The sequence below is a fragment of the Acinetobacter sp. ANC_7503 genome, from assembly GCF_056780035.1.
The window spans coordinates 115,343-173,013 of record NZ_JBWYJA010000003.1; the positions used below are offsets into that span (position 1 = coordinate 115,343).

Sequence of the window (57,671 nt, forward strand, 5' to 3'; positions counted from 1 at the left end):
ACAGCCAATGTCTAAAGATGTTCGACATTGGCTCACATTACCAATGGGGTGGTATGTGATGAAAGAGAATTGGTTTTCCAAATTTACTCCTTTTCAAGGAGATATTGAAAAAACTCCCGTTGCCATGAACGAGTACTTGCCTACAGGACAAAGTATTGTACTTGGACTTCAACATACATTTGCCATGTTTGGTGCAACAGTGTTGGCACCGCTGCTCATGGGGTTTGATCCTAGTCTAACGATCCTGTTATCTGGTATAGGCACGATATTATTTTTCCTTATCACAGGTGGGAGAGTGCCAAGCTATCTTGGGGGTAGTTTTGCTTTTATTGGTGCTGTGGTTGCTGTAACAGGCTATACCGGTTCAGGGTTAAATCCAAATATTGGGATTGCCTTAGGTGCAATAGTGGTATGTGGTATTTTCTATGCCTTGATGGGTTTACTTGTAATGAAAACGGGTTCTCAATGGATGGAGAATCTTTTACCACCAGTTGTTGCTGGTGCAATCATTATGATTGTTGGATTAAATTTAGCACCTGGGGCGATTAAAGCCGTATCAGGTAATGAGTTTGATACATGGATGGCTTTATTGACCGCAATGTGTATTGGTGGTGTCGCAGTATTTACAAGAGGAATGTTGAGACGATTATTGCTATTGGTGGGTTTGATAGTTTCGTATCTTGTATATTTTGTTTTAGCTAACATGATGGGAATGGGCAAACCAATCGATTTTAGCTCGGTTTCAAATGCGGCATGGTTTGGTTTACCAACTTTATATCAACCTGAATTTCAAATGAATGCAATTCTGCTGATTCTACCTATCGCATTTATTCTTATTGCTGAAAATCTTGCGCATTTCAAAGTTGTAAGTGAAATGACAGGCAAAAATATTACACCCTATATGGGTAGAGCATTTTTGGCAGATGGGGTATGTACCTCTATGTCTGGTGCAGTAGGAGGAACAGGATTAACTACATATGCAGAGAATATTGGGGTCATGGCGGCAACGCGTATTTACTCTACAGTGGTTTTTGTAATTGCGGGTATTGTCGCCATTATTCTGGGATTATCACCAAAATTTGGAGCACTCATTAGCACATTACCTGTCGCAATTTTGACAGGGACTTCAATGATTGTTTTCGGCTTAATTGTAATCGCTGGTGCGAAAATCTGGATCGAAAATAAAGTCGATTTTACTCAAAACGGCAACATTATCGTGGCATCAGTGACTGTGATTATGGGCGCAGGGAACTATTCGATTATGGTTGGTGGACTTGATCTCGGCGGCATTACAACGGCGACATTTGCGGGAATTATTCTAAATCTGATTTTTAATCGAGCTAAGCAAAAGCAGAATCAAATAGTAGCAGACGTTGTACCAGAAAAAACTTAAGTTTGAGACTTAGCTTTTAAGACAAATTTTAGTCAATCCTAAATTGTCGAAAGTTTCAGCAAGATAATGAAAACGTAAAAGATATATACCTGATACAAGGGGATAAAAATGGGAATACCAGTAATTGATTTAGCAGGCGTAGATATAAACAAACCAGAAAGTGAGGCGACTAAACGTGCAGTTGCTGAACTGAGAAAAGCTGCGATGCATTCAGGTTTTTTCTATGTGAAGAATCATACAGTTCCTTTAGAAATGATGACGCGACAGTTTGCATTAGCAAAAGAATTATTGGCGCTTCCAGAAGACGTTAAGCAAAAATATGATGTACGTAATTTTTTTGGATTCCGTGGATTTGATAAACTAAATGGTCAGCAATTAGACCCTTACGGCAAGCCAGATTATAAAGAAGGGTTTTATTGTGGTCGTAATTATCCTCAAGATCATCCTTTTGCAATCGCTAAATATCAAAACTATGGTCCAAATCAGTGGCCTGAAGAATTACCTCAATGTGAATTGATTTGTCAGGAGTACATCGATGAAATGTATAAACTGGCAAATTTTCTGATGCAACTTTTGGCATTAACGTTAAATCTGCCATCGAACTATTTTGATGCTTCTAGTAAAGATCCTATGGGAACATTACGCATGTTGCGTTATCCACCTACACCTAGAGATGATGAAACATATGGCGTTGGCGCGCATACAGATTGGGGGTCAGTCACCATTTTGGCACAAGATCAAATAGGCGGATTAGAAGTGTGCATGCCTGACGGAGAGTGGGTTGCAGCACCACCAATTGAAGGAACATTTGTAGTTAATCTAGGTGATATGATTCCAAAATGGACCAATGGTCTATATCACTCCAATCCACATCGAGTAAAAAATAGTTTTTCAAATGGTGCTTATCGTTACTCAATTCCATTTTTTTATGAACCAGACTATCACGCTGTGATTGAGCCAGTTCCAGGAACATTGAAAGAAGGTGAATTACCTTTATATGCACCATGTACAGTAGGGGAGCATTTAGAAGAAATGTATAATCGTTCATATAAAAAAGCGGAAGAGAATGCAGTAGCTTAAATCTCGCGATACAAAAAAAGCATTATCTATATAATGCTTTTTTTTAATTATTCTAATGATTTATGAGCGATATTGATTGATAAAGTCCTCAGAACTTAGCCCTTTTTTAGCATAATGAATTGATGCTCTTTCCGCATATATTTGTCTAATATAGCGCGCTATGTCGCAGCTATCTGCAAACATATTATATTTCCAACCCAAACCATAGGACCATAAATTAATATTATCCACGGTCATGATTTCAATATTTGTATCCTCATGATCCAAATAATGGTCAATCATCTTGCGAATGACCTCTTGGGTGCAGCTTAATTTATATGCATGCCATTCATCATGGGGACACGCATTTTTTGGTGGCTGCCTAAATGGGTATTGAATGCCTCTTCCAGGGCGATTAAGACCGTGACCTTCCCATGGGCTGTATTCTTGGGACCATGTATTTAATGGCCCGTTTGGAACCGCAGGACGTATTTGCCCCCAATGTACCAAATTTTGATTTAACCAATCATCTGCAAAACTATCGCAGTTGAAAGGATCAAGCTTTCTAATGGCTTCTTGGTCATGTTGAAAAGAGATATAAGATTCGATTGGATTTTCGATTTTGAAAATACAGTGGCTATAGTCCATCGCCATTTTAAATGGAATACCTTGATGATTGACTAAAGCTGCAACTTTCTCTACCCGGCGATAATCTTCAGACCAATTATCTACGTGATTTTCAAAGGTAATGGTTATACCCTTACTTTGAGCATACTCATAAAAATATAAATAGGCATCAGCAACTTGTTGATCATTAAGATAGTTGAATTTACTGTCTTTTGCTGCAAGCATAATGTTGTGGTATTTGGCGCCTACGGCACATGTAAGCTCGATATTTTCTTTGAATATTTTTTCATGTTCTCCCCAAATATAGCATCCGTAACCTGAATAAACTGGAATATTGTATTTTTGACTCCCTTTAATGTAATCATCAATCATTTCACGATGAGTCGGAATGTGATCGATAAAATCCCACACGCTCGATTCTGCAAGTAGATCGAATTTTTCCATTATTGATGGTTCTTCAAGAGATACTGGATTTTCAAATGATGAGGCTTGTATGCCTAGTCCAGCACAGCCTAATGGAAACATTTTTTTCATAAATTCAATACCAAAAATATATAATTAAATCAGTGAATTGATAATGCAAAAAAAATGCCTTAATCCCTTAATATTTCAATCTATTACATTATTAAAATGGCTTTTTAAAAATATCAGTTGTCTAATACGAACATAAATTTATCGAAATAAATTAGATACGGGGATGTATGATTAAAAACATTAAAAAATACAGCTATGGAATTATAGTAATCATCTGTGCAGGAATGACGACCTCTAAAGTGATGGCACAAAATGAAAATAAAGAACAAGCGGATTTAAATAATATTAATCCATTGACTCAACAGGAAATCGATCAAGCATTAGCTCAGATGAAAGCAAAAATGTTCAAAAATTTGGAAAATTGGAGTGCGGCGTTAAAACGAAATGATTTCGAGCGGACAGGAAAAAATTTGGTGTTAAAAAGTAAGAAACAGCTTGAATTATGTCATATATATCAAGCTTCTGTAGATGAAACATATTCTTTAGCGCAAAAAAATCGCCATCGTATGTCTATAGATGAACAGAAAATTGTGGATGATCGAAATAGGTTTATTGAGTATTTAGGATTCAAAGATAATCAAATTGATACTAAATTAGGTTTTAGTTGTCGATTAATTTAAAAAAAAGCACGGATGAAAAATCCGTGCTTTTTAAACTCTAGAAACGGTAACCAATTTTAAAGCTATATCCAATAGCTGTATTGTCTTTAAAATCTGCATCATAGCGATCGGTTCCGAACCAACTAGCAGATTGAGCTTTTGCATCACCTAACCAAAAATATCGTGCACCCGCTTGAATGAATGTATTTTTATTAAAGCTGTACTGACCACCTAATCCTGCACTCCAAAAACCTTCAGATGGACCTAAGGTAGAAACATATTCACCTGCACCAGAGTCCCATCCTCCGATAATGGTCAATGCGAGTTTTTCATTTAATTTTCTTGCAATACCGAATGTTGCAGATATTTGATCTTTTTCATAAGCGATTAAGTCGAAACCACGAGGTCCTTTACCTTGTCCCTCCGTAATAGAAGAAGTTAAAACTCCAAATTTGTATGGACGGATTTTGAACTCAGACCAATCTACCCAACGTAAATTGATATAAGCTAATGTATCAGCCATGATACCTGATTGGAAATCTAGGTTAACTGATTGTGGAGTTGATGCTGAGGTTTTACCTTCTGTATATTGGTAGTCGGTACCAAGTGCCCCAATTTTATCTACAATATGCCACCCAGGATGTACAATAGGTAATGTATCTGTAATCACTTCAGGCATACTTTCTTCAGCTTGAACTGAATAAGAAATTTTTGATCTGTAGGTTAATGAAGCTCTTAATGCAATTTCAGGAATTTGAAATGCAGCACCCGCTAGCCAACCAAAAGCACCTTCTTCAGGCATACTTGCTTTATAGCCTTGATAATCTTTTCTTGTATCACGACCAAGAAGATCTCTTGAACCTGTACCTTTTTCCTTAAAAGTACTACACAGTGCTACACCACTAGTCTGTGAATTACATAAATAACCTCCCAACAGACTGTAAGCAGTTCCTTGTAAACTAAGATCACCTTTTACTGTTTGATAAACTGGGCCTGCATAAAAATTAAGGTGTTCATTAGGTTGGAAGCCTACGACTAGAGATAAACTATTTGTCGAAACTTCAGCCTCTGTACTGCCATACTCACTGTGAAATGCACCATATTTTGTCGCAGATTCAAGGTCACCTAATGGCAATCGTCCTGAGCTGTTGACTCTGGAATGTTTTTTATCAGAATTTGAATAAGAGGCTTTTGCTCCGAAAGGTTGGTCATAAATTAAACCTAATGAAATATTGTCAGTCACTTGAAATTTTAAATTAATATTTGCAAATCCGAACGTGTCTGCAATATCACTTAAATTTGAGCCCGCAATTTCCCCACCTGCGTTAATATCATCTGCTGTAGGCATATTCCAACCATTCGGGTCTCTTAATCCTGCAGATGCAGGGCCCGAAGGTTCAGTTCTCATTGTTCCTGAAAGATCAGCATCCAAAATTGAATAACTAAAATCAACATAGTTTCCTGGCTGTAAAAAGCCATTCATCGATTGGCCTGAACGATCCATAGCTGCAGCATAAGCGCCCGCGGTTGGAAACATTGCGACCAAAATCGCCCCAGTAAGTGTATTCAAACGCATTATTACATTCCCTGTGTAATGAATATTATTAGAGCTTTTACTCAAATATTTTGCTCTTTATACACATCGTGTAATTTTTGGTCAATGAGTATCCTGACAAATATGTAATTTTTTGCCAATCATTTTTTATTTAATTTCATGTATTTGCGTTTAAATGTGTTATTTGTCTCATTATTTTGAAATAAAGCTGCCTATTAGGATGTAGAGTTTATTTTTTAAATCAGAAATTTTGATTGATGTTTGATCATTTTGGTCAATTTGCATAATAAAAAAAGGCGCCTAAGCGCCTTTCTAAAAAATCAATTTTTAACGATCATTAAACTCATCATGTTGTGGAGCAGGGTATTTAAAGCCTTTGGTTTTATAACCTAAATACAAAATACCACCAATCGCCCAAATCAAACCATATTTAAGCGATGCTTGATCGACCTCTAACCACAATGCAAATACTGCAATAAAGCCGAGTAATGGTACGATAACGAAATTAATAATTTCTTTCGCTGTTTTAGTACGACCATCGCGTAACGCATAGCGTGAGATAACAGATAAGTTCACAAAGCTAAATGCTGTTAACGCACCGAAGCTAATTAATGAAATGACAAAGTCTAAATCCATAAAACCAGCGGTTAATGCGACTGCACCTACAATCATGATGTTATATGATGGAGTGAAGTTTTTAGGGCTGATGTGACCAAAAATTTTCTTATTGATGACACCATCGCGTCCCATAACATACATAAGGCGTGATACACCTGCATGTGCAGAAATACCTGATGCCATAACAGTAATGATTGCAAATGCAAGCACATAAGACTGGAACAAAGATCCACCAACCAACAACAAAATTTCAGGTTGAGTTTCTGCAATATTCTGGAAGTATGATCCCGGATTATTAGGGAAATAGATCTGCATGAAGTAAGTGCTGACGATAAAGATAATCCCTGCAATTAAAGCAGTTAAGAAAATTGCTTTTGGTAGCGTTTTCTCAGTATCTTTAGTTTCTTCAGCGAGAGAACTGAGTGAGTCAAATCCTGTAAATGAGAAGCAGAGTAATGTTGCACCTGTGATCAAGGCACCCACTGAAGTTAACTCATTCCAAAATGGTTCTAAACTCCAAAGTTGGTAGCGTTGTTCAGCAGAGATTGGACCATCCGCGTTATATCCCATTTGGAGCTTGGTATAGACCATCCATGTAAATACAGCGATCACAATTAATTGTACGAATACAATTAAGCTGTTGAAATTTGCAACAAATCGCGCACCACGAAGGTTAATACCTGTCATAAATGCTGTTAACACAATGACCCAGACCCAATGATTGACATCAGGGAATAAAGCCTCAAGATAAATCACCGCAAGGATGATGTTGACCATGGGGGAGAGCAGGTAATCTAACCATGATGACCAGCCAACCATAAAACCAACGTTAGGGTGGATAGATTTTTGAGCATAGGTATACGCTGAACCTGAAGATGGATATCTACGGATCATATGACCATAACTCAATGAAGTCAGTAGGATTGCAACAAGTGCGAAAATATATGATGTAGGAACGTGGAAATTACTTTCTTCTGATACCAAACCGAAAGTATCAAACAACGTCATTGGCTGAATATAAGCTAAACCGATAATAATGATGTGCCAGAGTCCTAGCGTTTTTTGCAGTTTAGCTGCCGATTGAGTCCCAGTTATATTAGTCAACGGCTTTATCCTCTTAATCGTTGATCAAGGATCAGTCAAATCAATTAAGGATCGTTTGAGACGAACGATCCCCCCTAATGTTTTTTCAAAAGTGCGCCAATCTAAACCAAATTGATGCAGTTTGTCAGTAGTTTGTGCGAGTTTTTTTAGCAGGATTTATGCCAAAGGTATTGAACTCATGAGTTAAAACAACTAACAAATGAAAAGCCTGATGTCTAAAAAAACATCAGGCTAGTTTTAAGCGTATCTTTACTTATTTTGAGAAATTTACCAAGCTTTTTCTAAGATAGATTTCAAATCTTTTAATGTCGCTTCTTTAGGGTTGAAAATGATAGATCCGTCATTTAACGCTTTTTCGGCAACTTCATCTAATTGAGATTGCGTAACTTTGCCTGTCTCACGTAATGTACGTGGCAGTTTAGTTAAATCATAAATGCGATCACGCATTGTGTTGATAATCGCAATAGCTTTATCTGCACGTTGATTTGCTGGTGTCTGTGCATAGATATCAGTACCTGCAAGCGGTAGTAACAGATCAGCAATCTTATCCCCATTCACATCCTTGTTGTAATCGAGCACATAAGGGAGGAATAAGTTCATGCACAAACCATGTGGTAAGTGAGCAACTGCACCTAGAGCGTGTCCAAGGGAGTGAACAATACCGACCATTGCATTTGAGAATGCAATTCCAGCCATGGTTGATGCTTGAGCAAGTTCTAAACGGGCATCAGCATCTTTTGGATTTTCCAAAACTTTAAACAAGTTTTCACTAATTTTTTTAATTGCAGCAGTAGCGTAAGCATCACTGATAGGATTCGCTGCCAAACACGTATAGGCCTCAACAGCATGTGTCATTGCATCCATTCCTGTCATTGCTGTCAGGTGTGGAGGTAATGTTAAAGTCATACGTGGATCTAAAATTGCAGCACTAGGCATTAAATATTTTGAAGCAAATGCCATTTTTTGATTATTCGCTGTATCTGAAACCACAGCAACCATCGTGACTTCAGAGCCTGTACCTGATGTTGTTGGGATAACAAAAAAAGGCTTTAATGGGCGAGGTAGGTTGTGAGCCCCTGAATATTTCAGCAGATCATCGCCTCCTTCGGAGACGAGAATATTGGCAGCTTTTGCTGTGTCGATGACTGAACCACCCCCAATTGCAATGATGGCATCGCATTGATTGTTACGATACATCTCAGTCACGGCTTTTACTGTTTCTAAACTTGAGTCCGGTGGAACTTCATCAAAAATTGAGCCAATTTTTACTTCTGTCGCTGCAAAAGCAGCTTCCACTGGTTCAAGTAGACCATTGGCACGTACGCCTTTGTCTGTGATGATGAGTGGTTTTTTTGAACCCATTGAATCTAGCTCAAATGGAATGTGTTCAAGCGCAGCATTACCAGCAATCACTTTAACTGGACAAAAAAATTCATAATATGGTTTAGCCATGCTTAAGCACTCCCTTTAATATATGACTGAGCTACTTTGAGATAAATATTTGCTGCACCTGTCAATTTTTCTTTTAATGACAGATTGACCGGATATTCTTTGACTGCAAGTTCAGCGACTAATTTTGGAAGAATAAGGGCTTCCATTTTATTCAGACAACGCACTAAACGTATTGCATGACCTAAATCGCCATCAGCAATCATACGGTCATTTGCAAATGCTTGTGCAGTACTTTCTTGGAAAGAAAATACCAAAAAAGCATGATGCATATGTTTAAAGGTAATCGTTAAATCAGGTTTTTTTGATGCATGGTCGATTAAGACAAGTTGATGTTGTGGATTCACTTGTGCAATAAATGCTGCATCACTGTTGAAAACGTCCATTGAAATCGTGAAGCCGACAGGAAATTTAGCAATTTCCTGTTTTATTTCTTCATCGACTTGACTTGCCATCGCTAAGCCTCTGCCAATCACGTCAAGCATGAGTTTGACATAAGCTTGTTCTAGCGCGGGCTTTACAGAGTTAATAGAAATCACTCACTTGTCCCTTATCACATAGTTTTATAATTTAGAGTAAATACTCTAAAATTATCTAATGACAAAGTAAAGGAGTTTTAATGATCATTCACGATAATTTGACTGAACAGGTCACTTTTTTTTAGATAGGCAATGAGGTCTTGAACTAACATATCAAAACTTGGGTAGGGATTTATCAAATCAGAGATTCTGACCATTTCAAGACCTGCATAACCACATGGATTAATAGTTTGGAAGCCTTCCAGGTCACAATCTATATTAAGTGAGAGTCCATGATAACTGCGACCTTTTCGGATTTTAAAGCCCAGAGATCCAATTTTTCTACCATCAACATAAACACCAGGTGCATCTGGTTTAGCATAAGCTTCGATACCGTATTTTTTTAATAAATCGATCATGACATTTTCTGCATAGCTGACTAAAGTACGGACATTCCAGCCTAATCGATTTAAATCAAACATAAAATATGCAACTAATTGTCCTGGACCATGCCAAGTGACTTGTCCACCACGATCAGTTTGAACAACTGGGATATGGCTAGGCACTAATATATGTTCTGGTTTGCCAGCTTGTCCTTGGGTAAGCACAGAATTGTGCTGCAAAATCCAAAATTCATCTGCTGTTTGTTCGTCACGCTGTTCTGTCATCAGCTTCATTTCTTGGAAGCGATCTTCATAAGAAGTGGTTTGGGTATAGTGACGAATAATCAATTGAGGTTTGGTTTTGACATCCACGGAGGTTAAGGCTCACATTCAAAAATGAGTTTTATTATAGACAATATTGTTGAATTAAGTGTGACCTAGGCACATACTTGATGAATAATTAACAAACATAAAAAAACACGCATGAAGCGTGTTTTTTTATTAAAGTGCAGTTTTAATTAAAGGGCAAGCAGCCAAGTCTGCATATACTTGATGTACTTGCTCAAGCTCTTCAAAACGAAGTTGCGCAGTAATTGAATGATACTTGCCTGTACGCGATGGTGTCACTGTCATTGCATTCCCATCAAAATCAGGGAAATGTTTAACAAAAATGTCATTCACGGCTTTGCGTAAATCCTCACCTGCAAGACCAATCAATTTAATTGGATAATCCATCGGAAACACCCAAAGATGTTCTTGTAGTTCGCGTGATGGAGTGCGATCGATCATGTCAGTCATAGGACACCTCATTAGTAAAAATACCTGCTAGGCGCAGGTATTTAGAATTATTTGCTACATGCTTTATATTATGGGGGAGTGTCCCCCATATTCAAGCCTGTATTATCCTATGGATAGATTAGTCATTCTCAAGGAACGAGCGTAAATGTTCAGAACGCGATGGATGACGTAATTTACGTAACGCTTTTGCTTCGATCTGTCGAATACGTTCGCGTGTTACATCAAACTGTTTACCAACTTCTTCCAACGTGTGGTCCGTCGGCATATCAATACCAAAACGCATCTTCAAGACTTTAGCTTCACGTTCAGTGAGGTTTTCAAGTACCTCACGTGTTGCTTCTTTCAAGCCTTCTGAAGTTGCAGCATCAACTGGTGAAGTGATGTTACCATCTTCAATGAAGTCACCAAGATGTGAGTCTTCATCATCACCGATCGGTGTTTCCATCGAAATTGGTTCTTTAGCGATCTTAAGCACTTTACGAACTTTGACTTCGTCCATTTCGAGGCGTTCACCTAACTCTTCAGGTGTAGGTTCACGTCCCATTTCTTGAAGTAATTGACGAGATACGCGGTTGATCTTGTTAATGGTTTCAATCATATGCACAGGAATACGAATTGTGCGTGCTTGGTCAGCAATTGAACGTGTAATCGCCTGACGAATCCACCAAGTTGCATAAGTCGAGAACTTATAACCACGACGGTATTCAAACTTATCTACGGCTTTCATCAAGCCAATGTTACCTTCCTGAATCAGATCGAGGAACTGTAAACCACGGTTGGTATATTTTTTCGCGATGGAGATTACCAAACGTAAGTTCGCCTCAACCATTTCTTTTTTAGCACGACGTGCTTTTGCTTCACCAATCGCCATACGTTTAGAAATATCTTTAATTTCACGTACAGTAAGGTCGAGATCTTTTTCGATATCAGCGATTTTTTGTTGGAAAGCAAGAACGTCAGGGCGTACTTTCTCTAAGTATGGTTTTTGGTCAGCAGTGGCTTTAGCAATTTGCTCATCTAACCAAGCTGGATTTGATTCTTGACCAGGGAACGTTGTACGGAATTGAGTACGATCCATACGACCACGACGAACTGCGTAGCGCATTACTTCACGTTCTGCTGTACGAATTTGTTCATGCGTGCCACGAATCATTTCAGAAATGATGTCAAACAAACGTGGTGTGAACTTAAACATCATAAAGACGGTTGCGAGCGACTCAAGAGCTGCTTTACCTTCTTTACTGTTACGACCATGTTTTGCGATCGCATCTTTAGTCGCATTCCACGCAGCTTCTAGCTCTGCAAAACGCACTTTTGCGATTTCAGGGTCTGGACCTGAATCACCCTCAGAATCATCATCACTTTCAGACTCTTCTTCATCATCGTCATCAAGTTTTACATCTTTAGTTGGTTTAGTCTCTGTTTCTTCTTCAAGATCAGCATCAACTTCTTCTAAAACTTCTGGAATTTCTTCATCAGACTCTGGATCTAAATAGCCTGAAAGGATATCGGCTAAACGACGCTCGCCAGTTTCGTAATCTTTATATTCTTGTAATACAACTTCAACCGCATTTGGCCAATAAGCAATTGAGTTTAAAACGTCACGAATACCTTCTTCGATACGTTTTGCAATCTGAATTTCGCCTTCACGAGTCAACAGTTCAACTGTTCCCATTTCTCGCATATACATACGAACAGGGTCAGTTGTACGACCAGGCTCATTTTCTACAGATGCTAAAACTGCAGCTGCTTCTTCTTCAGCAACTTCGTCAGTCGTTTCTGCGCTACTACCATCAAACATTGCATCGTCAGATTCTGGCGCACGTTCGTGTACAGGAATACCGACGTCTTGAAGCATCTGGATGATATCTTCAATCTGTTCGCTTTCAGTGATCGAGTCTGGGAGATGATCGTTAACCTCAGCGTAGGTTAAGTAACCTTGTTCTTTGCCTCGGCTAATCAGAGCCGCTACTTGTGAAGTAGGGGAATGCATATCGCTCATCTTTGCTCTCTTCTCGTTGAATCTGTGGCGGGGAAAAACCGTGCATTCTAGCACAATTAACTTATCTTTAGTATCGTATTAACTCAGTATAATTGGTTTTGAAAACCAATGAATTAAGTTGTTTAAGTCAATATTGGGTCAAAATTGTTGATTTCAAGCACATCATGCTTTTTATTTTAAACCAGCAATAAGGCTCTGATCCTTGATTAAATAATGACATATTTTTTTGTCCAAAAAAAACTAAAATTTGTATAAATATCAGCGAAAAATAAAATAAAACTTGACAAGTATTCTGAACAAAGATAAATAGCGCCTAGCCCCATTCATTTTTTCACACATGAGGTAGTTTTAGTGTCTTCTACAGATTTTGAACTAGATGATAACTACGGTGATGATGATGTTAGTTTTGATGAAACTACGAGCAAAATTAGCGCCAAAGAATCATTAGAAAAGCGTCGCTTGATTGATGACTTACTTGCACAGCGTCGTTTAGATCGTGAATTGAAAGATCTTGAATATGATTTTGACGATGATGATTTCGACGATGATGAAGACTAAATTAGATTGGGTATCCTGATCTAAAATGTTATTCTACGGAATTAAGATACAACTTTTGGAAATACAATGAGTGCATTAGATTTAGACTTGTTAAGTGACTACTTAGATGGCGACCAAAATGAGCATGGTCTAGATTTTGCTGCAACTCATGGTTTTTTGTGTGCGACAGCTGTAGGTCCTAAATTTGATCGTTGGTTGGATGAGTTATTTGACAATAATCAAAAGAAAGTGCCTGCAGAGATCGTAGCTCAAATTAAACTTTGGTTAGAAGATTTACGTCAAAAACTTGCCAATGAAGAAGGTATTGAATTTCCTTTTGAAATTGAAGAAGCAGATGTAGAGTCAAGCCTTGGGGATTGGAGTGTAGGCTTTGTCGATGCAATGTTCTTAAATGAAGATGCATGGTTCACACCTGAGTTTGAAGAGCAATTAGTTGATCTCACTCTGCCAATTATGGTATTCAGTGGTGTTGACGAAGAAGATCCTCAAATGGAGTCTTTCCGCCGTAACGGTCAATTGATGGATGAGCTTGCAGAAGAAATTCCAGATAACTTGAATGAATTATATTTGATGTATCATACGCCGAACTAATTAAAAAGCACCGTAAGGTGCTTTTTTTATTTTGAGTTCTTTCTTTTTTGTCTGCGGTACACAATCCAAATGATTATGCTGATCACAATAGCAATAATTAGATAGCTTACTTGGCTAAATATTTTGTGCATCATTTTAGTATTATTTCCAAAATAATAACCCACATATGCTAAAAATGTGGTCCATATAACCGTGCCTAAACCACTATAAAACATAAACTTTGCAAAAGGCATTTTGCTCATGCCTGCAGGTATGCTAATCAGAGATCGTACTGCTGGAACCATACGTCCAAAAAAAACGATTCGATGTCCATATCTTTCAAACCATTCTAATGATTTATCAACATCAGCTACTTTAATAAATAAATACTTGCCATATTTCTCAACGAACGCATAGAGCTTTTGATCAGAGATCTTACGTCCTAACCAATACAGCGTAGCGGCAGCTAAGAGCGAACCTATACTTCCTGAAATAATGACACCGATCAAAAGTAATTGACCCTGAGAAGCGGTATAGCCAGCTGAAGGCATAATAATCTCTGAGGGTATAGGTGGAAAAACATTATCGAGAAACATCAATAGAGCAATGCCGAAATAGCCCAATTGCTCCATCACTGAAATGATCCAATCTTTCATAAGTGATTTGTATTTTAAAGTTAAACCTATGCTAGAGGTTTTTAAGAAAAAATACAGTGAAATTAAGTTAATGCATTAATTCAGGGTGTTGAATTTGTATAAGTGTATGAACATAGACTTCTCGTAGGATATAGCTGACGAGAAGGGGAGCTATGCTGATGATGAAGATAAGACTCGTTGAATCTCTCATCTGAAAACCGATTGCTAAAGCAATAATTGCGCCGATACAAGCACCTAACGTTACGATAAAATAATGGGATTGGTTACGTATATGCAATTTAACACCAGAATTATGTGAATCGATATATGTAAATGTTAAATGTGTCGGTACAGCTGATACACGATCTAAATGATTATGGTGAGCAAAATTCCGTCGAACAGGAAGATATTTGAATGGCACTCGATTCATGACTTTCATCCTTGAGCTAAATTTATTTCCTTCGTATTAAATTTATCTGAATGACTTCATGTGTTTTGTGTTGTTCTAAAATAACTTTGTAATGGTGATATAGCAGAATTGAAATTTTGTTTGTTCAATGTAAAAAGCGTCATCTACACTGTAATGTAGACAACGCTTTTGTAAGTTAAATAAAATATTTTTTATTTATAGGCGTTTACGTTTTGCCGCAATAATCTGAGACTGGCGCATACGGAATCCTTCTTTCTGCTTTTCTGTTGTTTTATCGATACAATAAAGACATGATACGCCATGTTCGTAACTTGGTAATGCTACTTCTTCAGGGGTTAATGGCCAACCACAAGCATGGCACTTCACATTTTGACCTTCTTCCACTCCGTGTGTAACCGCAGTACGACCATCAAAAACAAAGCATTCACCTTCCCATAAACTTTCTTCAGGAGGGGTTTCTTCTAAATATTTAAGAATACCACCTTTGAGGTGATATACCTCTTTAAAGCCTTCTTGAAGAAGTAGTGAAGTTGATTTTTCACAACGAATCCCGCCTGTACAAAACATGGCAATCTTTTTATCTTTATGCTGTTCAAGATTGTTTTTTACATATTCAGGGAATTCGCGGAACGTTTCAGTTTTTGGATCAATTGCCCCTTTGAATGTGCCTGCTTTGTATTCGTAATCATTTCTTGTATCGACTAAGATCACGTCATCACGTGCAATGAGTTCGTTCCATTCTTTAGGGTCTAGATAGTGACCAACTAAGTCGCGTGGCTTCACTGGAACACCTAAAGTCACGATTTCTTTTTTATGTTTGATTTTCATTTTACGGAATGGTTTTTCGTCACTGTGTGACTCTTTATATTCCATATCATTAAATCCTTCATTTAAAAGGAATTGATGAATGACATCAATTGCATGACGGTCACCTGCAACTGTTCCGTTAATCCCTTCATGGGCAACAATAAGAGTACCGCATAGGTTGATGGTTTTTACCAACTCAAGTAATTTTTGTTGAAGTGCTAGAGAATCTTCAACCTCTTTAAATTGATAAAGTGCCGCAACAACCCAACCAGTGGTCGCTTGCTGTTCTACAGGTGCAAGCTGTTCTACAGTAGCGTTCATGGAGTACTCCAAATGTATTAATATAGGGATAAAATCAGGCGCGTATTCTAACGCGATTTTTGAAAATATGCGAGAAAGCCATAGAAAATTTATGGTTTTATATGAGGAAAATATTTTGAATACAGCGCGTCGAATCCCATCATTAACACCATGTGCGGGACGTTGTTCAACAGTGTTTGGTGACGCGGTATGTCGTGGTTGTCGACGTTTTAATCATGAAGTGATTCAATGGAATACTTATAATGAAGAACAACGACTGAGTATTTGGAAGCGTTTAGATCAACAACTGGATCAAATTTTGGTTCCAATGCTTCCTCATGCTCAACTTTCTGAGGTGGAAAAATTCATTGAATCAAAAAGAATCCGAGTATTGGAGAATGCTTCAAAAGGCCGAAAATTATATCATGCGCTTAAAATTTGCGAAAAAAACAAGCATTTAGCAGAGCAGAGTGGTTTAGGTATTTCAGCTCCACATGTTAAACCGATCTGGACTGAGTTTGAACGTCGGGTTCTTGCGTTGGCGAATGCCAGTTATGAATTAGCTTGGTTAAGAGCAGATGGGATTAGCCAGAGCTTGCAGTTGGTGGATGAAGAGTAATTCTATGATAATTTGTTATAAAAAAACTCGCTCAAGTAAGCGAGTTTTTAGTCAATCATTAAGCAACTTGGACAGGAATACAGTTTGCTGTGTGATTCACAGTGTTATCTGGATTTGCATAAACCAAACGTGGTTTATGTGCATCAGCTTCTGCAACAGTAAAATCACCGAAAGTCGCGATAATAATAATGTCACCTAAATCTGCTTGGTGAGCAGCACCACCATTTACAGAAATAATGCCTGAGTTTTCTTCACCACGGATTGCGTAAGTTGTAAAACGCTTGCCATTAGTTACATTCCAAATATGAATTTCTTCATATTCACGAATACCAGCTAAATCTAGTAATACACCATCAATTGCACATGAACCTTCATAATGAAGTTCAGCTTGTGTTACAACTGCACGGTGGATTTTAGCTTTTAATAAACGAGATAGCATGGGAAGCGTCTCCTGAGTTGTTCTAAGATTGTTTTATTATCTAGAAACAACAGTTTTTTAATTTGGGTGAAGCATTTGAAAGCGCATTTTGCCCTCAAATTTTCATCGTGGCAAGAAAAATTGTTGAACAAAAATTAAATTTATCAACTACGGCTTGTAGGCATTTATTTGATTCATTGCCTGCTGAATTTCACCATTCACTAATAATTTTGTACGACTTAGTGCGTGATGAATTGCATCGTCAATGAGCGTTTGTTCACTTGAGGGTGCTTTACCTAGAACATGACCTGATACACGGTCTTTTGATCCAGGGTGTCCAATTCCAATACGTAAACGATGGAAGTTAGGGCCAGTATGAGGAACAATGTCACGTAAACCGTTATGACCACCATGACCACCACCCGTTTTGAGGCGAATGATACCTGGATCCATATCAAGTTCATCGTGAGCAATAAGCATTGCTTCTGGAGAGATTTGGTAGAATTTTGCGAAGGGTACAACACTTTGACCAGAACGGTTCATAAAGGTTGAAGGTAATAAAAGTCGAACATCTTGTCCTTCTACATTACCGCGACCACTTAATCCATTAAACTTAGGGTCATTTTTAAGTGTTATGCCATATTGTTCTGCAAGACGTTCTACATACCAGAAGCCTGCATTATGGCGGGTTTGAGCATACTCTTTACCAGGGTTGCCCAAACCAACAATCAGTGAAATATGAGACACTAATTTACACCATCAACACTTATGCGCGTTTGAAGTCAGCGTGCATTGGAGTGTTTTTAGCTGGGTGACGTTGTAAAGCTTGGATTTTAACGCTTTCAACTTTACCATCAACATCAATTTCAATTACTTCTTCAAAGAAAGCGTTGTCTTCTAAGTATTTAACAAGCTGACGAAGCTCAAGTGTAATTGCTACAGGTGCAGCATCACCACCATAGATGATAGCAGGAACTTTAGATTGAAGACGAAGGCGGCGGCTCGCACCTTTCCCTTGTACTGCTTCTTCACGTGCTACTGCATTTAATACGAAGTTTGCCATGAGAGACATCCTATTTAAGTTAAGTGAACTAGATCTGCGACCGATCTAGTGATAGAAAGCCCTACCAAAAGGCAGGGCTTTAAAATTTTAGCGCTCTATTATAGATAAGAATCAAACATTGCGCTAATAGATTCTTCGTTGTTAATACGACGAATTGTTTCAGCAACCATACTCGCAACTGAAACTTGGCGAATCTTACCAAGAGCTAAAGCTTCTTCTGAAAGCGGAATTGTATCTGTCACAACAAGTTCGTCGATAACAGAGTTTTTCAAATTCTCGATCGCTTTACCAGATAAAACAGGGTGAGTAGCATATGCTACGACACGACGCGCACCAAAAGTCTTCAATGCATCAGCGGCTTTACATAAAGTACCAGCTGTATCAACCATGTCATCAACGATCACACAGTCGCGATCTTTAACATCACCAATCAAATGCATCACTTGTGATTCATTTGCTTTTTGACGACGTTTGTCGATGATAGCTAAATCGATATCGCCCATTTGTTTCGCAACAGCACGAGCACGAACAACACCACCAACGTCTGGCGAAACAACCATAAGGTTGTCATGAGACTGTTGACGTAAGTCAGCTAAAAGCGCTGGCGTACCGTAAATGTTGTCTACAGGGATGTCGAAGAAACCTTGAATTTGGTCAGCATGAAGATCGATCATCACAACACGGTCAATACCTACAGTTGTTAGCATATCTGCTACTACTTTTGCAGTAATTGGAACACGTGAAGAACGAGGACGACGGTCTTGGCGAGCATAACCGAAATAAGGAATCACAGCAGTGATACGACCAGCACTTGCACGACGCAATGCATCTGCCATTACTAAGATTTCCATAAGGTTATCATTAGTTGGAGCACAAGTAGGCTGAACGATGAATACGTCTTTACCACGGACATTCTCAGTGATTTCGACAGCGATTTCACCATCAGAGAATTGACCTACAGATGCAGCACCTAGAGGGATATGCAAGTGGCTAACGACTTTTTGGGCGAATTGTGGATGCGCAGTTCCACTAAAAACGACAAGATTGGGCATGAAGCACCCTTGGCGGTTGAAATGTATAGAATGAGATGGCAGGGGCGGCTGGATTCGAACCAACGGATGGCGAGATCAAAACCCGCTGCCTTACCACTTGGCGACGCCCCTAATGCGGCAGAACTTTAATGGTTTTATATGGGTTTGTCAAGATTGTTTGACTCAACTCATGATACCAATGTTCTGTCTTTTTGAACTAAATTGGCAGGGGCGGCTGGATTCGAACCAACGGATGGCGAGATCAAAACCCGCTGCCTTACCACTTGGCGACGCCCCTATCATTTAAACGATGATTTGATTCAATGGTGATTGTTCTAAACTATTCACTAAGTAAGCTTTACAAGGTGAATGAGCAAGAATGTCATCAATGTTCATTTCAGTCGTTACTTCAGTAAAAACACAAGCACCTGTACCTGTAAGTTTTGCAACACCGAACTGATCTAAATATTGCATTGCTTCATCGACTTCAGCATATAGACTTCTTGCCAGAGGTTCAAAGTTATTTCTGAAATCAGATGGCTTTATCTGATAGGCGCAAAATTTAGAGGTCTTCGTGTCTCTTGTCAACGATTTTTGTGAAAAAAGCAGTTGAGTGCTGATAAAACAGTCAGGTTTTAACACAATGTATTGTTTTTGATCTAAGTCTATGAATGTTAAGTGTTCACCAATACCTTCTGCCCATGCATTACGACCATGGATGAAGATGGGAACATCAGCACCCAGTTGTACACCAATTTCTGCTAATTGATCACGATTTAAGCCACATTGCCAAAGTTGATTCATGATTAATAACGCGGTAGCCGCATTTGAAGAGCCACCACCGAGTCCTGCACCCATCGGTATATTTTTTTCGATGTTGACATGAATGCCTAATTTTTCACTTTTGGCATAGGGTTTCAGCATCATCATTGCACGATAAATCAAATTTTGTTCAAGACTTACTTCTGATAGGCCTGAAATGGAGATAGATTGGTTAGAGATTGGAGTAAATTCCATCCAATCACAAAGATCTATCAACTGAAAAATAGTTTGCAACTCATGGTAACCATTTTCACGGCGCCCCGTAATGTGTAAAAACAAATTCAGTTTTGCAGGGGAGGGTACACGAATCATAAATAATCAAACTTAACGATTTTGAATTACCATTGTAATACGATTTTCAGTTCCATCTTCAAGTTGTTGCTTTAAAATCAAACGGTTTGGTTGTGTAGATTGACCGTTGTAAGATAATTGAATATGCCAACCTTGTTCTTTAATTTCACTGATTCGCATCGATTCGTCTTTTTGAATTTCAGCTTCTTCAGTCGCTTGCTTAGCTTGTACCCAATCGACTAAATAAGTAATTGGTGCTTCCCAACCTGTTGCACGAAACAATAACTCTTCAGGTGAGTTGGCTGTAATTTCACCAGTTTTGGCACTGTTCAGTGTCACTTGACCAGGTTGACCTGAGATTTGAGTTTTACCGACTCCAAGAATTCCGCTTAACTCGATATCAAACTGTTCATCTTGCTGTTGCCAAGTAAAAAAAGCACTGCCTGATTGCTTGGGGGTCTTGACGCCAATTTTACCCTGAAGATTAAATTGATTTGATTGTTCAAGGTTTTGCGTTGTTGGCGGTGATGGTTGAGTTTGAATTGCTTGACAGCCAGTTAACCCAAGAAGCGCACTACTTGTGGCAATCAGCAATAATGATTTTAAATTTAAGATCATACAGTATTAACTCTTTTTGATATTTTGTGGCAACAATAAACTATCGAGTTGATCCAATTGAGGATGATTTGGATGATTTTTATGGAGTTGATGTAACACTTGGCTAAATTCTTCCAGTGAACCCAGCATATAAAGCGATTTAGCATATCGAATGCCGATATTTGGACTTTGGCTGAGTTGATATGCTTTCGCAAGTACACGGGTGGAAGTGTCAAAATCGTTTTGAAGAAAGCAGATATAGCCTAAGGTATCTAAGATAGATGCTTGTTCTGGGGCATTGTCTAAAGCTTGTTCGGCATATTGTCTCGCCTCATCTAAACGACGATTTTGCAACGCCAGAGTATATGCATACGCATTCAGATATGTTGGACTATTGGGTTCGATCGTGAGTAATTTTTTAAGCAATTCATCTAATTGATCGCGATCCGTAAATGGATCAAGTAATAAGACTTGAGAATATAAAATTTCAGGGTCATCAGTTAAGTTTTTAGCCGCTTCTTTGAGTAAGCCCAAGGCAGCTTTGTTATTGCCCATTTTTTTGAGTATTTCAGCTTGTGCTTGATATAAGAAACTCGCATGTTGGGGGTAATTCACCCGTTCCTGAGTCAGAAAGCGCAGCGCATCACTTAAGCGATTTTGTTTGTCATAGATTGAAATTAGATTTCGTCTAGAAACCATATATAAATTACCATCTACAAGTCGATAATAAGCTTTAGCTGTTTCAAAATGTTGTTTTCGTTCAGCATTTAATGCCAAATAAAAATAAGCATCATTTTGATACTGTCCAGATGCACGTAGTTCGACCAAATACTGTTCAGCAAGCTCATATTCTTTGAGATCAATTGATGTTAGACCTGCGATAAAAAGAGCTTCTTCCGAATCAGGCCATTTTTTTATGATGCGTTTTAATTTGCTTAACGCCTGTTCATTTTTATTCAGTTTAATTAAGTAGCGGATTTCAGCCAGACTGAGCTCTAAATTATTACGATTTTTACGAGCACTTTTTTCAAACCATTTTAGCGTCTCTTCTTCGTCGCCTAAAGCCATGAGTAAGTTTGCTTTCAGTAAGATAAACCCTGTTGATTTGGGGCGTTTTTTTAATGCTTTATTTAAAGTAATTAAGGCATTTTCGATTTCATTATTTTGTGCTTGTAAACTCGCAATCAAAACGAGAATTGAAGGATTGTTACGCGTTTTACTATTACGCAAAGTGTTTAATAAATATGCTCGATCCTCAGGGGATTCCGGAGAAATTCCTTCAAGAATTTGTTCTAAATCTGATTCAGGATCTAAATTTAAAATATCATCGAGCACATCAGCAGCAAGTTCATATTCGTGTGACTTTAATGCGATATGCGCAAGATAGAATTTTGCAGGTACATCTTTGGGTTCTTGCACGACCCAATGGGTTGCAATATCTAAAGCGGCTTGTAAGTCGTTTTGTTCGAGTGCGACGTTAAGTGCACGTTGTTTTAAAGCTGTTGAACTGGTTTGGATTGCAAGTACGGTATAGTTGTGTAAAGCAGTCGGTGTGTCATGTGCAGCTAAAGCAAATTCTGCAACCATAGCCTGTTGTAAAACTTTATGATTTAAATTGGCATGGTAAAATTCTCCAGATGCTCTAATATGAGCACTGTAAGTCATGCTACTCACTAACAAGAGTGTGGTAGAATACTGTCGAATTGTCATGCCGGTTGTGCGGCTCATTGTTTGACGCAATTTTTTTATCCAAGTACTGCTTTTTATGACACCGTTATTGCACAATAGCATAAATTTAGCCAATTGATGATCTGATATGTCTTTCTTTGCATTGGGTGTCAACCATCAAACAGCCTCAGTTGAATTACGAGAGCAAGTTGCTTTTAACCCTGAAAAGTTAAAACTATTGTTGGCTGAACAAAGTCACCATGACCAGCTGAACGATATGGTTGTGGTGTCAACCTGTAATCGTACTGAAGTCTACGCCATCGCTGATAATGCGGAGATGGTATTAGATTGGCTCGCTCAAAAAAATGGCATTGATGTAAAACAATTACAAAATCATATTTACCGTTATGAAAATACAGATGCTGTGACACATTTGATGCGTGTTGCATCAGGATTAGATTCACTCATGCTTGGAGAGCCTCAGATTATGGGGCAAGTGAAGTCTGCACTTAATTTAGCAAAAGAGTCTGAAGTTGTTTCACAAAATTTAAATCGTATTTTTGAATATGCATTTTATGCTGCTAAGAAAGTGCGTTCAGAAACAGCGGTCGGCAGTCATGCTGTATCCATGGGGTATGCGGTAGCACAGTTAGCACTACAAGTTTTTAGTAAGCCTGAACAATTAACCGTTATGGTGGTTGCAGCAGGTGAAATGAATAGCTTGGTTGCAAAGCACTTAGCTGAAATGGGCGTTGCTAAAATTTTAATTTGTAACCGTGGTCAGGAACGGGCGGAACTTTTAGCGCAAGAAATATCACATCGTGTTGCGGTAGAAATTATTCCTTTTGTTGATTTAGCTCAAAATTTACATCGCGCTGATGTGATTTCAAGTTGTACAGGAAGTTTACATCAGGTCATTTCCTATCAAGATGTTAAGTCAGCACTCAAAAAACGTCGTTACCGTCAAATGTTGATGGTGGATTTGGCTGTTCCTCGCGATATTGAATCTAAGGCTGAAAGTTTGGATGGTGTTTACCTTTATGGGGTGGACGATCTTCAAGGTGTTATTGATGAAAACTTAGCGCAGCGACGCCAAGCCGCTGTTGAAGCTGAAGTGATGGTCAATCAACTAGCAACACAATTGGTGACTCAGCAGAAAGTTTCACAAGCTGGAGCGACAATTAGTGAGTATCGTGCTCATGGAGATAAAGTTAAAGCATTTGAATTAGAGCATGCATTAGATCGTTTAGCCTCTGGCGATAATGCAGCCATTGTCATGCAGGAAATGGCGCATCGTTTGACGCAAAAGCTATTACATCCTACATCCATCTTACTCAGAGAAGTCGCTAAAGATGAAAATCCTGATGTCTATGAAACGATTAAAGAACATTTAGAAGATATTTTTAGTGCTCAGCGAAAACTAAAAAAATAAAAGCGGTCACTGACCGCTTTTATTTATTCATGTAGTAAGCGTAGTCCAATTTTTTTGGTTAGCTCATTCAGTTGTTGTCTTAAGTTTTTAGACTCATTTAATGATTTTGCTGCTTTAAATTTGATTCTCAGATATTTTTCTTGGAGTGAAAGTGAGTATTCTGAGGCAAGTTTATCAGCCATTTCAGGGGCTTCAGTGAGTGTTTGAATATTAGTACGTTTTAAAATCTCAGAGAGTTCATGATGAAATGGGCTACATGCACCCAAAATATAATAACTCGCCAACTCTTGGTCATCTGGCAGATCATCAAAAATGACATTAAAAATTTTTAATACTTTTGCAAGCAATTCATCTTCAGGAATCACTGCGCGTAATACTTCAAAATGAATATAAAGAAAAGGATGGTACATTAACATTGCCACTGCGAAATCTTCATCTCGTGTGCGAATATTAAATGATAATGAAGCGTCAAGACTCACTTGAGGCTGCCACTTTTTATTGAATCCTAATTTTTCTTTGAAATATTGACGAATCAAATAGCGATACGAACCTTGCTTAGGCATCAGATTGGTGAGTTGATTTAGCTCAGCCATGACCTGACTTTTACCTTCAGGTGTATTGATTTGATATTGTTGACTGAGAAGTGAAAAAGCAAACTCTGATAAGAGTGGTGATTGTTGCCAAAGTCGATTGAAAGTTTCAACACCGTCCTTACGAACTAATGAGTCAGGATCATGCTCCGCAGGTAGAATAAAAAATTTCAGTTCACGACCATCATTTAAGAGGGGAAGTGCAATTTCTAAAGTGCGTCGAGCAGCTTTTTGACCAGCCAAATCACCATCAAAAGCAATAGTTAACTGATTGTTTTGTTTAAATAATAGATTCAAGTGATCAGCATTGCTCGCCGTCCCCAAGGTGGCAACTGCGCCAGGAATGCCAGCTTGCTGTAATGCGATGACATCCATGTAACCTTCAACCATTAACCAATGATTGGCTTTGAGCTTACGACCTTCATATAAGCCATAGAGTAGTTGGTTTTTATGGAAAACTTCAGAGTCTGGAGAGTTGATGTATTTGGGTTTGATCTCGTCATTTAATGCTCGTCCACCAAATCCGACAACGCGACCTTTTGCATCACGTATAGGAAAAATGACACGTTCTCGTAGTAGATCAAAATCACGACCAGAATCACTGGTTCTGATCAAACCGAGTAGTTTTAATCCTTCAATATCTTGCGGAAATGCTTTTTCAAGATGTTGCCAATCTTCTGGGGCATAACCTAATCGCCAATACTTAATCGTGGTATCACTTAGTCCGCGTCGCTGAAAATACTGTTGCGCAATTTGGCTATTTGGAAGTTGTTTTTCATAAAATAAAGCAACATTTTCAAGAAGATCGTATAAATTACCTTCAGGTGCGACCTCAATTGAATTCAAGTCATCTGTATTAAATTGATACTCATCGAATTCATAGTTTTGAAATGCTTCAAAAGGATCTACATCAAAAGCTGAAGTAGGCGGAGAAATGATTTCTGCTGCATCTGCTTCAATGGGTGCCTGCGGTTGCTTTTCTTGGTAAGGTTTAATAGGTTCTCTCTTGTATGAGAGTTTTTTATTGTCTTGATTGTCTTTAGGTAATTCGATACCGGTTTGGCTTGCCAGGTCTTTAATCACCTCGATGAAATTGCGATTATCAATATCCATCATAAAGCGAATTGCATTTCCATTGGCTTGGCAACCGAAACAGTGGAAATATTGCTTATCACGGTAGACGTGAAAAGAAGGTGTTTTCTCTTGATGAAAAGGACAACAGCCTGAATAGGTACGACCTGACTTTTTTAATTTCACACGTTGGCCAATAAGATCGACGATGTCAGTTCGATCTAAAATTTGATCAATCGTATGTTGTGGAATTGCCATAATTAAAAAGCCAAAAGAATGAGGAATAAAGTGATTGAATTAAGTCTATCCTAAACACTTAAGACGATAAATAAAGCCATGCAATAAAAAAGGTGGGTAATCCCACCTTTTTTGATTCATAAGAATGGATTATTGACGCTGTGGGTCGTACATACTTTCATTTGCTGGCGCACTTTCCACATTGTGATCTTTATTACCAAGCAAGCCAAAGCTTAAGCGATTCAATAAACTGGGTTGTGTATTGGTGTTGTCAGATTGCTCTGCTGATACTTCTGCTGTTGTTTGACTGCGTGCTTCACGACCTAAAATACCTAAGGTTGCACGATTTAACCAACTTCCATCTTTACGTGCTGCGCGTAAATCGACCTCACCATTAGACTTCACAAGATGAGGGTAGTTTAGCTTTAGCACTTCAACGTATTGTTGAGATGTTGCCTTGTCACCGAGTTTATCGTATCCGTAAGCAATCGTTGCAAGCGCTTCTGGTACTTGAGGTGTTTGAGGGAAATGTTCCACAACCCATTGTCCACGCTCAACTGCTGCAAGCCAAGCTTTACGCTTTAAGTTAAAGCGAGCCGCATTCATTTCACTTTCAGCAAGTTCTTGACCAATAAACTTCATGCGCTGAGCAGCATCTACAGCATACTGACTACTTGGGAAACGACGAATGAAATCAACAAAATTTTGATATGCAACTTTCAAATAGCTGACATCACGATGAGCCTGTTGGAGTGATGTGTAGCGGATGAGACCATCATAGTTTTGCTCCATATTCGCCACACCACGAACATAGTAAGCATAATCAACATTAGGATGTTGAGGGTTTAACCGAATAAAACGGTCTGCTAGAGCAATAACAGCTTCATAGTCTTTTTGTTGAAAACGAGCATATAAAAGATCGAGTTGAGCTTGTTGAGTATATTGACCTGTAGGGTAATAAGTTTCAATTGCTTCTAATGATTGTGCTGCATCGCTATATTGACCACGATCTAATGCTTTTTGTGCTTTATCGAAATAAGATTGTTCGGTTGATTTAGGTCCAGTATCCACAACATCCTTCTTGGGATTACTGCTACAGCCCACAAATGTTGCTGCTAAGCCTAGCGATAAAGCAAGCATTGTAACTTTATAACGTGGTAGCGACATAAAAATTCCTCTGTTTATACGGGCAATAGGCTACAATTGCACTATTAAACCACTTTTGTCCGAATGAGCAAATGACTTCAGCACAAACTTCTAATTCTAATTTCCCAGAAATCGACATCAATTTACTTGAAGATTCTGAGGATGCAGATAACCATACTTCAGCCCCAACTGCAACACGTTTATCGTTGCAATTTCAAGTGGATGAGAGTTCTCTTGGTCAGCGAATAGATCAAGTTGCAGCACTCGCTTGGAACGAATTTTCGCGTGAAAAATTGAAACAATGGTTGAAGGATGGTCATTTGTTGGTAAATGGTCAAGTTGTGAAACCAAAATATAAAAGTGAAGGGAATGAGCTACTCACGCTTGATGTAGAGCTTGAAGCCCAAGTCACCAGCCAACCTGAAAATATCCCTTTAGATATTATTTATGAAGATGATGACATCTTAGTCATTAACAAGCCAGTGGGGATGGTTGTACATCCTGGCGCAGGAAACCCGAATGGTACTTTGGTTAATGCACTTTTATATCATTTTCCTAAATCAGCAGAATTATCTCGAGCTGGTCTAGTACACCGTATCGATAAAGATACTAGTGGTCTCTTGGTTGTAGCTAAAAATTTAGAAGCTCAATTTTCCTTAAGTAAACAGTTAGCGAAAAAATCAGTTTATCGAATTTATGATTTAATTTGTTATGGCAATATTATTGCAGGCGGTAAAATTGATGAGCCGATTAAACGTCATCCTGTAGATCGTGTAAAAATGGCGATCTTACCAGGTGGTCGTGATGCCGTGACTCACTATAATGTGAAAGAAAGATTCCAAAATTTCACACGTGTTCAAGCACAATTAGAAACTGGACGTACTCATCAGATTCGTGTGCATTTCACTTATATTGGTTTCCCTTTGGTCGGTGATCCAGTTTATGTCAGTCGTGTCAAAGTACCTGCGGGTGCTTCGGAAAAACTTGCTACTCATTTACGAGAGTTTAGACGTCAAGCGCTTCATGCATCAAAATTGGGGTTAATACATCCACGGACAGGTGAAGAAATGATGTTTGAAGCACCATGGCCTGAAGATTTCACAGCATTACTTGAGACTCTTCGTACGGAAAATAAGGCTTACTAAATTAAAGGAAAGTTTACATGCAAATTGTGCAAGGTTTGCCCAAAGGTGTCGTGGTAGGACAAACAGAATTGAGTCACCCTCACGCACTGAAAACACCACAGACTGATTTAGAAGGTTTTAACTTGGCGTTGCATGTAAATGATCAACCAGAACGTGTTCATCGGCATAGAATGAGCTTGTTAAATGACTTTTCAGTCTATGGGGTGAATCGATTAACTTGGATGAACCAAACGCACAGTACAATCTGTCACGTTGTAAATGATGACATGAGCTTACACGCCCTAAATGGCGATGGTTTAGTGACACAGCAAAAACAACATGCATTAATGATGATGACGGCAGATTGTTTACCGGTGGTTCTCGGTAACAAAGATGGTACTGAAGTCGCTAATTTGCATGCAGGTTGGCGAGGATTGGCAAATGGCATTATTGAAAATACAGTCAATGCCATGAGCACTCAACCCTCTTGGGCGTGGTTAGGTGCGGCAATTAGTCAGCCATGCTTTGAAGTGGGTGAAGAAGTAATGCACACATTCTGCGATAGGCTTCCAGAATTGAGCTCAGCATTTCAAAAGGGAGATCTAGAGGGTAAGTATTACGCAGATCTGTATGCGATTGCTCGCCATATATTGAAAAGTTTAGGGGTGGAACAGGTTCTTGGAGGTGAGCGATGTAGCTACACGGAGGATCAAACATATTATTCTCATCGCCGTAATTCCAAAACTGGACGTATGGCGACATTTGTCTTCATGGAGTGAACAGAATTTATTTAGTTTCAATCAGATCGTTTGGGTATTTAAGTGATGACTTTCTTAAAGCTCATCATCTTTACTTATGTTTGAGATTTTATTTAATCACTTCGATCTGTTGTTTATTTAAATGAAAGATTTAAATAAAAATACATTAATTTACAAGTTGCTAAGTTGATATAAGTGATTCATTACTAGACCATTTTTTTTGAAATATGAATTATTCAAATACAAAAAATGTTAGATCAATCACAATTTGATAGTAAAAATTTATATAATAGTGAATATTACATTGTCTTTTTGTTAGACAAGACATAAAAATAAAAAATTGTGGAGACAATGATGATCTTAATAGGATTAGCGAAATCAAGAATTTTTTGTATTCCTGTCATCTATGGATTGACTTCAATAACATTAGCGTATGCTGCTCCAATGCAAGAACTGACTGACGCTGAACTTTCACATGTTGAAGGTAAAGCACTCATGAGCTTAAGCTATATTTCACCTGCAGATTCCGTCAATAAGAATTCTGGTCAAAATATTGGATTTTATAAAATGGGAATGGAAGCCCAATTAGATTTAAATGCTAACATCAAAAGATTGCAACTTGGATGCGGTGGAGTAAATGGTGCAAACGGTTGTGATATTGATATCGATAACTTAAGTTTGTCAGGGGTTGCAGAAACTCGTGAAGGACGCGTCCAATCAAGTGCCCAACTAACCAATCCATTTTTAGAGTTTGCTATAAAAAACCCAGATTCAGCTTCCACACGTGAAATGGTTGGTGTTCGTTTAAGTGCAGAAAAAGTACTAGGATTATTAACCCTTGGTAGTGAGAACTCTGAAAAACCAAATGGTATCAATAGTTTAAGTGGCTATCTGAAGATTAAGGACGCTGTTGGAACTGCGACAACAGCAGCTCGTTCTGGTGTAAATTTTAACAATCTTGGAGAATTAGTTTACGGAAAAGCAAAGAGTACAACAGGTTTCGTAAGTGCAGACTTTACGTCTAATGATTATGCTTTAAATTTAGCTGAGGGAAGCGGCTCTTTAAAAATTAATGGCCAAACTATTAGTGGTAACAGAATGTCAAATGTTTATTTAACAGGTGTTGCTAGAATAGATAACATTGCATTGTCAGGGAAAATTTCTGCAAGTGCTAAACTCTGGGGGCTTGTGCCTATACCACTATCTGGTGACATTACGGGTAATGTTTCAAACCTAAATGTAGATGTTAAAGTTTCAGAGAACCTTGGATATATTCACCGCTTACCTTTGAGCAATCCATTTTCTCTATCGATGCAAAAACAAGATATACATTGGACTGGAGCGAGTGTTGCTGCTCAGACAGGTTGGTGGCTTTCAATCGAGGACCCAATTGATATAGGTAATGTTACTCCGAGTCAAAAAGTGGTTGTGACAGATGCAGTGATTAAACAAGTTGTACCGCTAATTAGTAATTATTTACAGGCTAATCCAATCGAATGTGGTTTTTTAGCAACAAGTTGTTTAGCAGGTAATTTTAGATTAGGTGAGGTTCCATTAACAAATTCAAGAGTGAATATGGATTTGGTAAACTTACAGTTAAAAAATCAATCCTTTGCCCCAAACTGTTATGGAAGTTTAAAATTCTGTTAAATAAGTGATGTGCGTGAATTTTTAGTTTGCATTTCATCGGATAAATGATTATTTACATCACGCTTTAATGTTGTGGAATGTGATGTAAGTCACTAAAAAATATTCAATTTTTTTATAATTTCTATATTTCAACCCATTTAGCAAGTTTTTGTGCCTCTTTATTTTTTTCAGTAATTTATAGATAGTAATGCTGTTGCTTATGGATTAAGCCTGAATAAAAATAATACGGAGACTCTAATGTTGAAGAGTTTACTTGTTTCTATCAAATTGATTTTATCAACATCTTGCTTAGTGTTGATTCCTTTGTCTGCAACTGCTAATAACATTCAGAATGATTTAAAAATGATGACTGATGAAGAGTTATCTGCGACAAACGGTCAAGCTTTATTAAGTATGAGTTATATTGATCCCAATGACGGGGCAAACAATATGCGAGGTAAAGGCGTTGGCTTTTATAAGCTTGGAATGGAAGCAGATATAGAACTCAATGCAAATATTAAGCATTTACAACTTGGCTGTGGTGGTATTAATGGAGCAGGTGGATGTGATATTGATATCGAAAATCTGAGTTTGAGTGGTATGTCAGACACTAGAGAGGGTCGTGCGGGTTCTTCAGCCAAGCTAACCAATCCATTTTTAGAGTTTGCGGTAAAAAATCCAACATCTGCATCAACTCGAGAAGTTGTGGGTTTGCGTCTCAGTGCTGAAAAAGTATTAGGTTTACTGACGCTTGGTGATGAAAACTCTGACAAACCGAATGGTATTAACTCACTCAGTGGTTATTTAAAAATTAATCCCACTCAGGGTATGGGCTATACTAATGCTCGAAGTATGACTTATGCCGATACTGGTCAAACCATTAATGGAAAAGTGAATGCAAGAATTTGTGTGATTTGTATTATTGCACCTACTCTGACACTCGATTTTAAATCGGATAGTTATAATCTAGCATTACAAGAAACGACAGCACCAATTCAAATCAATGGCACTACGGTCTCTGGTACTCGAATGAGTTCTGCACAGCTGACAGGTGTTGCCAATATTAATCAGTTGAATTTTGGTGGTGATCTCAAGGCCAATATCCAAGTGCTAGGGGTAGGATTGCTGAATTTGCAAAAAGAGGTCAGTGGTAACATTACGGGCTTAAAAGCCAACATTACGGTAGATCAAAATCTAGGTTTAATTCATAAAATCCCTGTAAACAATCCATTCTCACTCTCTGTTCAAAATAGTGAGATCTGGTGGCCAAATGCTGATGTTGCTGCACAGCAAGGTTGGTGGATGGCATTTAATGATTCGATCAATATTGGAGATGTTACACCTGAGAAGCGTATTGATATTACAAATGATGTGTTAAAACAAGTGGTTGGACCAATCAGTGATTATATCAGTCGAAATCCTCCATCTTGTAATGCACTTGATTGTCTGTTTGGTGACAAACTTGGTGTTGGAAATGTTCATTTGCCGAATACCAATGTAAATTTTCCATTAAAAGATCTACAACTTAAAAATCAAACCTTTGCTCCAAACTGTTATGGAAGTTTAAGGTTCTGTTAATAAAAAAACCGCTCATATGAGCGGTTTTTTTATTTATGAAAAATTCTTGCTTTATCACGCTGCCAATCGCGGTCTTTTTCAGTGGCACGTTTGTCGTGTAACTGTTTACCTTTAACAAGCGCAATTTCGAGTTTGACTAAACGACCTTTCCAATAGCACGCCAAAGGTACACATGTGTAACCTTTTTGATTGATCGCCCCTTGGAGTTTCTCGAGTTCACGACGTGAAAGAAGTAGCTTACGAGTACGTGTTGCTTCGGGAACGATATGAGTTGAAGCAGAAAGAAGAGGTTGAATTTGAGCACCAAATAAATAAGCTTCATTATTTTTGAAAATAATATAGCTTTCCGTGATACTCATGCGTCCAGCGCGAAGAGATTTTACTTCCCAACCTTGTAACGCTAAACCAGCTTCAAATTTTTCCTCAATAAAATAATCGTGACGTGCACGTTTATTTAGCGCAATAGTGCCACTATTATTTTTTTTAACTACAATCGATTTCGACATAATACAAATATTCCAAGATTAGGCCTATTTTGCCTCAAACTTGGCTTGAGGTGAAGTCATTTCACTGTCAACAAGTGTGCGTGTGAATTGAGTTTTTGTTAAACTATGCGCCTACATAATAATCTTAGAGTATAAATGGATGTCTAAAACTCGTGTCATCTATCCGGGAACATTCGATCCTATTACCAATGGTCATATTGATCTTGTCTCTCGTGCTGCAAAAATGTTTGATGAAGTTGTAGTTGCGATTGCAATTGGTCATCACAAAAATCCAGTGTTTAGTTTAGATGAGCGAGTTGCGCTTGCAAAATCATCATTAAGCCATTTAGATAACGTAGAATTTGTTGGTTTTGATGGTTTGTTGGTGAATTTTTTTCAAGAGCAAAAGGCAACAGCTGTACTCAGAGGTTTAAGAGCCGTATCTGACTTTGAATATGAGTTTCAACTTGCAAATATGAATCGTCAATTAGATTCAAATTTTGAAGCTGTATTTTTAACGCCGTCAGAGCAATACTCGTTTATTTCATCCACGTTAGTTCGTGAAATTGCACGTTTGAAAGGTGATGTGACGAAATTTGTGCCAAAAGCAGTTGTTGAGGCATTTGAACGTAAGCATCAGCAAGGTTGGTAGAGTGTCTTTAATTATTACGGATGAGTGCATCAATTGTGACGTTTGTGAGCCTGTATGCCCAAATGAAGCGATTTATATGGGTGAACTGATCTATGAAATTGATCCGAACCTATGTACTGAATGTGTTGGTCATCATGACCAACCCCAGTGTTCATTATTCTGCCCAGTAGACTGTATTCCTAAAGATCCTAATCATGTGGAATCTGAGGTTGAATTGCTGGAAAAGTATAAAAAACTAATTGCTCAAAAAAGCACGAGCAATTGATCTCAAAGTTTGTTAAGATGCGCCACTTGAAGTGAGCCAGACGATCGCTGCTGTGAAGGTCTTTGTGACTAATGCAGGGGAGGAAAGTCCGGGCTTCATCGGGCAAGGTGCCAGGTAACGCCTGGGAGGCGTAAGCCTACGGAAAGTGCAGCAGAGAGTAGACCGCCATTTTGCAACTAAACTTCGGTTTAGCCTAGAAAATGGTAAGGGTGAAAGGGTGCGGTAAGAGCGCACCGCATGACTGGTAACAGTTCATGGCATGGTAAACCCCACCTGAAGCAAGACCAAATAGGAATCCTTAAGGTATGGCCCATACTGGATTCGGGTAGGTCGCTTGAGCATATGAGTGATTGTATGCCTAGAGGAATGATCGTTCTAGACAGAACCCGGCTTATCGGCTCACTTCAACAAATTTTGATCAAACAGTGCCGATATTACTTGACGGATACATCAATCAAGTAGATAATGCGCCCACAGTTTACGGCTATGTAGCTCAGTTGGTTAGAGCACCGCACTCATAATGCGGGGGTCACAGGTTCAAGTCCCGTCATAGCCACCATTTTTATAGACCACACTCACTAGTGTGGTCTTTTTTTATGTGTGAAATCTTGAGTTCTCATTGGCACTGAATAAGCTGAGAATCTAGCTTAATTTTTGGAAACTCTTGTTCAAATTGTGCTAAAACGGCTGTCTGATTTACATTTGAAAACACAATATTTTGCAAGCTTTCAATTTTTTGCTCACACAAATAAAGCTGTGCACAATGAAGAGCAACCGCATTCTCTTTACTCACGGCAAGTTTATGATCTTCAGGAATGACATCAATATGCACGAGCTTTTGTTGAGCACGGCTTAATTGAACTAGAGTTCGTTTTTGTTGCATGGTTATAAAATTTTGAGCATTGATCCATTGAGCGACATCCATGCGTACACCGTGATAATTCACAAATATGGGATGAATCGTTTGGCATCCGCTCACAAGGATTAAACAGCATATGAGAATAAAATATTGAGGATTGAGCATGATTTTGATGTTATTGAAACCTTACTATTACAATAAAATCATATAATTATGGATTAATTTTGTTCAAATAAGGTTTATTTGTATAAAGGGTGATCATTAGTGCTTTCGTATGCTTGACGATACAACGATAACTTAAGATAATGCGCACACAGTTTACGGCTATGTAGCTCAGTTGGTTAGAGCACCGCACTCATAATGCGGGGGTCACAGGTTCAAGTCCCGTCATAGCCACCATTTTTATAGACCATGCTCACCGCATGGTCTTTTTTTTATTTCTCAAAATGTCCTGAGATAAGGTCAAGTGTAGATTGTGCTTGATAAAAAGGCTGAATCAAACTTTGAATTAATTGTTCTAGAACGCCAAAATCATTTAACATGCTGATAAGTTGAGGTGCAAAACGATGGGCTTCGATCACTAAATCTTCTTGAGTTAGTCCAACAGCCGTAAGTAAAGCTTGTAAACTGTAATCACCAAAATATTCATAGAACTCATCAACCACTTCTAAAATGATGGACTGAATCTCAGCGGATTGGCGTAAATTTCTCCAGGTTTCATAGACCAGAATAAAAAAATCTTCGACATCAATGGCTTCAATCTGCTCAAGCTGAGCTGAAATTTTTTGAAATTGGAGATCTGACCAAATATGTTGAATGATTTCATAAAGTTCATTTTGAGGCAGTGTGATAATTTCGCCTAATTGAACCAATATTGCATTTGCAAGTTGGGATTCTAGTTTTAACTCTAATGTTTGTTGCTGATCTTGGAGAAAATTAAAAATCTTTGATTTGATCGTATTATTTTGAACTTTATTTTTTCGAAGCCTATCCAGCCAAGGTGTATATTTTTCTAAAATTTGATTTGCTAATTGAAGACTTACTGCATGTGCCTTCTCATTACTTAAAATTTGTTGTTTTAAACCATAACGTACTTGATCTAATTCAAGAATTTTATTTAGCCATAGCCCAAAATCATGGTCAGAAATTAAATCTCCGATTAAAGCATTTGAATCCTTTAAATGAAGGTAAATACGTTGTGCAACTGCGCCAATAAACTCTAGTAAATCAGGTCCAAGATTTAATTCAAAAGCATATTTTGAAACAACAGCATGAAGTTGTTCAAGATTTACAATGTCTTTTAGTTTGATTCGATTGAACTGAGCATAAGCCTGTGAAACAAACGTGTCTAGTACAGCATTAGATTCAGCATTTAATAAATACTGTTGCGTAAACCGAATTTGCTCAAGCATAAGTGCTTGAGCAAATTGATTGAGTTGTGTCGAGTTAGACACCTGCTTTCCATCCATTTACGATTGGATAGCGGCGTTCGCGGCTAAACGCACGAGAGGATATACGTGGACCAATTGCACCCTGACGGCGCTTATATTCGTTGCGATCAACCAATCCAATGACTTTAGTCACGATATCTCGATCAAAACCTTTAGAAATAATATCTTCAAGACTCTGATCTTCTTCAATATATGCATATAAAATTGCATCAAGAACATCGTAAGGTGGTAATGAGTCTTGATCTTTTTGATCAGGTCGTAATTCAGCAGAAGGTGGGCGAGTAATCACACGTTCAGGGATTACAGGCGTATCTTCCAAACTATTACGGTATTTCGCTAACTCAAATACAATCGTTTTATAAACATCTTTAAGTACAGCAAAACCACCGACCATATCACCGTACAGTGTGCAGTAACCAACAGATAATTCAGATTTGTTACCTGTAGATAAAACAAGATTACCAAATTTATTCGACAGACCCATTAATAAGGTGCCGCGTGCGCGAGCTTGTAAATTTTCCTCAGTTGCATCAGCAGGAGAATTGCCGAAGAATGGGTGTAATGTCTGCATAAAGCTGTTGACGATTGGGTGAATTTCCGCAATACCAAAAGTGACTCCCATACGTTTTGCCTGCTCAGTCGCGTCTTCAACACTGATTTGAGAGGTATATGTGTAAGGCATCATAACAGCTTGAACTTTATCTGCTCCAATAGCATCGACAGCGATTGCAAGGGTGAGTGCTGAGTCGATACCACCAGAGAGACCAAGAATGACACCAGGGAAACCTGAGCGTTGTACATAATCTCGTGTTGCCAAAACCAAAGCTTGGTAAATTTCTGCAATCGTATCTAATGCAGGTGCTTTGGTAGCGGCTTTAAAAGATTTAAGTTCTGCTTCATATTCAACATGAAAAAGGTCTTCTTTAAAGCTTGGTGCTTCAAGTACAACTTCACCATTTGCATTCACAACGAAACTTGTTCCGTCGAAAATGAGATCATCTTGCCCGCCTACTTGGTTGACATAAACAAGATTGAGATTCAATTGTTTAGCTAACTCTTTAAGCGTAACAACACGGTGTTGAGGCTTTCCAACTTCGTATGGTGAGGCATTTAACACAAGAACAGTTTCAACATTCAGTTTGGCAAGTTGTTGAACACTCTCAAGTGTCCAGACATCTTCGCAAATTAATACACCGAATTTATGTCCTAAATACTCAAATACAAGGTGTTGATGACCCTCAGCGAAATATCTCTTTTCATCAAAAACACTATAATTTGGTAAATTTTGCTTGTTATAAATACCTAATACTTGCCCATCTTTCATAACGGCTGCAGAGTTATAGCGTGCACCCGAATCAGCTTGATTAACAAAACCAAATACCATCACAATGTCTTTCACTTCAGCCAGTTTTTCGAAAGCTGATGCTGTACGTTTGCTTAGGCTTGGACGAAGTAGGAGATCCTCTGCAGGATAACCAATGGTCGAAAGTTCAGGAAACACTATGATATTGGCATTTTGCTGTTTGGCTTCGTTAGCGAGTCCAATCATTCGATGAACATTGGCTTCTAAATTGCCGACAAATGGAGAGAATTGAGCAAGAGAAACTTTAAAACTATTCATTTAAACCAAGTCCTATCCTATAGGTTTATATACAGCACGTGCTGATTTTATTGGAGTAATTATTCAGCTGTGTGTATGTGATATTACATAACTGCCAAATGGCTCAAATTTACATCATTAAAACATGATAAAAGATCTTATTTCTTGCACAGCAAAAACTACGATTCATATGTATTCTATCTAAAATAAAAGTAGATACTAGCTTTTGCCATTGTTTGTACATAAAAAATTAAATCGTAATGGATTTGCGACACAGTAAATCAGATGTCAAAGCTGATATGGTGTTTCTGATTCACAAATCAATAGCTTGAATAAAAAATATTCTTTTAATTTTACAGTTTTTATTGATTCAAAATAATATTCGGAATCTTTTTCAAAAATATATCTCTAGCTATTTCGCCTTGTTGTTCAATGTTGTATTCATTGAAATTTTTTTTAGGGTCAAATTTATAGGCATAAGGATTATACTTTTTGAAGGAAATAAAATACGCACTTTGCAGAAAAGCGCCTTTGAGCAAAACATTTTGTCCTTGTTGGTGTTGTAAAATATGAGTCATCTCGTGAATGAAAATTCCTTGATAGATTTTATTTTCTTTCGAATAGTCAGTTTTGAAATGTTTGTTACGAATATGCAAATAGCCCTTTGGTGCCATAAATACCGCTGAGGGTTGCCACGGTAGAAACGGATGATTCATGATTTTCACACTGTCATAATCTATAAGATCACCAAAGACACTTTGGCTCAACGTGATTTCACCTTGGGTGAGTGATCTACATCTAAAAGCGTCAAATTTTATCCATTTTAAAATAAGTGGCATCCACAACATCATACTTATTTCTTAATCTACTTAAAGTTTATGTGACATTCAAAATATCACTATTTGGAATCATTACTTGTTAAAAATGGTGTTGACCTTTAATGATAATGAAATGGTATTTACTGATTAAAACTTAATAATTTTGTTAGACAATCTTGATGAATGAGCAATTATGCCATCTCTAAAGATTTATTATGCAAATGGCTATTTCGTCTTTTTATCTTAATTTTTTAGAAACGTCGAAGAATTCACATTATTTGAATTTATTCACTGAGATAAAAGAGAAGGTTCGCCATGTTATTAACTCAGCCACTAAAAAAAATTTCTAAATTTCTAAACGGTTCTAAATTTGATCCTGAGAATCAATCAAAAGCTATTCCAATTCGTCATATGAAATTTGATTTTGATCATCAAAAGATTGATCCAAAATTTTATTTGAATGCGGAATTAGCAAGTGCTTACTTTGCCTCACTTTCAATTTTTTTAACCTATGGTGAGGATCTCGTTATTGATACGGCACGTTATCATCGTGACTTTATTCAAGATCCATTACTCAAGCAAAGAGTGACAGCGCTGATTGGGCAAGAGGCTTTACATTCTAAACTTCATGAAGAATTAAATGACGCTTTTTTAAAGGCAGATTTGCCTGTCAAATTGTTTAGATTTCTGGCGCATCACGTTTTTGAATATGGTTTTAATCGGTTGCCTCAGCCAATGAAATTATCGCTTATGGCTGGGATTGAGCATTTTACCGCAGTGCTTGCTGAATACATGATGAATCATGAGCATATTTTCTTTGAATCTCAAGATGAGAAACAACGCGCAATTTGGATGTGGCATATGCTTGAGGAATCAGAGCATAAAGATATTGCATATGATGTGTTCCAACTTCTTTCGAGTAACTATGCTTTAAGAATAGCAGGCTTTTTCCCAGCGCTTATTACGATTTTAGTGCTGATTTCTGCTGCATCCTTAATTGTGCCATTTTATCGTAAGCCATCAAATCTAATCAGTTTAAGTTACTACAAAGATATGTACCGAAGTGTAGGTTTGATTTTTGGTCTAAAAGATGGTGTTTATGGCAGTTCGATCAAACATATTTTCGAATATCTCAAACCAGACTTCCATCCGAATGATCATGATACATCAGCGTTTTTAGAGTACTACAAAGAACGTTTATTAAATCCAGTGGATGGTATTTTAACACCATACTTTACGAAGGAATTCATGCCTGCTTTAAAGGTATAAGAATAAGGATAGTTCATGCTTTTTTTTAAGAAGAAAATTAAACCGAGCCATCAGGCTTATGCTGTGGTAACGGGTGCTGGAAGTGGTATTGGACGCAGTTTTGCATTGGAAATTGCAAAACGTGGTGGTCAAGTGGTGTGTGCTGATATTAATTTAGCTGCAGCTGAAGAAACTGTTCAGCTGATTTCTCAGACCACAGGGCAAAAAGCATTTGCTGAATCCTGCGATGTGGGAAAAAAGGAAGATGTTGAGCGATTGGCGAATCAAGCAGAAAACCTTTTTAATCATCCTGTGACACTTGTTATTAATAATGCTGGCGTGGGGTTAGGTGGTAAGTTTGATGAGATAACACTAGAAGATTGGCAATGGTGTATGCATGTCAACTTATGGGGCGTGATTCATGGTTGCCACTTTTTTGTACCGAAGTTTAAACAACAAGGTTATGGGGCAATTATTAATGTTGCTTCAGCAGCAGGATTTACAGCTGCACCTGAAATGACAGCTTATAACGTGACGAAATCTAGTGTACTTGCATTATCTGAAACGTTATCTGCAGAACTACATCAAGATAATATCCGTGTGAATGTGCTTTGCCCAACTTTAGTACCTACTAATATTATGAAGAATGGGCGATTACCTTCCAATTACTCGGGTTTAGCGGATGATTTATTGCAGAATCATGCATTTGTCACAAGCGATCAAGTTGCACAAAAAACCTTAAACAATTTAGATAAAGGCATTCTTTATACGATTCCACAACCAGACGCGAAATTATTTTGGTTGATGAAGCGTGCTTCACCGACCTTATATACCAAAATGTTAGGTGTAGGTTATCCATGGTTTAAGCGTTTTGTAAAATAATAGAGAGATAAAAGAATGACACTCGATAACGAATTAGAGAGCAATGCAGATTTAAAAATTCAAACTGCTGATCAATCTGAAAAAGCAGAAGTAAAAGTAAAGAAAAAAAATAACGCAGATAAAGAACTTAAAGTTGAACAATCACAAAAGGTGTATGACACGATTGTTGTTGGTGCAGGTATTTCCGGTATCGCTGCGGCATATAAAATGAATCAGGCAGGATATCGCGACTACATTGTGCTGGAAAAAGCGAACCGAGTTGGTGGTACATGGCGCGATAATAATTATCCAGGATGTGGATGTGATGTTCCTTCAGCCTTATATTCTTTTTCCTTTTCGCCAAGTCACAAATGGAGTCATTTGTTTGCCAAGCAGCCAGAAATCTTAAGTTATCTTGAGGAAGTGGTTGAGAAGCATCAACTGACTGAAAAAATCCAATTTAATCATGAATTAAAAACAGCACGTTGGGATAACGAGAAGGCGCAGTGGTCGTTAGAAACCTCTCAAGGAAAGTATCTGGCAAAAACGGTAATCTTTACAACGGGACCGATTACTGAACCATCATTTCCAAAAATTAAAGGCATAGAAAGTTTCAAGGGGGAAATGTTTCACTCTGCAAGATGGAATCATGAGTACGATCTGAAAGGTAAACGTATTGCTGTTATTGGTACAGGTGCTTCAGCGATTCAATTTATTCCTCAGGTTCAGCCATTAGCGAAAGAACTCTATGTGTTTCAGCGTACAGCACCTTGGGTGTTGCCAAAAGCTGATATGAATTTGAATGATCAAGCGAAATCACTGATCCAGAAATTTCCCGTTATTCAATCCACTTGGCGGAGCAGTATTGCCCAAATTTTAAATGGCATTAACTTTGGTTTGCGTAATCCGAAAGTGCTGAAGCCTGTGAATTTCTTAAGCAAACAATTATTGAAGTTGCAAATTCAAGATGATGAATTAAGAAAAAAAGTCACACCAAATTTTGATATTGGCTGTAAACGTCTTTTATTTGCCAACAATTACTATCCAGCATTGCAACAAGATAATGTGAAACTAATCAATGAGGGGTTGGTTGAGATTGATGGGAATATGGTTGTTGCGGCCAATGGTGAGCGTCATGAAGTGGATGTCATCATTTGGGGTACGGGTTTTGAGGTATCGCATCCGCCAATTGGTAAGCGCATTTATGATATGGATGGGAAGCTCTTAGCGGATCGCTGGAAAAATAGTTCACCAGAAGCTTATTTAGGTGCAAGTATTACCAATGTACCAAATGCATTTTTGGTGTTAGGACCAAATATTCTGGTTTATGACTCATTTATTGGTATTGCTGAAGCTCAATTAGATTATATTCTTGATGGTCTACTAAAGATCAAAAAGCAAAATATTAACAAGCTTGTGATTAAAGACGACGTTGTTAAGCGACATAATCAATTGGTTCAAAAGCATCTTAAAACTACTGTATTTAATGCAGGGGGCTGTAAGAGTTACTATTTGGATGAAAATGGTCGTAACTTTGCAGCATGGCCATGGTCTCTTGCAAAATTAAAACAGCAGTTAAGCTCATTAAACTTGGATCATTATTCACAATAATGATCAAAAAAGCCTGATTTAATCAGGCTTTTTTGATTGTAGATATTCTAGATATACGAGGTTTCTATTTCATCAGGGCTGAAAACAATATTTTGTTGTTAATCAGAGAATAAAAAACCACCCAAAGGGTGGTTTTTTGATTGTCGACGCAGTTCGAATTAACGAACGATATCGCGTTGAACTTCGCCAGTGTAAAGCTGACGAGGACGTCCAATCTTGTATGGGCCGCTGTGCATTTCTAACCAGTGGCTGATCCAACCAACAGTACGTGCAAGTGCGAAGATTACAGTGAACATTTCTGTTGGGATACCAATCGCTTTAAGGATGATACCTGAATAGAAGTCAACGTTTGGATAAAGGTTACGCTTGATGAAGTATTCATCAGAAAGTGCGATACGCTCCAATTCCATTGCTAAAGCTAACTGTGGATCATTGATACCTAAAGCACCAAGAACTTCATCACAAGTTTCTTTCATTACTTTAGCACGTGGATCGAAGTTTTTATAAACACGGTGACCGAAGCCCATAAGTTTAACTTCTTTAGTCTTCACTTTTTCCATGAAGCCAGCAACGTTTTCTACAGAGCCGATCTCATCAAGCATCTTAAGAACAGCTTCGTTTGCACCACCGTGAGCAGGGCCCCAAAGTGCAGAGATACCAGCAGCGATACATGCATACGGATTAGCACCAGTAGAACCAGCTAAACGTACTGTAGACGTAGAAGCATTTTGTTCATGGTCAGCATGAAGCGTGAAGATACGATCCATTGCTTTTGCAAGAATAGGGTTAACTTTGTAATCACGATCTGCTGGAGTAGCAAACATCATGTACAAGAAGTTTTCTGCATAGCTTAAGTCATTACGTGGGTAAACGAATGGTTGACCAACAGTATACTTGTAGCTCCACGCAGCAAGGGTAGGAATTTTAGCAATCAAACGGATCGCAGTAATTTCACGGTGATCAACATTTTCGATATCAAGGTTGTTGTGATAGAACGCTGATAACGCACCAACAACACCAACCATAATCGCCATAGGGTGTGCATCACGGCGGAAACCGTTATAGAAGCGGCTAACTTGATCGTGAACCATGGTGTGGTTACGAACTTTAGCGTCAAACTCTTCTTTTTGCTCAGCTGTAGGAAGCTCACCATTTAATAATAAGTAGCAAGTTTCTAAATAATCAGCTTTAGTAGCTAGTTGGTCGATTGGATAACCACGGTGTAATAGAACACCTTTATTACCATCGATAAATGTGATTTTAGACTCGCAAGACGCTGTAGCCATAAAACCAGGATCAAAAGTGAAGTGACCTGCGGCCAATACATCTTTAACGTCGATTACATCTGGGCCCAATGTGCCGCTGTAAATTGGTAATTCAATTTCTTTGCCATCAAGCTGTAATACGGCTTTTTTGCCAGTTGCTTCAGACATTCAATAGATCTCCTGTCCTGGTGAATGTTTTATCTAACCCGAAATAATCTGTTGTAATCCGTGAGTTAGACGGTTTCAAAATTTGCTCTAAGCTTAGTGAGTAGTCAAAAATTGTCAATTATACTTATGGATAAAAATGACGACCTAAAGTGACTGGTTCTAAACTCAGTTAATCAGTAGGAATTTATCTGCTTTTCACTAGCGCCGCCGTATAATAAGACAATTTCAACGGTAGTGGCATAAAAAAAAAGACAAAAACGTGCATATTTTGATGATTTAAACCAAGTAATGCTTGATTATTAATACCTTTTATCAATATGTTAAAGGTTGTGAAAAGCGATTGTTTATAGAATTTGTCAGTTTTTTTAAGATGATAGACTGAATAAATACACCAAAAATGACAATGAAATATTTTTTTTCACTTTATTTACTAATTGATTAAAAAGTGTCTAATTTATAATGTTTCATTACATTTTAAGTGGTGAGCTCAACATTAGAAAATGAAGTTTATTTTGTAATTAATTTATAAGTGCATATGATTTTTATCCTTTTTTACATTTGAAATTACTCAATTCAATTAGATAAAAAAACAATGACCATGTGAGCAATATTCATTTTTCTAATTAGTTTTAAAAGTACAAATTATTTGAGATTTAATTTTCTTTAAGTTTTTGAAAAATATAATAAATATTATATTTCTTAAAAAAATATATTTTTGTAGTGAGTTGTGCTTTAGTCTAATTAAGACAAAACGAACATTTGAGTTCAGTAACACTAAATTAAAATAAATTGATATAAATATTAATGGCTTAGTGTTTGTATTTAAATAGAGAGATGACTTAACTGTAAGAAAGTAGATGTAAATGATTCTTATTTAAAAATATTTTATGGTTGACGCCTGCTTCGTAGGTTTGTAATTTGAAATTGCACGTTTTATAATTCCGTGTCGTATAAAGGTTTAGACAATTTATTTGTCTAACAAATGCCAGCTTTCCTTCGAATTAATTCCAACAAACTCCGGATGGAGTTTTTAACTACAGGATGCCCGCTGTGAAAAGCAACAGACCTGTCAATTTGTCCATGGGTCAAGTTTTAGACGTAAACTTAAAATCCCCTGTGGCTATTGCATCTATTTTACACCGTCTTTCAGGTGTCATCGTATTTTTACTCGTACCAGTTCTTTTATGGATCTTAGACAAATCATTGTCTTCTCCTGAGGGCTTTGCACAAGTTCAAGCTATTTTTGATAGCTTTATCGTGCGCTTTATCGTATGGGTATTTGTCGCTGGCTTAATCTACCACTTCATCGCAGGTATCAAGCATTTGCTTGCTGATATGGGTATCGCTGAAGAGTTACAAAGTGGTCGTGTAGCAGCAACAATCGCATTAATTTTATCTGCAATTGGTATCGTTGCATCATTTGTATGGATCGTACTCTAATGAAAAGTGCTACTGGTTTAACGGGTTCAGGTTCTCGCGATTGGTTTATCCAGCGTGTAAGTGCTGTAGTTTTAGCTGTTTATACTGTTGTGGTGTTTGGTTGGATCCTTTGTAATGGTGGTTTCAACTTCGAACAGTGGTACGGCTTTATGATGACATTACCGATGAAGATTTTATCTTTATTGGCAGTCTTATCTCTTGTTGCACACGCATGGATTGGTATGTGGCAAGTATTCACTGACTATGTGACGACTCGTCAAATGGGTCCATCAGCATCAGGTTTACGCCTTGTACTGACTTCAGCAGTTATTATTGCTGTATTTGCATATGCGATCTGGGCAATCCAGATTTTTTGGGCGAATTGATAGGAAACAATCATGGGCGCTATAAACCCTAAAGAAGATTATACAAATATTCCACACGAAACTTTCGATGCTGTCATCGTTGGTGGTGGTGGTTCTGGTATGCGTGCTTCTTACCAACTTGCTCAAGCTGGTTTGAAAGTTGCGGTATTGACTAAAGTATTCCCAACGCGTTCTCACACTGTAGCTGCACAGGGTGGTATTGGTGCTTCTCTTGGTAACATGCAAGAAGATAACTGGCACTACCATTTCTATGACACAGTAAAAGGTTCTGACTGGTTAGGTGACCAAGACGCAATTGAGTTTATGACTCGTGAAGCGCCACAAGTTGTATATGAACTTGAACATCTAGGTATGCCATTTGATCGTAACGCTGACGGCACAATTTACCAACGTCCATTCGGTGGTCACTCTGCGAACTATGGTGAAAAAGCTGTTCCTCGTGCTTGTGCTGCTGCCGACCGTACAGGTCACGCACTTCTTCACACGCTTTATCAAAGCAACGTGAAAATGGGTACACAATTCTTCGTAGAATGGATCGCGCTTGATTTGATCCGTAATGAAGCAGGTGATGTACTTGGTGTTACAGCAATTGACCAAGAAACAGGTAAAATTGCAGTATTCCAAGCGAAAGCAACATTGTTCGCAACGGGTGGTGCTGGTCGTGTTTACCGCGCATCTACAAACGCATATATCAACACTGGTGACGGTCTTGGTATGGCTGCTCGTGCAGGTATTCCATTACAAGATATGGAATTCTGGCAATTCCACCCAACGGGCGTTGCAGGCGCAGGCGTATTGTTAACTGAAGGTTGTCGTGGTGAAGGTGCAATCCTTCGTAACAAAGACGGCGAACCGTTCATGGAGCGTTATGCTCCAACTTTGAAAGACTTGGCACCACGTGACTTCGTATCACGTTCTATGGACCAAGAGATCAAAGAAGGCCGTGGTTGTGGTCCTAAAGGTGATTATATCCTTCTTGATATGACGCACTTGGGTGCTGATACGATCATGAAACGTCTTCCATCTGTATTTGAGATTGGTAAGAAGTTCGCGAACGTTGACATCACAAAAGAGCCAATTCCTGTTGTACCAACAATCCATTACCAAATGGGTGGTATTCCAACTAACATTCATGGTCAAGTTGTTGTTCCTGAATCGCGTGAAACTACTCCGCTAGAAGCACATTACGACAAAGACAGCGATACTTATTCTACCAATGCTGCGGATCGCAATTTCACTAAACCAGTGAAAGGTTTCTATGCGATTGGCGAATGTTCATGTGTGTCTGTACATGGTGCTAACCGTTTAGGTACAAACTCATTGCTTGACTTAGTTGTATTTGGTAAAGCTGCTGGCGAACATATCATTGACTATGTGACTAAGCATCACGGTGATGAATATGCGCCGCTTCCAACAACTGTGCTTCAGCAAACTGTCGAGCGTATCCGTCGCTTAGATGAGTCAACTTCTGGTGAGAATGCGCAAGAAGTTGCTGATGCAATTCGCGATATCGTTCAAGATCATGCAGGTGTATTCCGTACAACTGAACTTCTTGAAAAAGGTGTGAAAGAGATTCTTGCACTTGAGCCTCGTATCCGTAATATCCACTTAAAAGACAAATCAAAAGTATTTAATACTGCGCGTATTGAAGCACTTGAAGTGGAAAACTTATACGAAGTTGCAAAAGCAACCTTAATCTCTGCTGCTGCACGTAAAGAATGTCGTGGTGCGCATACTGTTGTAGATTTTGAAGAATCTCCAGATCATCCAGCATATCCTTACGGCCGTCGTGATGATGAGTGGATGAAGCATACTTTATGGTTCTCTGCTGATAACCGTCTTGAGTACAAGCCAGTACGTTACAAGCCTTTATCAGTTGATGCTATTCCACCTAAACCACGTACATTCTAATTGGGAGAAGTAAGATGAGTAGAGGTACTCGTACATTTAATATCTACCGCTACGATCCTGATAAGGATAAAGCACCGTACATGCAAACATTCAAGCTTGAGTTGACTGATAAGCACCGTATGTTGCTTGATGCGCTACTTGCATTGAAAGTTCAAGACGAAACTTTAACGTTCCGTCGTTCATGTCGTGAAGGTATTTGTGGTTCAGATGGTGTAAACATCAATGGTAAAAATGGTTTAGCGTGTCTTTGGAACCTAAACGATTTGCCAGAAGTAATTACTATTCGTCCATTACCAGGTCTTCCAGTAATCAAAGACTTGGTTGTGGACATGAATCAGTTCTATGATCAGTACGACAAAATTCAACCGTTCTTGATTAATAATCAACCTGCACCACCTAAAGAGCGTTTACAATCTCCAGAAGAGCGTGAGCATCTTGATGGTTTGTATGAATGTATTCTTTGTGCATGTTGTTCAACGTCTTGCCCATCATTCTGGTGGAACCCTGATAAATTCTTGGGTCCTTCAGCATTGTTGAATGCATATCGTTTCATTATTGATTCGCGTGATACTGCTACTCAAGACCGTTTGGCTCGTTTAGACGATCCTTTCAGTTTATTCCGTTGTAAAGGTATCATGAACTGTGTATCAGTATGCCCTAAAGGTCTAAATCCAACAAAAGCGATTGGTCACATTCGTAGCATGTTGTTAGATCAAGCTGGATAATGCTGTTCCAAAAAAAGCACACTTAGGTGTGCTTTTTTTTTAATCAAAACTTGATGTTAAATTTAGTTTTCGAGATATTTTGGTTGAAGTGGTTAGATTTGCCCCAATCATAAAAAAATATGCACTTTAGGGATAAATGAAAACGTTTTGCATCTGCAAATATCTTTTTAAAATGTTAAGATATCGGTTTTATGATCCAAGTTGCATGTATTTAAATCTATAATTTTAGGCTTTAGTCTAATAATTATGAATTTTAATAGAATTTATCTAAATGCACCTTATATTATCTCAATGGTTTATAGTTGTATTTAGCTAATTTATGAATGGTATGTGTCAATAAAATCAGTTTGAAGTGAAGTTCATGGTAGGATTTGAACAAAATTTTTAGCATGAATATTATTCAATCTGTACATTAAATCAACATTTTGGTGGTTTGGTGTTAAGCTGAAAGCAGGGATAATCAAATTGAAAAGTTGCTTTAGAAAAGACTAATATTTTTATTTTTTTCTAAGTCAATTTGCAAAAATTGCTCGGTAATTTTATCGAGTATAAAGATGAGTGATGATGCCAATGAGGGCGTTATGATTCGTCATTGGTATTAGAAACTCTCTAATGCTATACGCCCCATGGTCTTTTGTACCAGATGGGTGAATGTCAATTTACCGATTTGGCATTATCAATCATGGGCGAGCTTAGAAAGCTCCCTGTAATGTTTTGCAATAGGAAATGGGTCCACAAATGCAAGAAGTTGCTGACGCATTGCGTCTTGACACTGAACTTTCCGCTGACAGTGCAGCGTATATTGAAGAACTTTATGAGCAGTATTTAGTTGCTCCAGAATCAGTCGGTGCTGATTGGCAAGAATACTTTGGTAAGTTCCCAAAAGGGGATCAACCACACAGCAATGTACGTGAGCAATTCCTTTTATTGGGTCGTAACTCAAACCGTATTCAGCCTGTCGTTCAAAGTTCAGTTAGTTCTGAGCACGAGCGTCGTCAGATTGGCGTATTACAATTAATCGCTGCATACCGTAACCGCGGTCATCAAAAAGCAAAATTAGATCCATTAGGTTTGGCAAAACGAGAAGAAGTGCCTGATCTTGATCTAGCGGCTCATGGTTTAACCAAATCTGACTTAGATACTGTATTCAATACAGGTAATCTTGCAATTGGCAAAACTGAAGCAACTTTAGGTGAAATGGTCAATGCGATGGAGGCGACGTATTGCGCTTCTATTGGTGTTGAATATATGCACATTGTTGACACTAAAGAGAAACGTTGGATTCAACAACGTCTTGAAGGTGTGAAAGGTCAATTTGGTTTTTCAGCAGAACAAAAGAAACATGTTCTTGAACGTTTAACTGCAGCTGAAGGCTTAGAGAAATACTTAGGCAATAAGTATGTTGGTGCTAAGCGCTTTGGTGTGGAAGGCGGTGAATCTTTCATTCCGATGGTTGATGCTGTTATTCAACGCGCAGGTTCTGTGGGATGTAAAGAAGTTGTGATCGGTATGCCACACCGTGGTCGTCTCAACTTGCTTGTCAATATCATGGGTAAAAACCCAGCAGATCTTTTCGGTGAATTTGAAGGTAAATCACTTCACAAGAAAGGTTCTGGTGACGTTAAGTATCACCAAGGTTTCTCGTCAAACGTAATGACTCCAGGTGGCGAAGTTCATTTGGCATTGGCATTTAACCCATCACACTTAGAAATCGTAGGGCCTGTAGTTGAAGGTTCAGTACGTGCTCGTCAAGTTCGTCGTAAAGACATTGGTGGTGATGACGTATTACCAGTAATCGTACATGGTGATGCTGCATTTGCTGGTCAAGGTGTGAACCAAGAAACCTTCCAAATGTCACAAACACGTGGTTATACGGTAGGTGGTACAGTTCATATTGTTGTCAATAACCAAGTTGGTTTTACAACATCAGATCCACGTGATGCACGTTCTACTGAATACTGTACTGATATCGCGAAAATGATTCAGGCACCAATCTTCCATGTGAATGGTGATGATCCTGAAGCCGTATTGTTTGTTGCTCAACTTGCACATGATTTCCGTCATACTTTCCGTAAAGACGTTGTTATCGATATGTTCTGTTACCGTCGTCGCGGTCACAATGAAGCAGATGAGCCAGCAGCAACTCAGCCAATGATGTATCAAGTCATTAATAAGAAAACGACGACTCGTGCATTATATGCTGACAAATTAGTACAAGAAGGTGTAATTGATCGTGCGACTGCAGATCAGATGATCGAAGATTACCGTGCTGATTTAGAAGCAGGTAAACATGTTGCGAATGCACTTGTACTTGAACCGAATAAAAAAATGTTCGTTGACTGGACGCCATACTTAGGTCACGAATACACTGACGTTTGGGATACTACTTTCCCTGAAGAGCGTTTAAAAGAACTTGGTCGCAAAATGCGTGAGCTTCCTGAAGGCTTCGTGATGCAGCGTCAAGTTTCTAAGGTGATCGATGATCGTCTTAAAATGCAAACTGGTGAAATGCCATTGAACTGGGGTGCAGCTGAGACTCTAGCTTATGCTTCGTTATTGGACGAGGGTTATCTTGTTCGTTTAACTGGTGAAGATGTTGGTCGTGGTACATTCTCGCATCGTCATGCGAAGCTTCATAACCAAGTAGACGGTTCGACGTATATTCCACTTTGCCATATTAAAGAAAATCAACCGCGTACAGCGATTTATGACTCATTATTGTCTGAAATGGCAGTATTGGCATTCGAATATGGTTATGCAACAACTCTACCTAAGAGCTTAATTATTTGGGAAGCACAATTTGGTGACTTCGCGAACTGTGCTCAAGTTGTTATTGACCAATTCATTGCTTCTGGTGAGACAAAGTGGGAGCGCGTTTGTGGTTTAACGATGCTTCTTCCACATGGTTTTGAAGGTCAAGGCCCAGAACACTCATCTGCACGTTTAGAGCGTTTCTTACAGCTATGTGCTGAAGAAAACATGCAAGTGATGACGCCTACAACTCCTGCACAGATTTTCCATGCTTTACGTCGTCAGGCGATTCGCCCAATTCGTAAACCAATGATTATCATGTCTCCAAAGTCATTATTACGTCACAAATTAGCGGTATCTAATCTTGATGAATTGGCGAACGGAACTTTCCAAACTGTGATTGATGAAGTTGATAACATTAATAAGTTGGATGTGACTCGTGTAGTGCTTTGCGGTGGTAAGGTTTATTACGATTTACTTGAAAAACGTCGTGAAAATGAATTGAACAACACTGCTATTGTTCGTGTTGAACAATTGTACCCATATCCAGAAGCACGTTTAGCGGAAGTACTTGCACAATATCCAAATATGAAAGAGCTTGTTTGGGCGCAAGAAGAACCGAAGAACCAAGGCGCATGGTTATTCATCGCACCACGTTTATACGAAGGTGTTATGAAGTCAGGTCAACAAATTCAAATCAGCTATGCAGGACGTGAAGCATCTGCTGCACCGGCTTGTGGCTCACCATATTTACATGCAAAACAACAAGCACAACTCGTTAACGAAGCGCTTGCGATCGTAGCAGAATAATCAGGAGAATCTTAAGAATGGCAACCGAAATTAAAGCACCGGTATTCCCAGAGTCAGTTGCAGACGGAACAATTGCAACTTGGCACAAACAACCAGGTGAAGCGGTATCACGTGATGAAGTGATCTGTGATATCGAAACGGATAAAGTTGTACTTGAAGTTGTTGCTCCTGCAGATGGTACGATTGCAAATATCATTAAAGGCGAAGGCGACACAGTTCTTTCTGATGAAGTAATTGCTACATTTGAAGCAGGTGCTGTTTCTGGTGCTTCTCAAACTCAAGCTGTTCAATCTGAAGAGAAAGTTGAACAAGCTGCGGCTGCTACAGAAGCGGGTGCTGCTCCGGTTGTTGAACGTGCTCAAGCTCCTGTTCAAGACCAAGCTCCAGCTGTTCGTAAGGCATTAACTGAAACTGGTATCAATGCATCAGAAGTTTCAGGTACAGGTCGTGGTGGCCGTATCACTAAAGAAGATGTGGCGAATCACCAATCTAAACCTGCTGCTCCTGCTGCTGCACCATTAAGCGTAGCTGTAGGTGAGCGTATTGAAAAACGTGTTCCTATGACACGTCTTCGTAAGCGTGTGGCAGAGCGTTTACTTGCTGCAACGCAAGAAACAGCAATGTTAACGACGTTCAACGAAGTCAACATGAAGCCAATCATGGACATGCGCGCTCAGTACAAAGATGCTTTTGAAAAGCGTCATGGTGCTCGTTTAGGCTTTATGTCATTCTTTGTTAAAGCTGCAACTGAAGCACTTAAACGCTACCCAGCTGTAAATGCTTCAATTGATGGTGATGATATCGTTTATCACGGTTACTATGACATCGGTGTAGCGGTATCTTCTGACCGTGGTTTAGTAGTTCCAGTATTACGTGATACTGATCGCATGAACTATGCTGAAGTAGAAAATGGTATTCGTGATTACGCATTCAAAGCACGTGATGGTAAGCTCGGCATTGAAGATATGACAGGTGGTACATTCACGATCACTAATGGTGGTACTTTCGGTTCATTGCTTTCAACACCAATTTTAAATACGCCACAAACTGCAATTTTGGGTATGCATAAAATCCAAGAGCGTCCAATGGCGGTAAATGGTCAAGTTGAAATCTTACCAATGATGTATTTAGCGCTTTCTTATGACCACCGTTTAATTGATGGTAAAGAAGCAGTAGGTTTCCTTGTAACAATCAAAGAATTGTTAGAAGAACCAGCTAAACTTATCCTTGATCTTTAATTCTAAAGAATAAATCCATGGGCTTAGAGCGATCCTCTAGGCCCATTTTTGGAGAGAAGAATGTCTCAACAATTTGATTTAGTAGTAATCGGCGGTGGTCCAGGTGGTTATGAAGCTGCTATTCGTGCAGCACAACTGGGTTTCAAAGTTGCATGTATTGAAAAGCGTATTCATAAAGGAAAACCATCTTTAGGTGGTACTTGCTTGAACGTGGGTTGTATCCCATCTAAAGCACTTTTAGACTCTTCACATCGTTATGAAGATACTGTTCATCATTTAGATGATCATGGTATTACAACGGGCGAAGTGAAATTCGATCTTCAAAAGTTACTTGCTCGTAAAGATAAAATCGTCAACCAACTTACAATGGGTATCGATGGCCTATTGAAAGGTAACGGTATTGAATGGTTGCAGGGTACAGGTAAATTATTAGCTGGTAAAAAAGTTGAGTTTGTTCCACATGAAGGTGAAACTCAAATTTTAGAACCTAAATATGTCATTCTTGCCTCTGGTTCTGTTCCTGTAAATATTCCTGTTGCTCCTGTAGATCAAGATCTTATCGTTGATTCTACCGGTGCGCTTGAATTCCAAGAAGTACCTAAACGTTTAGGTGTAATTGGTGCAGGTGTAATTGGTCTTGAACTAGGATCAGTATGGCGTCGTTTGGGTGCAGAGGTTGTTGTTTTTGAAGCAATGGATGCATTTTTACCAATGGCTGATAAAGCTTTGGCTAAAGATTACCAAAAAGTATTAACGAAGCAAGGTCTTGATATTCGTGTTGGCGCAAAAGTAGCTGGTACAGAAATCAATGGTCGTGAAGTGACAGTTAAGTACACTCAAGGTGGCGAAGACAAAACTCAGACTTTCGACAAATTGATCGTTTGCGTGGGTCGTAAAGCGTATGCAGAAGGTTTATTAGCAGAAGATTCTGGCATTAAACTTACTGAACGTGGTTTGGTTGAAGTAAATGATTGGTGTGCAACTTCTGTTGAAGGTGTATATGCAATTGGTGACTTAGTACGTGGTCCAATGCTTGCACATAAAGCAATGGAAGAAGGCGTAATGGCTGTTGAACGTATTCATGGTCACGCAGCTCAAGTGAACTATGACACGATTATTTCTGTGATCTATACACACCCTGAAGCGGCGTGGGTTGGTTTAACAGAAGAACAAGCGAAAGAAAAAGGTCACGAAGTTAAAACAGGTCAATTTGGTTTCGCAGCGAATGGTCGTGCGATGGCAGCAGGAGAAAACGCTGGTTTCGTGAAATTTGTTGCTGACGCTAAAACGGATCGTTTGCTTGGTATGCACGTGATTGGACCTGCTGCGTCTGATATCGTTCACCAAGGTATGATCGCACTTGAATTTGTATCAAGCGTTGAAGATCTTCAATTAATGACATTTGGTCACCCAACATTCTCTGAAGTAGTTCATGAAGCTGCGTTAGCAGTAGATGGGCGAGCGATTCACGCGATTCAGCGTAAACGTAAATAACACAAAAAAGAGCGGCTGAGGCCGCTCTTTTTGCATTTGGTGGTTGTTTTTGTTTGAATAATCATCTAAAACTAGAATACTAAATTTAATAAATGCCAATATTTATTGCGAAGGAAGTTTAAATATTGGTGTGTCATAAAAAGTGAAAAGTAGTAAAAGGTAAAACAATGAATTTACACGAGTATCAGGCGAAATCGCTGTTAAAAAAATATGGTATGCCAGTTCAGGAAGGCATCATCGCTACAAATGCAGAGGAAGCAGTAAAAGCATTTGAACAGCTAGGCGGCAAATTCGCTGTTATGAAAGCACAAGTACATGCCGGTGGGCGTGGAAAAGCTGGCGGCGTTAAAGTCGTTAAGTCAGCTGATGAAGCAAAAGAATATGCTTCGCAAATTATTGGTACTCGTTTAGTTACATATCAAACGGATGCAAATGGGCAACCAGTTAACAGTGTACTCGTTGCAGAAGATGTCTATCCAGTTGAGCGTGAATTGTATTTAGGCGCAGTTGTTGATCGTTCATCACGTCGTATTACTTTCATGGCTTCTACTGAAGGTGGTGTCGAAATTGAAAAAGTCGCTGAAGAAACTCCAGAAAAAATTATTAAAGTTGAAGTAGATCCATTGGTTGGCTTACTTCCTTTCCAAGCTCGTGAAGTCGCTTTTGCTTTAGAGCTGAAAGATAAACAGATTAATCAATTTGTTAAAATTATGTCTGCAGCTTATCAAGCGTTCGTAGAAAATGATTTCGCATTGTTTGAAATTAATCCATTGTCAGTTCGTGAAAATGGTGAAATTTTGTGTGTTGATGCCAAGGTCGGTATTGATTCGAATGCTTTATATCGTTTGCCAGAAGTTTCTGCTTTAAGAGATAAATCGCAAGAAAATGAGCGTGAGCTCAAGGCATCTGAGTTTGACCTTAACTATGTTGCTTTAGAAGGTAATATTGGTTGTATGGTGAATGGAGCAGGTCTTGCAATGGCAACCATGGACATCATTAAACTCTATGGTGGTCAACCAGCAAACTTCTTGGATGTAGGTGGTGGCGCAACCAAAGAGCGTGTAATTGAAGCATTCAAGATCATTTTAGCGGATCAGTCAGTACAAGGTGTGCTGATCAATATCTTCGGTGGTATTGTGCGTTGTGACATGATTGCTGAAGCAATTATTGCAGCGGTTCAAGAAGTAAATGTAACAGTGCCTGTTGTTGTTCGCTTAGAAGGGAATAATGCAGAACTAGGTGCAAAATTACTTGATGAATCTGGTCTTAAACTAATTTCTGCAAACGGCTTATCTGATGCCGCAGAAAAAATTGTTGCTGCAGTAAAAGCATAAGGAGTATCAATCATGAGCGTATTAATTAATAAAGACACTAAAGTATTGGTACAGGGCTTTACGGGTAAAAATGGTACATTCCACTCAGAACAAGCTTTGGCTTATGGTACTAAGGTTGTGGGTGGTGTGACTCCAGGTAAAGGCGGTCAAACTCATTTAAATCTACCTGTATTCAATACAATGAAAGATGCAGTGAAAGAGACTGGTGCTGATGCATCGGTCATTTACGTTCCTGCACCATTTGTATTGGATTCTATCGTTGAAGCAGTTGACTCTGGCGTTGGACTGATTGTTGTTATCACTGAAGGTGTACCAACCATTGATATGCTGAAAGCGAAACGCTATCTAGAAACCAATGGAAATGGCACTCGCTTAGTGGGTCCAAACTGTCCAGGTGTTATCACGCCGGGTGAATGTAAGATTGGTATTATGCCAGGACATATTCATCAGCCAGGACGAATCGGTATTATTTCGCGTTCTGGTACGTTGACCTATGAAGCTGTTGCACAAACTACGAAGTTAGGATTAGGTCAATCAACGTGTATTGGTATTGGTGGAGATCCAATCCCTGGTATGAATCAGATTGATGCTTTGAAACTGTTCCAAGATGATCCAGACACAGATGCAATTATTATGATTGGTGAGATTGGTGGTACAGCTGAAGAAGAAGCGGCAGAATATATCCAATCAAATGTGACCAAACCTGTTGTTGGTTATATTGCTGGTGTGACTGCACCGAAAGGTAAGCGAATGGGTCATGCTGGTGCTATTATTTCAGGTGGTAAAGGCACGGCAGAAGAAAAATTTGCTGCGTTTGAACGTGCTGGAATGGCATATACACGTAGCCCAGCTGAACTTGGTTCAACGATGCTAGAAGTACTTAAAGAAAAAGGTCTAGCTTAATGCTTTAAGTAAAAAAGCCTCCTGAGTGGAGGCTTTTTTTCATGCATAATAATAAGATATAGAAACGTAAAATTAATATGATTCAAAATTTAAAACTTTATTTACAAGCTTTGATGTTTTTTTCAATTTCTGCTGTTCACGCGAATTCCTTGGATCATGATGAAAATACGAATGATCAAAATCTCATTTTTAATTTTTTTGAAGCTCAGCAAGAACTTCACTATGAGCCTGCCATAGAGGATTTAAATAGTGAACAGACCAAGATTGCAGAATTAAATGAGAAAGAATATTCGAGATTTGATGTATTGACGCATTCAATTTTTCAATCCGAACGTATTCAATTTTTTAATTTCACGGCTTTTGATCGGAATGAATTGAAGAATAAACTTGATACAGGTCATTTTGACTTATCAAATCTGGAACAATTAAGCATTACGTTTGGATATGGTGTTGAGTATTTGCTGAAACAGAATCAAACGATAGGCTACGAGTTTTTATCCTCGTTTCCCTACGATCGAGGCAGATTGATTCGGATTTTTTGGAATCAGACATTTTAAATGTCTAATCTATTTTTCGATAAAGGCCTGATTTAACTGTTCCAGCTTTGGTTTCTTTTATGAGGTGCCATGAAGAAGGTAGATTAAGTGATGACAATGGTTGATCGGCTTCGACATAAATAAATGCATCTGCTTTGAGTTTTGGGTCAATCAATGAAGCCAACTCCTCCCAAAGATTTAAACTATAGGGAGGATCTAAAAAAACTACATCGAATTGATTGTTTGAAAGTTGTTTTAGCGCGATTTGGGCAGTGCTTTGAATCAGTTTTGCATTATTCACATTTAAAAGCGCTAAGTTTGATTTTAAAAATTTATTTTGCTCTAAATTAGGTTCGATCATCGTGACATGAGCTGCCCCTCGAGATAGCGCTTCAAAACCTAATGCACCAGATCCAGCGCAAACATCTAGCACCTGCGCTTGTTGAATATCCCACATTAACCAATTAAATAAAGTTTCGCGTACACGATCTGGTGTTGGTCTTAAACCCTCAATAGTGGCAAAAGGTAATACACGGCGTTTCCATTCACCACCAATGATGCGGAGTTGATTTTTCATTTATTGACTCGTGTTACGTTGAGTGTCAGTGTTTGCATTCGTTGCATTCGTTGCATTCGTTGCATTCGTTGCATTCGTTGCACTGTTGCTGTTACGTGATGTTTGGAGTTCACGAGGAAGTGCATTTGGATCGGCTGACAAATTAGTAGATCCGCTAGGTAATTCACCAGGCTTAATGCCTGCTGTCATTAAGCCGCCGCTGACAACATGATTCATCGGCTTTATTGGCTTACGATCACGATGGAGTAACCAATAATCTAATACAGGACGTGCGAGCGCGGTTGCTCCTGA

The 57,671-nt window shown here is 38.5% G+C and carries 54 protein-coding genes, 4 tRNA genes and 1 other RNA gene (1 of these 59 cut by a window edge); 29 read left to right on the forward strand and 30 right to left on the reverse strand.

Translation table 11 applies throughout. The features are described 5' to 3' along the window. The first annotated feature begins 58 nt into the window (after positions 1–58). Both AC1M9M_RS05690 and AC1M9M_RS05695 read left to right on the forward strand, forming a co-directional pair. Complete coding sequence (locus tag AC1M9M_RS05690) at positions 59–1,393, forward strand: solute carrier family 23 protein (protein ID WP_481595892.1); 1,335 nt, start codon at positions 59–61, stop codon at positions 1,391–1,393. Between the two features lie 108 nt (positions 1,394–1,501). Further along, positions 1,502–2,473 carry an isopenicillin N synthase family dioxygenase gene (locus AC1M9M_RS05695; RefSeq protein WP_481595840.1) on the forward strand — a complete coding sequence of 324 codons (972 nt, stop codon included), beginning with the start codon at positions 1,502–1,504 and terminating at the stop codon, positions 2,471–2,473. A 60-nt stretch (positions 2,474–2,533) separates the two neighbouring features. On the opposite strand, the gene AC1M9M_RS05700 is transcribed toward AC1M9M_RS05695, so the two are convergent. Next, a complete protein-coding gene (locus AC1M9M_RS05700) occupies positions 2,534–3,613 on the reverse strand; it encodes a TIM barrel protein (protein ID WP_035267883.1) in 1,080 nt (359 codons plus the stop codon). A gap of 167 nt (positions 3,614–3,780) precedes the next feature. On the opposite strand from AC1M9M_RS05700, the gene AC1M9M_RS05705 reads away from it, so the two are divergent. After that, positions 3,781–4,233 carry a hypothetical protein gene (locus AC1M9M_RS05705; protein WP_481591775.1) on the forward strand — a complete coding sequence of 151 codons (453 nt, stop codon included), beginning with the start codon at positions 3,781–3,783 and terminating at the stop codon, positions 4,231–4,233. 37 nt (positions 4,234–4,270) lie between these two features. Here the strand turns inward: AC1M9M_RS05705 and AC1M9M_RS05710 are convergent, their stop codons facing one another. From AC1M9M_RS05710 to rpoD, 7 genes are all read right to left on the reverse strand, one after another. Beyond that, positions 4,271–5,788, reverse strand: a complete 1,518-nt coding sequence (locus tag AC1M9M_RS05710; protein ID WP_092766849.1) for an outer membrane protein transport protein — start codon at positions 5,786–5,788, stop codon at positions 4,271–4,273. A gap of 306 nt (positions 5,789–6,094) precedes the next feature. Continuing rightward, positions 6,095–7,489: an APC family permease gene (locus tag AC1M9M_RS05715; protein WP_035267885.1), complete on the reverse strand. Its 1,395-nt coding sequence runs from the start codon at positions 7,487–7,489 to the stop codon at positions 6,095–6,097. 267 nt (positions 7,490–7,756) lie between these two features. After that, positions 7,757–8,941 (reverse strand): iron-containing alcohol dehydrogenase, encoded by a 1,185-nt coding sequence (locus tag AC1M9M_RS05720; RefSeq protein ID WP_481591777.1) that lies wholly within the window; start codon positions 8,939–8,941, stop codon positions 7,757–7,759. A gap of 2 nt (positions 8,942–8,943) precedes the next feature. Continuing rightward, positions 8,944–9,477 carry a hypothetical protein gene (locus AC1M9M_RS05725; RefSeq protein WP_035267888.1) on the reverse strand — a complete coding sequence of 178 codons (534 nt, stop codon included), beginning with the start codon at positions 9,475–9,477 and terminating at the stop codon, positions 8,944–8,946. 77 nt (positions 9,478–9,554) lie between these two features. Beyond that, positions 9,555–10,211, reverse strand: coding sequence for a lipoyl(octanoyl) transferase LipB (gene lipB / locus AC1M9M_RS05730; RefSeq protein ID WP_035267889.1), 657 nt, complete (start codon positions 10,209–10,211; stop codon positions 9,555–9,557). Positions 10,212–10,340: 129 nt separating this feature from the next. Then, complete coding sequence (locus tag AC1M9M_RS05735; protein ID WP_035270687.1) at positions 10,341–10,628, reverse strand: YbeD family protein; 288 nt, start codon at positions 10,626–10,628, stop codon at positions 10,341–10,343. A 127-nt stretch (positions 10,629–10,755) separates the two neighbouring features. Further along, positions 10,756–12,693 carry an RNA polymerase sigma factor RpoD gene (gene rpoD / locus AC1M9M_RS05740; RefSeq protein WP_228133303.1) on the reverse strand — a complete coding sequence of 646 codons (1,938 nt, stop codon included), beginning with the start codon at positions 12,691–12,693 and terminating at the stop codon, positions 10,756–10,758. 297 nt (positions 12,694–12,990) lie between these two features. Here rpoD and AC1M9M_RS05745 point away from each other — a divergent pair, with 297 nt between their 5' ends. Both AC1M9M_RS05745 and AC1M9M_RS05750 read left to right on the forward strand, forming a co-directional pair. Next, a complete protein-coding gene (locus AC1M9M_RS05745; protein ID WP_092766845.1) occupies positions 12,991–13,197 on the forward strand; it encodes a PA3496 family putative envelope integrity protein in 207 nt (68 codons plus the stop codon). 66 nt (positions 13,198–13,263) lie between these two features. Next, positions 13,264–13,788: a YecA/YgfB family protein gene (locus tag AC1M9M_RS05750; RefSeq protein WP_481595841.1), complete on the forward strand. Its 525-nt coding sequence runs from the start codon at positions 13,264–13,266 to the stop codon at positions 13,786–13,788. Positions 13,789–13,814: 26 nt separating this feature from the next. Here AC1M9M_RS05750 and AC1M9M_RS05755 read toward each other — a convergent pair whose 3' ends face one another. The 3 genes from AC1M9M_RS05755 to trhO all read right to left on the reverse strand — a co-directional run bounded on the left by AC1M9M_RS05755 (position 13,815) and on the right by trhO (position 15,960). Further along, the gene (locus AC1M9M_RS05755) at positions 13,815–14,423 is read right to left on the reverse strand and encodes a DedA family protein (RefSeq protein WP_481595842.1); all 609 of its coding nucleotides are present in this window, start codon (positions 14,421–14,423) and stop codon (positions 13,815–13,817) included. Positions 14,424–14,490: 67 nt separating this feature from the next. Then, positions 14,491–14,832, reverse strand: coding sequence for a hypothetical protein (locus AC1M9M_RS05760; protein ID WP_481595843.1), 342 nt, complete (start codon positions 14,830–14,832; stop codon positions 14,491–14,493). A gap of 195 nt (positions 14,833–15,027) precedes the next feature. Continuing rightward, on the reverse strand, positions 15,028–15,960 hold the full coding sequence (gene trhO, locus AC1M9M_RS05765; RefSeq protein WP_481586490.1) for an oxygen-dependent tRNA uridine(34) hydroxylase TrhO: 933 nt from the start codon (positions 15,958–15,960) through the stop codon (positions 15,028–15,030). Between the two features lie 91 nt (positions 15,961–16,051). Here trhO and AC1M9M_RS05770 point away from each other — a divergent pair, with 91 nt between their 5' ends. Further along, positions 16,052–16,558, forward strand: coding sequence for a DUF1289 domain-containing protein (locus tag AC1M9M_RS05770; RefSeq protein ID WP_171076814.1), 507 nt, complete (start codon positions 16,052–16,054; stop codon positions 16,556–16,558). Positions 16,559–16,616: 58 nt separating this feature from the next. On the opposite strand, the gene panD is transcribed toward AC1M9M_RS05770, so the two are convergent. The 9 genes from panD to AC1M9M_RS05815 all read right to left on the reverse strand — a co-directional run bounded on the left by panD (position 16,617) and on the right by AC1M9M_RS05815 (position 22,520). Beyond that, positions 16,617–16,997: an aspartate 1-decarboxylase gene (gene panD, locus AC1M9M_RS05775; RefSeq protein ID WP_035269276.1), complete on the reverse strand. Its 381-nt coding sequence runs from the start codon at positions 16,995–16,997 to the stop codon at positions 16,617–16,619. Positions 16,998–17,144: 147 nt separating this feature from the next. After that, the gene (pth, locus tag AC1M9M_RS05780; RefSeq protein ID WP_035269278.1) at positions 17,145–17,723 is read right to left on the reverse strand and encodes an aminoacyl-tRNA hydrolase; all 579 of its coding nucleotides are present in this window, start codon (positions 17,721–17,723) and stop codon (positions 17,145–17,147) included. A 19-nt stretch (positions 17,724–17,742) separates the two neighbouring features. Then, a complete protein-coding gene (rplY, locus tag AC1M9M_RS05785; protein WP_035269282.1) occupies positions 17,743–18,039 on the reverse strand; it encodes a 50S ribosomal protein L25 in 297 nt (98 codons plus the stop codon). 98 nt (positions 18,040–18,137) lie between these two features. Beyond that, positions 18,138–19,091: a ribose-phosphate pyrophosphokinase gene (locus AC1M9M_RS05790; RefSeq protein WP_035269283.1), complete on the reverse strand. Its 954-nt coding sequence runs from the start codon at positions 19,089–19,091 to the stop codon at positions 18,138–18,140. A 36-nt stretch (positions 19,092–19,127) separates the two neighbouring features. Continuing rightward, a tRNA-Gln gene (locus tag AC1M9M_RS05795) sits at positions 19,128–19,202 on the reverse strand. A gap of 91 nt (positions 19,203–19,293) precedes the next feature. Then, positions 19,294–19,368 (reverse strand) — tRNA-Gln (locus tag AC1M9M_RS05800). 5 nt (positions 19,369–19,373) lie between these two features. After that, complete coding sequence (gene ispE / locus AC1M9M_RS05805) at positions 19,374–20,204, reverse strand: 4-(cytidine 5'-diphospho)-2-C-methyl-D-erythritol kinase (RefSeq protein WP_035269285.1); 831 nt, start codon at positions 20,202–20,204, stop codon at positions 19,374–19,376. Between the two features lie 12 nt (positions 20,205–20,216). Next, on the reverse strand, positions 20,217–20,801 hold the full coding sequence (gene lolB, locus AC1M9M_RS05810) for a lipoprotein insertase outer membrane protein LolB (protein WP_092766842.1): 585 nt from the start codon (positions 20,799–20,801) through the stop codon (positions 20,217–20,219). Between the two features lie 6 nt (positions 20,802–20,807). Beyond that, positions 20,808–22,520, reverse strand: a complete 1,713-nt coding sequence (locus AC1M9M_RS05815; RefSeq protein WP_481595844.1) for a tetratricopeptide repeat protein — start codon at positions 22,518–22,520, stop codon at positions 20,808–20,810. A 76-nt stretch (positions 22,521–22,596) separates the two neighbouring features. Between AC1M9M_RS05815 and hemA the strand changes: the two genes are divergently transcribed. Beyond that, positions 22,597–23,880, forward strand: coding sequence for a glutamyl-tRNA reductase (hemA, locus tag AC1M9M_RS05820; RefSeq protein WP_481595845.1), 1,284 nt, complete (start codon positions 22,597–22,599; stop codon positions 23,878–23,880). Between the two features lie 23 nt (positions 23,881–23,903). Here hemA and AC1M9M_RS05825 read toward each other — a convergent pair whose 3' ends face one another. Next, on the reverse strand, positions 23,904–25,799 hold the full coding sequence (locus AC1M9M_RS05825; protein WP_481595846.1) for a DNA primase: 1,896 nt from the start codon (positions 25,797–25,799) through the stop codon (positions 23,904–23,906). Between the two features lie 129 nt (positions 25,800–25,928). Then, entirely contained in the window at positions 25,929–26,945 is a 1,017-nt protein-coding gene (locus AC1M9M_RS05830; RefSeq protein WP_180027950.1) for an outer membrane protein assembly factor BamD, read from the reverse strand. Between the two features lie 71 nt (positions 26,946–27,016). Here AC1M9M_RS05830 and rluD point away from each other — a divergent pair, with 71 nt between their 5' ends. From rluD to AC1M9M_RS05850, 4 genes are all read left to right on the forward strand, one after another. After that, complete coding sequence (rluD, locus tag AC1M9M_RS05835) at positions 27,017–28,069, forward strand: 23S rRNA pseudouridine(1911/1915/1917) synthase RluD (protein ID WP_180027949.1); 1,053 nt, start codon at positions 27,017–27,019, stop codon at positions 28,067–28,069. Between the two features lie 17 nt (positions 28,070–28,086). Beyond that, positions 28,087–28,827 carry a peptidoglycan editing factor PgeF gene (gene pgeF, locus AC1M9M_RS05840; RefSeq protein WP_481595847.1) on the forward strand — a complete coding sequence of 247 codons (741 nt, stop codon included), beginning with the start codon at positions 28,087–28,089 and terminating at the stop codon, positions 28,825–28,827. Positions 28,828–29,160: 333 nt separating this feature from the next. Then, the gene (locus tag AC1M9M_RS05845; protein WP_481595848.1) at positions 29,161–30,456 is read left to right on the forward strand and encodes a hypothetical protein; all 1,296 of its coding nucleotides are present in this window, start codon (positions 29,161–29,163) and stop codon (positions 30,454–30,456) included. A 237-nt stretch (positions 30,457–30,693) separates the two neighbouring features. After that, on the forward strand, positions 30,694–32,013 hold the full coding sequence (locus tag AC1M9M_RS05850; RefSeq protein WP_481595849.1) for a hypothetical protein: 1,320 nt from the start codon (positions 30,694–30,696) through the stop codon (positions 32,011–32,013). Positions 32,014–32,042: 29 nt separating this feature from the next. On the opposite strand, the gene smpB is transcribed toward AC1M9M_RS05850, so the two are convergent. After that, positions 32,043–32,519 (reverse strand): SsrA-binding protein SmpB, encoded by a 477-nt coding sequence (smpB, locus tag AC1M9M_RS05855; protein ID WP_035269908.1) that lies wholly within the window; start codon positions 32,517–32,519, stop codon positions 32,043–32,045. A 139-nt stretch (positions 32,520–32,658) separates the two neighbouring features. Here smpB and coaD point away from each other — a divergent pair, with 139 nt between their 5' ends. From coaD to AC1M9M_RS05875, 4 genes are all read left to right on the forward strand, one after another. Beyond that, the gene (gene coaD / locus AC1M9M_RS05860) at positions 32,659–33,150 is read left to right on the forward strand and encodes a pantetheine-phosphate adenylyltransferase (RefSeq protein WP_035269911.1); all 492 of its coding nucleotides are present in this window, start codon (positions 32,659–32,661) and stop codon (positions 33,148–33,150) included. Between the two features lies 1 nt (position 33,151). Continuing rightward, entirely contained in the window at positions 33,152–33,415 is a 264-nt protein-coding gene (locus tag AC1M9M_RS05865; RefSeq protein WP_092766836.1) for a YfhL family 4Fe-4S dicluster ferredoxin, read from the forward strand. Positions 33,416–33,443: 28 nt separating this feature from the next. After that, positions 33,444–33,825: RNase P RNA component class A (gene rnpB / locus AC1M9M_RS05870), an RNA gene on the forward strand. Positions 33,826–33,897: 72 nt separating this feature from the next. Then, positions 33,898–33,974, forward strand: a tRNA-Met gene (locus AC1M9M_RS05875). A 57-nt stretch (positions 33,975–34,031) separates the two neighbouring features. Here the strand turns inward: AC1M9M_RS05875 and AC1M9M_RS05880 are convergent. Next, on the reverse strand, positions 34,032–34,394 hold the full coding sequence (locus AC1M9M_RS05880; protein WP_481595850.1) for a hypothetical protein: 363 nt from the start codon (positions 34,392–34,394) through the stop codon (positions 34,032–34,034). A gap of 202 nt (positions 34,395–34,596) precedes the next feature. Between AC1M9M_RS05880 and AC1M9M_RS05885 the strand changes: the two genes are divergently transcribed. Next, a tRNA-Met gene (locus AC1M9M_RS05885) sits at positions 34,597–34,673 on the forward strand. 35 nt (positions 34,674–34,708) lie between these two features. Here the strand turns inward: AC1M9M_RS05885 and AC1M9M_RS05890 are convergent. The 3 genes from AC1M9M_RS05890 to AC1M9M_RS05900 form a co-directional block, all read right to left on the reverse strand. After that, a complete protein-coding gene (locus AC1M9M_RS05890) occupies positions 34,709–35,728 on the reverse strand; it encodes a hypothetical protein (RefSeq protein WP_481595851.1) in 1,020 nt (339 codons plus the stop codon). Further along, positions 35,721–37,346: an NAD+ synthase gene (locus tag AC1M9M_RS05895; RefSeq protein ID WP_481588917.1), complete on the reverse strand. Its 1,626-nt coding sequence runs from the start codon at positions 37,344–37,346 to the stop codon at positions 35,721–35,723. The genes AC1M9M_RS05890 and AC1M9M_RS05895 overlap by 8 nt, the downstream gene beginning before the upstream one ends. 341 nt (positions 37,347–37,687) lie before the next feature. Then, entirely contained in the window at positions 37,688–38,176 is a 489-nt protein-coding gene (locus tag AC1M9M_RS05900) for a hypothetical protein (RefSeq protein ID WP_481595852.1), read from the reverse strand. 282 nt (positions 38,177–38,458) lie between these two features. Here AC1M9M_RS05900 and AC1M9M_RS05905 point away from each other — a divergent pair, with 282 nt between their 5' ends. From AC1M9M_RS05905 to AC1M9M_RS05915, 3 genes are read left to right on the forward strand one after another with little or no spacing between them, the layout of a single operon-like run. Beyond that, positions 38,459–39,412 carry a metal-dependent hydrolase gene (locus AC1M9M_RS05905; protein ID WP_092766832.1) on the forward strand — a complete coding sequence of 318 codons (954 nt, stop codon included), beginning with the start codon at positions 38,459–38,461 and terminating at the stop codon, positions 39,410–39,412. A gap of 15 nt (positions 39,413–39,427) precedes the next feature. After that, a complete protein-coding gene (locus AC1M9M_RS05910) occupies positions 39,428–40,273 on the forward strand; it encodes an SDR family NAD(P)-dependent oxidoreductase (protein WP_035269936.1) in 846 nt (281 codons plus the stop codon). 15 nt (positions 40,274–40,288) lie between these two features. Then, positions 40,289–41,863, forward strand: a complete 1,575-nt coding sequence (locus AC1M9M_RS05915) for a flavin-containing monooxygenase (RefSeq protein ID WP_481595853.1) — start codon at positions 40,289–40,291, stop codon at positions 41,861–41,863. 158 nt (positions 41,864–42,021) lie between these two features. On the opposite strand, the gene gltA is transcribed toward AC1M9M_RS05915, so the two are convergent. Next, complete coding sequence (gene gltA / locus AC1M9M_RS05920) at positions 42,022–43,296, reverse strand: citrate synthase (RefSeq protein ID WP_035269948.1); 1,275 nt, start codon at positions 43,294–43,296, stop codon at positions 42,022–42,024. Between the two features lie 1,041 nt (positions 43,297–44,337). Here gltA and sdhC point away from each other — a divergent pair. The 10 genes from sdhC (at position 44,338) to AC1M9M_RS05970 (ending at position 56,824) form a co-directional block, all read left to right on the forward strand. Then, the gene (gene sdhC / locus AC1M9M_RS05925; protein WP_179997761.1) at positions 44,338–44,736 is read left to right on the forward strand and encodes a succinate dehydrogenase, cytochrome b556 subunit; all 399 of its coding nucleotides are present in this window, start codon (positions 44,338–44,340) and stop codon (positions 44,734–44,736) included. Further along, the gene (gene sdhD, locus AC1M9M_RS05930) at positions 44,736–45,101 is read left to right on the forward strand and encodes a succinate dehydrogenase, hydrophobic membrane anchor protein (protein ID WP_035268511.1); all 366 of its coding nucleotides are present in this window, start codon (positions 44,736–44,738) and stop codon (positions 45,099–45,101) included. The genes sdhC and sdhD overlap by 1 nt, the downstream gene beginning before the upstream one ends. Before the next feature lie 12 nt (positions 45,102–45,113). Continuing rightward, positions 45,114–47,012 carry a succinate dehydrogenase flavoprotein subunit gene (gene sdhA / locus AC1M9M_RS05935; protein ID WP_035268510.1) on the forward strand — a complete coding sequence of 633 codons (1,899 nt, stop codon included), beginning with the start codon at positions 45,114–45,116 and terminating at the stop codon, positions 47,010–47,012. A 14-nt stretch (positions 47,013–47,026) separates the two neighbouring features. Further along, positions 47,027–47,737, forward strand: coding sequence for a succinate dehydrogenase iron-sulfur subunit (locus AC1M9M_RS05940; protein WP_035268507.1), 711 nt, complete (start codon positions 47,027–47,029; stop codon positions 47,735–47,737). A gap of 738 nt (positions 47,738–48,475) precedes the next feature. Further along, positions 48,476–51,298 (forward strand): 2-oxoglutarate dehydrogenase E1 component, encoded by a 2,823-nt coding sequence (locus AC1M9M_RS05945; RefSeq protein ID WP_035268518.1) that lies wholly within the window; start codon positions 48,476–48,478, stop codon positions 51,296–51,298. A 17-nt stretch (positions 51,299–51,315) separates the two neighbouring features. Further along, complete coding sequence (gene odhB / locus AC1M9M_RS05950) at positions 51,316–52,536, forward strand: 2-oxoglutarate dehydrogenase complex dihydrolipoyllysine-residue succinyltransferase (protein WP_035268505.1); 1,221 nt, start codon at positions 51,316–51,318, stop codon at positions 52,534–52,536. A 60-nt stretch (positions 52,537–52,596) separates the two neighbouring features. Next, positions 52,597–54,030 carry a dihydrolipoyl dehydrogenase gene (gene lpdA / locus AC1M9M_RS05955; protein WP_035268502.1) on the forward strand — a complete coding sequence of 478 codons (1,434 nt, stop codon included), beginning with the start codon at positions 52,597–52,599 and terminating at the stop codon, positions 54,028–54,030. A 167-nt stretch (positions 54,031–54,197) separates the two neighbouring features. Next, complete coding sequence (gene sucC / locus AC1M9M_RS05960; protein WP_035268500.1) at positions 54,198–55,364, forward strand: ADP-forming succinate--CoA ligase subunit beta; 1,167 nt, start codon at positions 54,198–54,200, stop codon at positions 55,362–55,364. Between the two features lie 12 nt (positions 55,365–55,376). Continuing rightward, positions 55,377–56,267, forward strand: a complete 891-nt coding sequence (sucD, locus tag AC1M9M_RS05965; RefSeq protein ID WP_035268498.1) for a succinate--CoA ligase subunit alpha — start codon at positions 55,377–55,379, stop codon at positions 56,265–56,267. A gap of 77 nt (positions 56,268–56,344) precedes the next feature. Further along, entirely contained in the window at positions 56,345–56,824 is a 480-nt protein-coding gene (locus AC1M9M_RS05970; RefSeq protein ID WP_051586602.1) for a hypothetical protein, read from the forward strand. 4 nt (positions 56,825–56,828) lie between these two features. Here the strand turns inward: AC1M9M_RS05970 and rsmD are convergent, their stop codons facing one another. Further along, on the reverse strand, positions 56,829–57,380 hold the full coding sequence (gene rsmD, locus AC1M9M_RS05975; protein WP_035268497.1) for a 16S rRNA (guanine(966)-N(2))-methyltransferase RsmD: 552 nt from the start codon (positions 57,378–57,380) through the stop codon (positions 56,829–56,831). Next, positions 57,381–57,671, reverse strand: partial view of a penicillin-binding protein 2 gene (mrdA, locus tag AC1M9M_RS05980; RefSeq protein WP_481595854.1) — the 3' portion only. 1,773 nt of this gene lie beyond the right edge of the window; 291 of the gene's 2,064 nt are visible here — the last part of the coding sequence; its start codon lies off the right edge, out of view — the gene reads right to left on this strand; its stop codon occupies positions 57,381–57,383.

Excerpts from the sequence above, each read along its gene's own strand:
- AC1M9M_RS05690 (WP_481595892.1), top strand. The coding sequence starts at position 59 with ATGAAAGAGAATTGGTTTTCCAAATTTACTCCTTTTCAAGGAGATATT.
- AC1M9M_RS05695 (WP_481595840.1), top strand. The coding sequence starts at position 1,502 with ATGGGAATACCAGTAATTGATTTAGCAGGCGTAGATATAAACAAACCA.
- AC1M9M_RS05700 (WP_035267883.1), bottom strand. The coding sequence starts at position 3,613 with ATGAAAAAAATGTTTCCATTAGGCTGTGCTGGACTAGGCATACAAGCC.
- AC1M9M_RS05705 (WP_481591775.1), top strand. The coding sequence starts at position 3,781 with ATGATTAAAAACATTAAAAAATACAGCTATGGAATTATAGTAATCATC.
- AC1M9M_RS05710 (WP_092766849.1), bottom strand. The coding sequence starts at position 5,788 with ATGCGTTTGAATACACTTACTGGGGCGATTTTGGTCGCAATGTTTCCA.
- AC1M9M_RS05720 (WP_481591777.1), bottom strand. The coding sequence starts at position 8,941 with ATGGCTAAACCATATTATGAATTTTTTTGTCCAGTTAAAGTGATTGCT.
- AC1M9M_RS05735 (WP_035270687.1), bottom strand. The coding sequence starts at position 10,628 with ATGATCGATCGCACTCCATCACGCGAACTACAAGAACATCTTTGGGTG.
- AC1M9M_RS05750 (WP_481595841.1), top strand. The coding sequence starts at position 13,264 with ATGAGTGCATTAGATTTAGACTTGTTAAGTGACTACTTAGATGGCGAC.
- AC1M9M_RS05755 (WP_481595842.1), bottom strand. The coding sequence starts at position 14,423 with ATGAAAGATTGGATCATTTCAGTGATGGAGCAATTGGGCTATTTCGGC.
- AC1M9M_RS05760 (WP_481595843.1), bottom strand. The coding sequence starts at position 14,832 with ATGAATCGAGTGCCATTCAAATATCTTCCTGTTCGACGGAATTTTGCT.
- trhO (WP_481586490.1), bottom strand. The coding sequence starts at position 15,960 with ATGAACGCTACTGTAGAACAGCTTGCACCTGTAGAACAGCAAGCGACC.
- AC1M9M_RS05770 (WP_171076814.1), top strand. The coding sequence starts at position 16,052 with ATGGTTTTATATGAGGAAAATATTTTGAATACAGCGCGTCGAATCCCA.
- panD (WP_035269276.1), bottom strand. The coding sequence starts at position 16,997 with ATGCTATCTCGTTTATTAAAAGCTAAAATCCACCGTGCAGTTGTAACA.
- rplY (WP_035269282.1), bottom strand. The coding sequence starts at position 18,039 with ATGGCAAACTTCGTATTAAATGCAGTAGCACGTGAAGAAGCAGTACAA.
- AC1M9M_RS05790 (WP_035269283.1), bottom strand. The coding sequence starts at position 19,091 with ATGCCCAATCTTGTCGTTTTTAGTGGAACTGCGCATCCACAATTCGCC.
- ispE (WP_035269285.1), bottom strand. The coding sequence starts at position 20,204 with ATGATTCGTGTACCCTCCCCTGCAAAACTGAATTTGTTTTTACACATT.
- lolB (WP_092766842.1), bottom strand. The coding sequence starts at position 20,801 with ATGATCTTAAATTTAAAATCATTATTGCTGATTGCCACAAGTAGTGCG.
- hemA (WP_481595845.1), top strand. The coding sequence starts at position 22,597 with ATGTCTTTCTTTGCATTGGGTGTCAACCATCAAACAGCCTCAGTTGAA.
- AC1M9M_RS05825 (WP_481595846.1), bottom strand. The coding sequence starts at position 25,799 with ATGGCAATTCCACAACATACGATTGATCAAATTTTAGATCGAACTGAC.
- AC1M9M_RS05830 (WP_180027950.1), bottom strand. The coding sequence starts at position 26,945 with ATGTCGCTACCACGTTATAAAGTTACAATGCTTGCTTTATCGCTAGGC.
- rluD (WP_180027949.1), top strand. The coding sequence starts at position 27,017 with ATGACTTCAGCACAAACTTCTAATTCTAATTTCCCAGAAATCGACATC.
- pgeF (WP_481595847.1), top strand. The coding sequence starts at position 28,087 with ATGCAAATTGTGCAAGGTTTGCCCAAAGGTGTCGTGGTAGGACAAACA.
- AC1M9M_RS05845 (WP_481595848.1), top strand. The coding sequence starts at position 29,161 with ATGATCTTAATAGGATTAGCGAAATCAAGAATTTTTTGTATTCCTGTC.
- AC1M9M_RS05850 (WP_481595849.1), top strand. The coding sequence starts at position 30,694 with ATGTTGAAGAGTTTACTTGTTTCTATCAAATTGATTTTATCAACATCT.
- smpB (WP_035269908.1), bottom strand. The coding sequence starts at position 32,519 with ATGTCGAAATCGATTGTAGTTAAAAAAAATAATAGTGGCACTATTGCG.
- coaD (WP_035269911.1), top strand. The coding sequence starts at position 32,659 with ATGTCTAAAACTCGTGTCATCTATCCGGGAACATTCGATCCTATTACC.
- AC1M9M_RS05895 (WP_481588917.1), bottom strand. The coding sequence starts at position 37,346 with ATGAATAGTTTTAAAGTTTCTCTTGCTCAATTCTCTCCATTTGTCGGC.
- AC1M9M_RS05900 (WP_481595852.1), bottom strand. The coding sequence starts at position 38,176 with ATGATGTTGTGGATGCCACTTATTTTAAAATGGATAAAATTTGACGCT.
- AC1M9M_RS05905 (WP_092766832.1), top strand. The coding sequence starts at position 38,459 with ATGTTATTAACTCAGCCACTAAAAAAAATTTCTAAATTTCTAAACGGT.
- AC1M9M_RS05910 (WP_035269936.1), top strand. The coding sequence starts at position 39,428 with ATGCTTTTTTTTAAGAAGAAAATTAAACCGAGCCATCAGGCTTATGCT.
- AC1M9M_RS05915 (WP_481595853.1), top strand. The coding sequence starts at position 40,289 with ATGACACTCGATAACGAATTAGAGAGCAATGCAGATTTAAAAATTCAA.
- gltA (WP_035269948.1), bottom strand. The coding sequence starts at position 43,296 with ATGTCTGAAGCAACTGGCAAAAAAGCCGTATTACAGCTTGATGGCAAA.
- sdhC (WP_179997761.1), top strand. The coding sequence starts at position 44,338 with ATGCCCGCTGTGAAAAGCAACAGACCTGTCAATTTGTCCATGGGTCAA.
- sdhD (WP_035268511.1), top strand. The coding sequence starts at position 44,736 with ATGAAAAGTGCTACTGGTTTAACGGGTTCAGGTTCTCGCGATTGGTTT.
- sdhA (WP_035268510.1), top strand. The coding sequence starts at position 45,114 with ATGGGCGCTATAAACCCTAAAGAAGATTATACAAATATTCCACACGAA.
- AC1M9M_RS05940 (WP_035268507.1), top strand. The coding sequence starts at position 47,027 with ATGAGTAGAGGTACTCGTACATTTAATATCTACCGCTACGATCCTGAT.
- AC1M9M_RS05945 (WP_035268518.1), top strand. The coding sequence starts at position 48,476 with ATGCAAGAAGTTGCTGACGCATTGCGTCTTGACACTGAACTTTCCGCT.
- odhB (WP_035268505.1), top strand. The coding sequence starts at position 51,316 with ATGGCAACCGAAATTAAAGCACCGGTATTCCCAGAGTCAGTTGCAGAC.
- lpdA (WP_035268502.1), top strand. The coding sequence starts at position 52,597 with ATGTCTCAACAATTTGATTTAGTAGTAATCGGCGGTGGTCCAGGTGGT.
- sucC (WP_035268500.1), top strand. The coding sequence starts at position 54,198 with ATGAATTTACACGAGTATCAGGCGAAATCGCTGTTAAAAAAATATGGT.
- sucD (WP_035268498.1), top strand. The coding sequence starts at position 55,377 with ATGAGCGTATTAATTAATAAAGACACTAAAGTATTGGTACAGGGCTTT.
- AC1M9M_RS05970 (WP_051586602.1), top strand. The coding sequence starts at position 56,345 with ATGATTCAAAATTTAAAACTTTATTTACAAGCTTTGATGTTTTTTTCA.
- rsmD (WP_035268497.1), bottom strand. The coding sequence starts at position 57,380 with ATGAAAAATCAACTCCGCATCATTGGTGGTGAATGGAAACGCCGTGTA.